At 67.4% G+C, this 55,539-nt stretch carries 53 protein-coding genes, 1 pseudogene and 1 other annotated feature (2 of these 55 running past the window's edge); of the genes and pseudogenes, 31 read left to right on the top strand and 23 right to left on the bottom strand.

The features are described 5' to 3' along the window. Positions 1-235, top strand: partial view of a phospholipase D-like domain-containing protein gene (locus tag A3M1_RS0113890; protein ID WP_018389587.1) — the 3' end only. Its footprint begins 1,211 nt before the window's first position; only the last 235 of its 1,446 coding nucleotides appear in the window; its start codon lies beyond the left edge, outside the window; the stop codon is at positions 233-235. 247 nt (positions 236-482) lie between these two features. Here A3M1_RS0113890 and A3M1_RS0113885 read toward each other — a convergent pair whose 3' ends face one another. Further along, complete coding sequence (locus A3M1_RS0113885) at positions 483-1,517, bottom strand: glutamine synthetase beta-grasp domain-containing protein (RefSeq protein WP_018389586.1); 1,035 nt, start codon at positions 1,515-1,517, stop codon at positions 483-485. 443 nt (positions 1,518-1,960) lie between these two features. Between A3M1_RS0113885 and A3M1_RS0113880 the strand changes: the two genes are divergently transcribed. Next, entirely contained in the window at positions 1,961-2,146 is a 186-nt protein-coding gene (locus A3M1_RS0113880) for a DUF2735 domain-containing protein (protein ID WP_018389585.1), read from the top strand. Between the two features lie 234 nt (positions 2,147-2,380). Here A3M1_RS0113880 and A3M1_RS0113875 read toward each other — a convergent pair whose 3' ends face one another. Then, a complete protein-coding gene (locus A3M1_RS0113875) occupies positions 2,381-3,196 on the bottom strand; it encodes a Ku protein (protein ID WP_018389584.1) in 816 nt (271 codons plus the stop codon). Positions 3,197-3,332: 136 nt separating this feature from the next. Here A3M1_RS0113875 and A3M1_RS0113870 point away from each other — a divergent pair, with 136 nt between their 5' ends. The 8 genes from A3M1_RS0113870 to A3M1_RS0113840 all read left to right on the top strand — a co-directional run bounded on the left by A3M1_RS0113870 (position 3,333) and on the right by A3M1_RS0113840 (position 10,006). Further along, entirely contained in the window at positions 3,333-3,647 is a 315-nt protein-coding gene (locus A3M1_RS0113870; protein ID WP_018389583.1) for a hypothetical protein, read from the top strand. Between the two features lie 167 nt (positions 3,648-3,814). After that, complete coding sequence (locus A3M1_RS0113865; RefSeq protein ID WP_018389582.1) at positions 3,815-5,947, top strand: VTT domain-containing protein; 2,133 nt, start codon at positions 3,815-3,817, stop codon at positions 5,945-5,947. Continuing rightward, entirely contained in the window at positions 5,944-6,738 is a 795-nt protein-coding gene (locus A3M1_RS0113860) for an endonuclease/exonuclease/phosphatase family protein (RefSeq protein ID WP_018389581.1), read from the top strand. The genes A3M1_RS0113865 and A3M1_RS0113860 overlap by 4 nt, the downstream gene beginning before the upstream one ends. Further along, positions 6,725-7,174, top strand: coding sequence for a DUF2934 domain-containing protein (locus tag A3M1_RS25070; RefSeq protein ID WP_018389580.1), 450 nt, complete (start codon positions 6,725-6,727; stop codon positions 7,172-7,174). Before A3M1_RS0113860 ends, A3M1_RS25070 begins: the two co-directional genes overlap by 14 nt. After that, the gene (locus A3M1_RS26715) at positions 7,171-7,311 is read left to right on the top strand and encodes a hypothetical protein (RefSeq protein ID WP_198291133.1); all 141 of its coding nucleotides are present in this window, start codon (positions 7,171-7,173) and stop codon (positions 7,309-7,311) included. Before A3M1_RS25070 ends, A3M1_RS26715 begins: the two co-directional genes overlap by 4 nt. Before the next feature lie 28 nt (positions 7,312-7,339). Then, positions 7,340-7,537 (top strand): hypothetical protein, encoded by a 198-nt coding sequence (locus A3M1_RS0113850; protein WP_018389579.1) that lies wholly within the window; start codon positions 7,340-7,342, stop codon positions 7,535-7,537. A gap of 90 nt (positions 7,538-7,627) precedes the next feature. After that, the gene (locus A3M1_RS0113845; protein ID WP_018389578.1) at positions 7,628-8,992 is read left to right on the top strand and encodes an APC family permease; all 1,365 of its coding nucleotides are present in this window, start codon (positions 7,628-7,630) and stop codon (positions 8,990-8,992) included. 87 nt (positions 8,993-9,079) lie between these two features. Continuing rightward, positions 9,080-10,006: a glutaminase gene (locus tag A3M1_RS0113840; protein ID WP_018389577.1), complete on the top strand. Its 927-nt coding sequence runs from the start codon at positions 9,080-9,082 to the stop codon at positions 10,004-10,006. Positions 10,007-10,121: 115 nt separating this feature from the next. On the opposite strand, the gene A3M1_RS0113835 is transcribed toward A3M1_RS0113840, so the two are convergent. From A3M1_RS0113835 to A3M1_RS0113815, 5 genes are all read right to left on the bottom strand, one after another. Beyond that, the gene (locus A3M1_RS0113835; RefSeq protein ID WP_018389576.1) at positions 10,122-10,646 is read right to left on the bottom strand and encodes an MgtC/SapB family protein; all 525 of its coding nucleotides are present in this window, start codon (positions 10,644-10,646) and stop codon (positions 10,122-10,124) included. After that, complete coding sequence (gene ligD / locus A3M1_RS0113830) at positions 10,646-13,282, bottom strand: DNA ligase D (RefSeq protein ID WP_018389575.1); 2,637 nt, start codon at positions 13,280-13,282, stop codon at positions 10,646-10,648. The genes A3M1_RS0113835 and ligD overlap by 1 nt, the downstream gene beginning before the upstream one ends. Before the next feature lie 6 nt (positions 13,283-13,288). After that, the gene (locus tag A3M1_RS0113825; RefSeq protein ID WP_018389574.1) at positions 13,289-14,200 is read right to left on the bottom strand and encodes a Ku protein; all 912 of its coding nucleotides are present in this window, start codon (positions 14,198-14,200) and stop codon (positions 13,289-13,291) included. A gap of 146 nt (positions 14,201-14,346) precedes the next feature. Further along, on the bottom strand, positions 14,347-14,910 hold the full coding sequence (locus tag A3M1_RS0113820) for a type 1 glutamine amidotransferase domain-containing protein (RefSeq protein ID WP_018389573.1): 564 nt from the start codon (positions 14,908-14,910) through the stop codon (positions 14,347-14,349). Between the two features lie 112 nt (positions 14,911-15,022). Next, the gene (locus A3M1_RS0113815) at positions 15,023-16,426 is read right to left on the bottom strand and encodes a sorbosone dehydrogenase family protein (protein ID WP_018389572.1); all 1,404 of its coding nucleotides are present in this window, start codon (positions 16,424-16,426) and stop codon (positions 15,023-15,025) included. A 206-nt stretch (positions 16,427-16,632) separates the two neighbouring features. On the opposite strand from A3M1_RS0113815, the gene A3M1_RS0113810 reads away from it, so the two are divergent. The 3 genes from A3M1_RS0113810 (at position 16,633) to A3M1_RS26710 (ending at position 17,993) form a co-directional block, all read left to right on the top strand. Then, positions 16,633-17,493 carry an SDR family oxidoreductase gene (locus A3M1_RS0113810; protein WP_026221313.1) on the top strand — a complete coding sequence of 287 codons (861 nt, stop codon included), beginning with the start codon at positions 16,633-16,635 and terminating at the stop codon, positions 17,491-17,493. A gap of 26 nt (positions 17,494-17,519) precedes the next feature. Beyond that, a complete protein-coding gene (locus A3M1_RS0113805) occupies positions 17,520-17,786 on the top strand; it encodes a hypothetical protein (protein WP_018389570.1) in 267 nt (88 codons plus the stop codon). Between the two features lie 69 nt (positions 17,787-17,855). Continuing rightward, positions 17,856-17,993 carry a hypothetical protein gene (locus A3M1_RS26710; protein ID WP_018389569.1) on the top strand — a complete coding sequence of 46 codons (138 nt, stop codon included), beginning with the start codon at positions 17,856-17,858 and terminating at the stop codon, positions 17,991-17,993. A gap of 17 nt (positions 17,994-18,010) precedes the next feature. Here A3M1_RS26710 and mdoH read toward each other — a convergent pair whose 3' ends face one another. Continuing rightward, on the bottom strand, positions 18,011-20,221 hold the full coding sequence (gene mdoH / locus A3M1_RS0113795) for a glucans biosynthesis glucosyltransferase MdoH (protein WP_245261675.1): 2,211 nt from the start codon (positions 20,219-20,221) through the stop codon (positions 18,011-18,013). Continuing rightward, positions 20,218-21,747, bottom strand: coding sequence for a glucan biosynthesis protein (locus A3M1_RS0113790; RefSeq protein WP_026221312.1), 1,530 nt, complete (start codon positions 21,745-21,747; stop codon positions 20,218-20,220). The genes mdoH and A3M1_RS0113790 overlap by 4 nt, the downstream gene beginning before the upstream one ends. A 168-nt stretch (positions 21,748-21,915) precedes the next feature. After that, positions 21,916-21,971: a sequence feature (sul1 is cis-regulatory element that is thought to sense ions involved in sulfur or methionine metabolism; They are found in Alphaproteobacteria), on the top strand. A 66-nt stretch (positions 21,972-22,037) separates the two neighbouring features. On the opposite strand from A3M1_RS0113790, the gene A3M1_RS0113785 reads away from it, so the two are divergent. Beyond that, positions 22,038-23,519, top strand: coding sequence for a SulP family inorganic anion transporter (locus tag A3M1_RS0113785; RefSeq protein WP_018389566.1), 1,482 nt, complete (start codon positions 22,038-22,040; stop codon positions 23,517-23,519). A gap of 20 nt (positions 23,520-23,539) precedes the next feature. Here the strand turns inward: A3M1_RS0113785 and A3M1_RS0113780 are convergent, their stop codons facing one another. Genes A3M1_RS0113780 through A3M1_RS0113765 form a run of 4 tightly spaced genes read right to left on the bottom strand, consistent with a single transcriptional unit; the run spans position 23,540 to position 28,939 of the window. Continuing rightward, complete coding sequence (locus A3M1_RS0113780; protein ID WP_018389565.1) at positions 23,540-24,778, bottom strand: aminotransferase class III-fold pyridoxal phosphate-dependent enzyme; 1,239 nt, start codon at positions 24,776-24,778, stop codon at positions 23,540-23,542. Beyond that, positions 24,775-26,886 (bottom strand): iron ABC transporter permease, encoded by a 2,112-nt coding sequence (locus A3M1_RS0113775; protein WP_018389564.1) that lies wholly within the window; start codon positions 26,884-26,886, stop codon positions 24,775-24,777. The genes A3M1_RS0113780 and A3M1_RS0113775 overlap by 4 nt, the downstream gene beginning before the upstream one ends. After that, a complete protein-coding gene (locus tag A3M1_RS0113770) occupies positions 26,883-27,983 on the bottom strand; it encodes an ABC transporter ATP-binding protein (RefSeq protein WP_018389563.1) in 1,101 nt (366 codons plus the stop codon). The genes A3M1_RS0113775 and A3M1_RS0113770 overlap by 4 nt, the downstream gene beginning before the upstream one ends. After that, entirely contained in the window at positions 27,980-28,939 is a 960-nt protein-coding gene (locus A3M1_RS0113765) for an extracellular solute-binding protein (RefSeq protein ID WP_018389562.1), read from the bottom strand. Before A3M1_RS0113765 ends, A3M1_RS0113770 begins: the two co-directional genes overlap by 4 nt. Positions 28,940-29,052: 113 nt before the next feature. Between A3M1_RS0113765 and A3M1_RS0113760 the strand changes: the two genes are divergently transcribed. After that, on the top strand, positions 29,053-29,967 hold the full coding sequence (locus A3M1_RS0113760; protein WP_018389561.1) for a LysR family transcriptional regulator: 915 nt from the start codon (positions 29,053-29,055) through the stop codon (positions 29,965-29,967). Between the two features lie 42 nt (positions 29,968-30,009). Here A3M1_RS0113760 and A3M1_RS0113755 read toward each other — a convergent pair whose 3' ends face one another. Both A3M1_RS0113755 and A3M1_RS0113750 read right to left on the bottom strand, forming a co-directional pair. Continuing rightward, the gene (locus A3M1_RS0113755; RefSeq protein ID WP_018389560.1) at positions 30,010-30,264 is read right to left on the bottom strand and encodes a DUF2188 domain-containing protein; all 255 of its coding nucleotides are present in this window, start codon (positions 30,262-30,264) and stop codon (positions 30,010-30,012) included. A 117-nt stretch (positions 30,265-30,381) separates the two neighbouring features. Then, positions 30,382-31,086 carry a hypothetical protein gene (locus A3M1_RS0113750; RefSeq protein ID WP_156029628.1) on the bottom strand — a complete coding sequence of 235 codons (705 nt, stop codon included), beginning with the start codon at positions 31,084-31,086 and terminating at the stop codon, positions 30,382-30,384. Between the two features lie 535 nt (positions 31,087-31,621). Here A3M1_RS0113750 and A3M1_RS0113745 point away from each other — a divergent pair. Genes A3M1_RS0113745 through A3M1_RS0113730 form a run of 4 tightly spaced genes read left to right on the top strand, consistent with a single transcriptional unit; the run spans position 31,622 to position 35,167 of the window. Then, positions 31,622-32,566, top strand: coding sequence for a metal ABC transporter substrate-binding protein (locus tag A3M1_RS0113745; RefSeq protein WP_018389558.1), 945 nt, complete (start codon positions 31,622-31,624; stop codon positions 32,564-32,566). Continuing rightward, positions 32,563-33,450, top strand: coding sequence for a manganese/iron ABC transporter ATP-binding protein (locus tag A3M1_RS0113740; RefSeq protein ID WP_018389557.1), 888 nt, complete (start codon positions 32,563-32,565; stop codon positions 33,448-33,450). The genes A3M1_RS0113745 and A3M1_RS0113740 overlap by 4 nt, the downstream gene beginning before the upstream one ends. A gap of 35 nt (positions 33,451-33,485) precedes the next feature. Beyond that, complete coding sequence (locus A3M1_RS0113735; RefSeq protein ID WP_305803841.1) at positions 33,486-34,325, top strand: metal ABC transporter permease; 840 nt, start codon at positions 33,486-33,488, stop codon at positions 34,323-34,325. After that, complete coding sequence (locus A3M1_RS0113730; protein WP_018389555.1) at positions 34,322-35,167, top strand: metal ABC transporter permease; 846 nt, start codon at positions 34,322-34,324, stop codon at positions 35,165-35,167. The genes A3M1_RS0113735 and A3M1_RS0113730 overlap by 4 nt, the downstream gene beginning before the upstream one ends. 37 nt (positions 35,168-35,204) lie before the next feature. Here A3M1_RS0113730 and A3M1_RS0113725 read toward each other — a convergent pair whose 3' ends face one another. The 4 genes from A3M1_RS0113725 to A3M1_RS0113710 form a co-directional block, all read right to left on the bottom strand. Next, the gene (locus A3M1_RS0113725) at positions 35,205-35,489 is read right to left on the bottom strand and encodes a hypothetical protein (protein WP_245261673.1); all 285 of its coding nucleotides are present in this window, start codon (positions 35,487-35,489) and stop codon (positions 35,205-35,207) included. Positions 35,490-35,615: 126 nt separating this feature from the next. Continuing rightward, entirely contained in the window at positions 35,616-37,208 is a 1,593-nt protein-coding gene (locus tag A3M1_RS0113720; protein ID WP_245261672.1) for an efflux transporter outer membrane subunit, read from the bottom strand. A gap of 46 nt (positions 37,209-37,254) precedes the next feature. Further along, entirely contained in the window at positions 37,255-40,425 is a 3,171-nt protein-coding gene (locus tag A3M1_RS0113715; RefSeq protein WP_018389552.1) for an efflux RND transporter permease subunit, read from the bottom strand. A 9-nt stretch (positions 40,426-40,434) separates the two neighbouring features. After that, a complete protein-coding gene (locus A3M1_RS0113710) occupies positions 40,435-41,703 on the bottom strand; it encodes an efflux RND transporter periplasmic adaptor subunit (protein WP_018389551.1) in 1,269 nt (422 codons plus the stop codon). Positions 41,704-41,811: 108 nt separating this feature from the next. Between A3M1_RS0113710 and A3M1_RS0113705 the strand changes: the two genes are divergently transcribed. Then, positions 41,812-42,489, top strand: coding sequence for a TetR/AcrR family transcriptional regulator (locus A3M1_RS0113705; protein ID WP_245261671.1), 678 nt, complete (start codon positions 41,812-41,814; stop codon positions 42,487-42,489). Between the two features lie 15 nt (positions 42,490-42,504). On the opposite strand, the gene A3M1_RS0113700 is transcribed toward A3M1_RS0113705, so the two are convergent. Next, positions 42,505-43,425: a hydrogen peroxide-inducible genes activator gene (locus A3M1_RS0113700; protein WP_018389549.1), complete on the bottom strand. Its 921-nt coding sequence runs from the start codon at positions 43,423-43,425 to the stop codon at positions 42,505-42,507. Between the two features lie 93 nt (positions 43,426-43,518). On the opposite strand from A3M1_RS0113700, the gene A3M1_RS0113695 reads away from it, so the two are divergent. From A3M1_RS0113695 to A3M1_RS25065, 8 genes and pseudogenes are all read left to right on the top strand, one after another. Beyond that, positions 43,519-43,755 (top strand): hypothetical protein, encoded by a 237-nt coding sequence (locus A3M1_RS0113695; RefSeq protein WP_018389548.1) that lies wholly within the window; start codon positions 43,519-43,521, stop codon positions 43,753-43,755. 187 nt (positions 43,756-43,942) lie between these two features. After that, positions 43,943-44,929 carry a TerC family protein gene (locus tag A3M1_RS0113690; protein ID WP_018389547.1) on the top strand — a complete coding sequence of 329 codons (987 nt, stop codon included), beginning with the start codon at positions 43,943-43,945 and terminating at the stop codon, positions 44,927-44,929. Between the two features lie 128 nt (positions 44,930-45,057). Further along, the gene (locus tag A3M1_RS0113685; RefSeq protein ID WP_018389546.1) at positions 45,058-46,053 is read left to right on the top strand and encodes a sodium-dependent bicarbonate transport family permease; all 996 of its coding nucleotides are present in this window, start codon (positions 45,058-45,060) and stop codon (positions 46,051-46,053) included. A 161-nt stretch (positions 46,054-46,214) separates the two neighbouring features. Then, positions 46,215-46,664 carry a DUF3429 domain-containing protein gene (locus A3M1_RS0113680; protein WP_018389545.1) on the top strand — a complete coding sequence of 150 codons (450 nt, stop codon included), beginning with the start codon at positions 46,215-46,217 and terminating at the stop codon, positions 46,662-46,664. Beyond that, positions 46,661-47,641, top strand: coding sequence for an NAD(P)/FAD-dependent oxidoreductase (locus tag A3M1_RS0113675; RefSeq protein WP_018389544.1), 981 nt, complete (start codon positions 46,661-46,663; stop codon positions 47,639-47,641). Before A3M1_RS0113680 ends, A3M1_RS0113675 begins: the two co-directional genes overlap by 4 nt. After that, positions 47,638-48,000: a DUF393 domain-containing protein gene (locus tag A3M1_RS0113670; protein WP_018389543.1), complete on the top strand. Its 363-nt coding sequence runs from the start codon at positions 47,638-47,640 to the stop codon at positions 47,998-48,000. Before A3M1_RS0113675 ends, A3M1_RS0113670 begins: the two co-directional genes overlap by 4 nt. Before the next feature lie 8 nt (positions 48,001-48,008). Then, entirely contained in the window at positions 48,009-48,680 is a 672-nt protein-coding gene (locus A3M1_RS0113665; RefSeq protein ID WP_018389542.1) for an SDR family NAD(P)-dependent oxidoreductase, read from the top strand. Positions 48,681-48,858: 178 nt separating this feature from the next. Further along, a pseudogene (locus A3M1_RS25065) lies at positions 48,859-50,028 on the top strand (zinc-dependent alcohol dehydrogenase). Between the two features lie 74 nt (positions 50,029-50,102). Here A3M1_RS25065 and A3M1_RS0113655 read toward each other — a convergent pair. The 3 genes from A3M1_RS0113655 to A3M1_RS0113645 are packed head-to-tail and all read right to left on the bottom strand — an operon-like array spanning position 50,103 to position 52,010. Further along, positions 50,103-50,942: a xanthine dehydrogenase family protein subunit M gene (locus A3M1_RS0113655; protein ID WP_018389539.1), complete on the bottom strand. Its 840-nt coding sequence runs from the start codon at positions 50,940-50,942 to the stop codon at positions 50,103-50,105. A gap of 9 nt (positions 50,943-50,951) precedes the next feature. Next, positions 50,952-51,479, bottom strand: coding sequence for a (2Fe-2S)-binding protein (locus tag A3M1_RS0113650; protein ID WP_018389538.1), 528 nt, complete (start codon positions 51,477-51,479; stop codon positions 50,952-50,954). Between the two features lie 45 nt (positions 51,480-51,524). Next, a complete protein-coding gene (locus A3M1_RS0113645; protein WP_018389537.1) occupies positions 51,525-52,010 on the bottom strand; it encodes a carbon monoxide dehydrogenase subunit G in 486 nt (161 codons plus the stop codon). 431 nt (positions 52,011-52,441) lie between these two features. On the opposite strand from A3M1_RS0113645, the gene A3M1_RS0113640 reads away from it, so the two are divergent. The 3 genes from A3M1_RS0113640 to A3M1_RS0113630 all read left to right on the top strand — a co-directional run. Continuing rightward, the gene (locus tag A3M1_RS0113640; RefSeq protein WP_018389536.1) at positions 52,442-53,665 is read left to right on the top strand and encodes an amino acid ABC transporter substrate-binding protein; all 1,224 of its coding nucleotides are present in this window, start codon (positions 52,442-52,444) and stop codon (positions 53,663-53,665) included. A gap of 102 nt (positions 53,666-53,767) precedes the next feature. Beyond that, entirely contained in the window at positions 53,768-54,631 is an 864-nt protein-coding gene (locus tag A3M1_RS0113635) for a branched-chain amino acid ABC transporter permease (protein WP_018389535.1), read from the top strand. Beyond that, on the top strand, positions 54,628-55,539 hold the 5' portion of the coding sequence (locus A3M1_RS0113630; protein WP_018389534.1) for a branched-chain amino acid ABC transporter permease. The gene runs 36 nt beyond the window's last position; the window shows 912 of its 948 coding nt (coding positions 1-912); it begins with the start codon at positions 54,628-54,630; its stop codon lies beyond the right edge, outside the window. The genes A3M1_RS0113635 and A3M1_RS0113630 overlap by 4 nt, the downstream gene beginning before the upstream one ends.

The following is a 55,539-nucleotide window of genomic DNA, read 5'->3' as shown; positions in this document are numbered from 1 at the left end:
GGTGGATGGCAGCTGGGCCTATGTCGGCTCGTCCAATCTCGACCCGCGCAGCCTGCGGCTGAATTTCGAGCTCGACCTCGAACTCTACGACCCCACCATCGCCGGGGAAATCGAGGCGCGGATCGGCGCCATGGTGGCGGATGGCAGCGCGGAGACGGCGGCGACCCTCAAAGCCCGGCCCTTCCTGAAGAGACTGCGCAACCGCGCCATCTGGCTGGCCTCACCCTATCTGTGAGGCGCGGAGCGCGATCGCCACGGGCTTGGCCCAAGCCGAAATCAATCGATGCGACGTCGAGCCCGGCCATGACGTTCCAACTGGCGGGTGGCGGGCCGGGACGAGGCGTCGGGGATGATAGCCGGGCGAAAGCCGCCCGCTCCGCACCAAAACAAAAGCCAGCCCCGGCAGCGGGGCTGGCTTGAAGGAGACGGAACGGACCGTCTCAGAAGAGTGTCGGCGGCGGGGTGTCCTGCCGCCCCAATCCTCACGCGGCGGCGACGGCCTTGATTTCGACTTCCGAGATCGTCTTGAGGACCTGGGAAGCGATCTTGTAGGGGTCCCCCTGGGAGTTCGGGCGGCGATCCTCAAGGTAGCCCTTGTAATCATTGCGGACGAAGGAGTGCGGGACGCGGATGGACGCGCCGCGATCCGCCACGCCGTAGGAGAACTTGTTCCACGGAGCGGTTTCGTGCTTGCCGGTCAGGCGCAGATGGTTGTCCGGGCCATAGACGGCGATGTGGTCGTCAAGGTTCTTCTCGAAGGCAGCCATCAGCGCCTCGAAATACTCCTTGCCGCCCACTTCGCGCAGATACTTGGTGGAGAAGTTGCAGTGCATGCCCGACCCGTTCCAGTCGGTATCGCCGAGCGGCTTGCAGTGGAACTCGATGTCCACGCCGTACTTCTCGGTCAGGCGGAGCAGCAGGTAGCGGGCCATCCACACTTCGTCGGCGGCGCGCTTGGAGCCCTTGCCGAAAATCTGGAATTCCCACTGGCCCTTGGCGACTTCCGCGTTGATGCCTTCGTGGTTGATGCCAGCTTCGAGGCAGAGCTCGAGATGCTCTTCCACGATCTCGCGGGCGACATCGCCGACATTCTTGTAGCCGACGCCGGTGTAATAGGGGCCCTGCGGCGCGGGATAGCCGTGCTCGGGGAAGCCGAGCGGGCGGCCGTCCTTGTAGAAGAAGTACTCCTGCTCGAAGCCGAACCAGGCGCCTTCATCGTCAAGAATGGTGGCGCGGGCATTGGTGACATGCGGGGTGACACCGTCCGGCATCATCACTTCGCACATGACAAGCACGCCGTTCTTGCGGGCCGGGTCGGGATACAGCGCGACGGGCTTCAGCACGCAGTCGGAGCTGCGGCCCTCGGCCTGCTCCGTGGACGAACCGTCAAAGCCCCAAAGCGGCAGCTCTTCCAGCGAGGGGAAGTGGTCGAATTCCTTGATCTGAGTCTTGCCGCGCAGGCTCGGGGTCGGCTTGTAGCCGTCGAGCCAGATGTACTCGAGTTTGTACTTCGTCATTGCGTGTCTCTCATCACTTAAGACCGGGTGCCGAACAGCCCTGGTCGTTGTGCCGGCCGTGCGACCGCCAACGGCTAGCCTCACACAAGCATATGCTGTGCCAAATGGGCTGATCCGGGCTCGAAGGCGTCCCGTCGGCGGGAGGCGACGGCGACACAAGCGCCTGGAACACGTGAGGAGAATGTGACGAGTCGCGTTGATCCTGCGGCATTTTCAGCCACCGGGCACCCGCCCGGCGGCTGCCGCGCCGCAACAGCCGATGCAACCCTCGGGGGGTGATTGCCGTTACCCCCGCAGGACTTGCAGAGTTCTGTCGCGGTGCACATATTCTATGCTCATTGTGATTGCAAAATGTGCATCTTGCGCAAACGCCATGCAAAAGATGTTATATGTAAACGAAGGGCTGGCGCAGGAACGCGCAGCCCAGAAAGGAGAAACGTGCCATGAACGCTCACACCCAGCGCGAGAGCGCGCAGATCGTCCCCTTCCCCGTCGGGGGCCGTGCCGGTCTTGCCGCCCGTCGCCCGGAACTGCCGTCTTCCGAGGCCCTCAAGGTGTCGCCCCGCGTCATGATCGGGAGCTGGTACCATGAAGAGGCCATCAAGGAAGATGGCGGGCGCACCAACTGAGCCGCATCCGTGCCCTTCTTACGGATGACCGCAGTGCCTCGTGCCCCCCACCTGACGACCACCGCCCAAGAGGGCCGCGACTGACCGTCCCGGCCCTCTTGTCATATCTGGCTCCCGGCCAACGGCATTTTCCGCGAGAGTTGATCGGCTTTCGCGGCGAAAAAACTCTCCCGCCGAACTTAGGGTAGAGCGCTTTCTTCTCGCGCAGGCGATCTCGCCCGTGGGATGGCAGCTCTAACGAGCGCGGCCGCCCGGCTTGCGTTCGGCGGCGAGGCTCTTCTTCAGCGCGTCCATGATGTTGACGACATTGGTCGGCGTTTCGTCGTCCTCGTTGACGCGGGCCGCGCGGCGCTTGGCGGGCCGCTTCTTCGTCTTGGCGGCAATGAGCTGCTTGAGATTGGCCTGCAAGGGATCGTGCACCAAAGTGGGGTCCCACTTGCCGGTGCGCTTGTCGATGAGCTTGCCGACCAGCGTCACCAGATCCGCCTCGGCGGGCGCGTCAATATCCTCGAAATAGCCCTCGGGTCGGCGAAGCTCGTCCGAGTAATGCAACGTCCACAAGACGATGCCTCGCCCGCGGGGCTCCAGCATCACCGGCCGCTCGCGCCGGTGCAGCACCACGCGCGACAGGCCGACCTTGCCGCTGGCGAGCATGGCCTCGCGGATGACGGCGAAGGCCTCCTCGCCCACCGGATCGTCCGGCATGAGAAAATGCGGCGTGTCGTACCAGATCCAGTCGACCGCATCGGCCGGCACGAAGCTCTCTATGTCGATGGTGCGGTTGCTCTCCAGCGCCACCGAGTCGAGGTCGTCGTCGTCGAGGATCACATAGGTGTCGGGCTCGCGCTCATAGCCGCGCGCTTGATCGTCGGCGTCGACGGTCTCCTCGGTCTGCGCATCGACATAGATGCCTTCCACCCGGTTGCCGGTCGCCCGGTTGAGGGTGTGGAAGCGGATCTTTTCCGCCGCGCTGGTGGCCGGTGCCAGAACCACCGGGCACGTGACCAGCGAGAGCTTGAGATAGCCCTTCCAGAGCCCGCGCGGCGCCATCTGACATCCCCCTGTCGAACCTTGCTCCGGTAACAATCTCCGGCCCGGCGACAGGTTCCGCGCGGCTGAACCGATCCCGGGGCTGGGCGTTGATAGGCAGCTCGGCGCGACCTCGCTCCGATGCGAGGAGCGACCTATGTCCGAAACCGACCGCCTGCGCCGCGCTATCGACGAGGGCCGCACCGGCGACAAGGTGCCGTTCTCCGATCCCGCCGCCGCTCCCCTGGGGACGGACGACGAAGCCGCCGGGCACCCCGCCGGGGCGGCGCGCCGCGCGACGGCCGCGGGTCCGGTTGGCCCGTCTAGCGCCGGAGGCGGCACTGACGAGCGCGGCCGGGCCTATGACGACAAGGGCACCACCGTGCCCGGCGTCTCCTTTGTCACCGCCGTTGTCGGCCTGCTGGTCGTGGTCATCGGCGCCGGGGCGCTGGTCGCCGCGCTTCTGCGTTGAATAAGCCTGGCTGAGGCCTGGGCGCAGCGTTCACCCGTCCCCCGCATACCTCCCTCCCGGGAACCGCTTCGACGGCTGCGCCGTTAGCGCAGGCTTGTTTCCTGCACCGTCTCCTCCTCCAGCCATGCGAAGCGATGCCCGTTAGCCAAGATCTGATCGAAAGCGCGATGGCCGTCCGGCCCACGCCGGAAGGCCCGAACCCGCCCAGGCGGCAGGATGAGGGCCCGGTGCTCGAACCCGGGCGGAATGTCTGGCGCGTGGCCGGCGCCGCGCGGGCGCGGGTGCTGGTCGATGGCGCGGCCTATTTCGGCGCGCTGCGGGCCGCGATGCTGGAGGCGCGCGAGACCATTCACATCGCCGGCTGGGACCTCGACAGCCGGATGAAGCTGGTGGGCGAGCGCGGCACCGCCGAGGATGGGCTGCCCGAGACGCTGGCGGCATTTCTCTCGGCGCTGGTGGCGCGCAATCCGCGCCTGCGCATCCGGCTGCTGCTCTGGGACTATTCGGTGATGTTCGCGCTGGAGCGCGAACTGACCCCGATCTTCTCCTTCCTCTGGGCGACGCCGAAGCAGATCGAGCTGTGCCTCGATGATGCGCTGCCGATCGGCGCCTCGCATCACCAGAAGGTGGTGGTGATCGACGATTCGCTGGCCTTTTCCGGCGGGCTGGACCTCACCGGCCATCGCTGGGACACGCCGGATCACACGCCCGGCGACCCGCTGCGCCGCGACCCGCAGGGTGCGCTCTATGAGCCCTTCCACGACGTGCAGATGGCGGTCGATGGCGAAGCCGCCGACGCGCTCGGCGCGCTGTTCCGCGACCGCTGGAAGCGCGCCGCCTCGGAGCGGCTTGCGCCGGCGCGGGCGCGGGGAAATCGCTGGCCGGAGGCCCTGCCGACCGATTTCACCAATGTCGAGATCGGCATCGCCCGCACCCTCCCGGCCTATGATGGCGCGCCCGGCGCGCGCGAGGTGGAGACCCTGCTGTTCGACATGATCGAGAGCGCCGAGCGCATGATCTATGTCGAGAACCAATTCATCACCTGCGACCGCTTCACCGAGCGGCTGGTGGCGCGACTGAAGGAGCGCCCCGCGCTCGAAGCGCTGATGGTGACGCCGAACATCTACCGCTCCTGGATCGAGCAGCAGGTGATGGGCGTGCCGCGCGAGCGGCTGCGGGCGCGGCTGGAGCAGGAGGGGCTGGCCGACCGCGCGCGCCTCGTCTTCCCGCAGGTGTCCGCCGGCAACGCGACGGTCGAGGTCTTCGTCCACGCCAAGATCCTCGTCGTCGACGACCGGATGATGCGCGTCGGCTCGGCCAATATCTGCAACCGTTCCATGGGCTTCGACAGCGAGTGCGACCTGGTGATCGAGGCGCGTGGCGCAGGCGAGCGGGCGGGGGTGGCGGCCATTCGCGACCGGCTGCTCGGCGAGCATATCGGCCACACCCCCGAGGAGGTGGCGACCCTCGTCGCCGCGCGCGGGCTCATCGCCGCGTCGCGGGAAGGCGCGGAAGGCAGGCGTCTCGTTGAACTGCCGGCCGTCGCCACCGATCTCTCGCTGCCGCAAATCAGTGCTCTCGCCGACCCGCAGGAGCCGCTTTACGACGAGCGCGAGTCGACGGGCGGCGGCAAGCGCCGCCGCTGGCCTCTGGCCGCCGCGCTGGTCGGCCTCGCCGTGCTCGCGGCACTGGTGATCGCCTGGGCGAATTCGCCCTTCTCGGAGCCGGAACGCATCATCTCCGCCCTCGACACCATGGCCGAGCGCCCCTGGGGCGCGGCCGCCGTGGTCGGCATCTATGTGCTGGGCGGGCTGGTGGTGTTCCCGGTCTCGGTGCTGATCATCGCCACGGTGGCGGTCTATGGCGGCTGGACCGGGGCGCTGCTGGCCGGGCTGGGCGCGCTGGCGAGCGCGGTGGTGACATTCTTCATCGGTCGCCATCTCGGCGCCGGGGTGGTGCGCCGCTTCATCGGGCCGCGCATCAACCGCATCCGGCGCGGGCTCGCCAATCAGGGCATTCTCACCGTGGCAACCATGCGGATGGTGCCGGCGGCGCCGTTCACCTTCATCAATCTGGTGGCCGGCGCGGCCGGGCTGCGGCTGGTGGACTTCGTGCTCGGCACCGCCATCGGCCTGCTGCCGGGGCTGGTGGTGCTGAGCGCGCTCGGCCACCAGATCGTCGAGGTGATTTCCAACCCGACGCTGGGCCGGGTGCTGCTGCTCATCGGCTTTGTCGGGCTGTGGATCGCCTGCTCGCTCGGCCTGCAATTCCTCGTCGCCCGCCTGCGGAGGCCGGCGTGAGCGCTGCGCCGCCACCGGGCCTGCGGCTGATGACGTGGAACATTCATGGCGGCGTAGGGCCGGACCGGCGTTTCGATCTCGACCGCATCGCCGCCCTCATCGCCCGCCACCAGCCGGACATTCTCGCCTTGCAGGAGGTGGATACGCGCGGGCGCGGCGTGGCGTGCCTGGCGCCGCTCGAAGGGCTGGGCATCGGCCATCTCGCCGAGGCGCGGACCATCGCCGTGCCGGACGGCCATTATGGCCATGTGCTGTATTCGCGCTGGCCGACGCACGACATCGTGCGCCACGATCTTTCCGTGCGCCGCCGCGAGCCGCGCATGGCGATCGACACCCATGTTGAGACGCCGCAGGGCCCGCTGCGGGTGGTCGCGGTGCATCTCGGCCTCGCTCTGCTGGAACGGCGGCGGCAGACGGCGGCGCTCGCCCGGATGGCCCACACCGGCAGCGGCGCGCCGACGGTGATGATGGGTGACTTCAACGACTGGTTCTCCTTCCGACCCGTGCGGCGGGCACTGGCGCGGGCGCTGCCCGACAGCACCGATGTGCGCAGCTTTCCCGCCTGCTGGCCGCTGCTGCGGCTTGACCGGCTCTATTGCAGCCGGCGCGACATGCTGGTGCGCAGCTTCACCGACACGGAAGCGCGGCACGCCTCCGACCATCTGCCTGTTATCGCCGACATCCAGCTGCAGTCGCGCCTTTCGCCGGCGCCCACGCGCGACCTTTCGGAACAGGCGGCCCGGCCGGACGTTGATCTCTGGAACAGGGAGAACGTCCATGAGCACAGGTGAGGAAGCCATCCGCCAGCGCGCCCACGCGCTTTGGGAGGCCGAAGGCCGACCCGAGGGTCAGGCCCACGACCATTGGCGACGGGCCAGAGAGATGCTGGATCGGGAAGCCGAAGGCGCGGGCAGCGGCTCCGGCGCCTTCCGCCCGACCGATGCGGCCGAGACCCCGCCTGAGGCGGCGGGAAGCCCGGCTGCCGGCCCCGGCTTTCGCGCGCCGTCAGAGGACGGAGGCATCGAGGCCGCCGAGCGCCCTTCGCAGGAGCCGGGGACCGACCCGCACGTGCGGACCGATTCGGGTCAGGACAACGAACCGGTCACCGAGATCGAAACTATCCACCGCACGCTGGAAATTCCCAAGAACCGGCGCGGTCGCACCTCGCCGCCGGACGACCGGATCGGCGCCATGAGCGGCGCGGCCGGCAGCCGCAAACGTTCGTGAGCGGCACCATGGGCAACTGGTTCGTTCAGCTTCTGGTGGAACTGGGCCTGCGTCGCCCCCGTGCCGAAGACGAAGCCCGGCGGGACGACGCGCACGGTGCTCCTCACCTCAAAGGCGATATTCGCTCCCGCGACTGAGCCGGACGCACGCACAAAGGAGATTTCCATGATCATCGCCGACCAGCACGACAAGAACCCCGCCAAGCCGGGCGACCGCCGCGTCGAGAAGAAAGACCGCGCGCCCGAGGAGGCCGGTCACGCCCGCAGCGCCAATCCGCAGCAGGACGACAAGGCCGGCGAGCGCGACGAGAAGCCTGCAGGCCGCGATGCGGGCTACGATCGCACGAATTCGCCCGCGAAATAGGCGGCAACGCCGCCGCCTTTAGAAGCAAATTTCGCCATTGTCTCGGCCGTCCCCTTGCCGGATGACTGTACCCGCGCAAGGGGGGACGGCATGGCGAAGACGGGCGGCGAAGTTCTCAAGGGCACTCTGGGGCCGGTGGAGGCGGTGGGGTTATCCCTCTCCGTCATCGCGCCGACCATGGGCATGGCGCTCAACGTCACTCTGGCCGTTGGCGCGGCGGGCGTCGCCGCCCCGCTTGGCTTCGCGGTGGGCACGGTGGTGGTGGGGCTTGTCGGCCTGTCCTTCGTGTTCTTTGCCAGCCGTGTCACCAGCGCCGGCTCGGGCTATGCCTATATCGGCCAGACCTTCGGCCCGCGCGCCGGCTTCATCGCCGGATGGTGCATGGTTCTTCTCTACATCGCCGGCGGTTCGGGCAGCGCGGCGCTGGTGGGAGATTTCCTGAGCGCGGCGCTCGACGATCATGGCGTGCATCTGGGCGCCTGGTGGCTGCCGGTAGCGGTTGCCGCCCTTGTCGGGGGCACGCTACTCGCCTGGCGCGACGTTCGGCTGGCCACCCGGGTCATGCTGGTGCTGGAACTGTCCTCCATCGCCGTCATCATCTATCTCGGCATCCGCATCCTGATGGCGGTGAACGACGCAGGCGGGCTGAGCCTTGCCCCCTTTCATCCCGACCCGACCATCGGCTGGTGGGGCATCGGCTATGCCGTGGTGTTCGCGGTGCTGTCCTTCGCCGGCTTCGAGGCGGCGGCCACGCTGGCCGAGGAAGCCGGCGAGCCCGGCCGCACCATTCCCATCGCGCTTGTTGGCTCGGTGGTGGTGGCGGGCCTGTTCTTCGTCTTCGCCTCCTACATCCAGGTGATCGGCTTCGGGCTCGACAATATGAAGGCGCTGGCGGCAAGCGATGCGCCACTCAACACGCTGGCGCTGAAATATGGCAACATCCACATCGCCACCGCGCTCGATCTCGCGGCCTCGGTTTCCGCCGTGTCCTGCGTGCTGGGCACGCTCTCGGCCGGCGCCCGCATGCTGTTCGTGCTCGGCCGCGGCGGGCTTTCCGACACGCTGGCGCGGGTGCATCCGCGCTATGGCACGCCCTTCGTCGCGGTGGGCGTGGTGAGTCTGTCGATGCTGGCGGGGCTGCTGGCCTGGGCGCCCTTTATCGGGCCGGCGAGCTATTATGACAGTGTCGGCACCATCGGCGTGCTGGCGCTTATCGTTGCCTATCTCGGCGTCACCGCCGCCGCCGCCGTGCACGCCGTGCGGGCCGGCAGCCGCCTCTGGCTGGTGCTGGGCGCTCTCGGCACACTGGCCATGCTGTGGCCGCTCTACAATTCAATCTATCCGGTGCCGTCCTTCCCAGACAATCTATGGCCCTATTTTGTGGCCTTCTGGATCGTCCTCGGCGGGGCGCTGGTGCTGCTGAAGCCGGCGATCGGGCGCACGAAAGTGTCCTGAGCGCCGAGCGGCACCGGGCTTGCAGGACGCGGCGTGGCTGAGGCACATGTGCCGTTCAGCCTTCCGCCCCTGAGGTGAACGATCCCCGTGCCCGAACTCGAAGCCGTCGTCCGCGAAATCGCCGAAGAAATGCGCGCCCGTCCCGACCGGGGCGAGGTGGCGAGCTATATTCCCGAACTGGCGCGCGCCGACGCCAATGCCTTCGGCATTGCGGTGGTTGATCGCGAGGGTCGGGTGGTGACGGGCGGCGATGCCGAAGTCGCGTTCTCCATCCAGAGCGTTTCCAAGGTCTTCACCCTGACGCTGGCGCTGGGCAAGATCGGCGACCGGCTGTGGCGGCGGGTGGGGCGGGAGCCTTCCGGCAGCCCGTTCAACTCCATCGTCCAGCTGGAGAACGAGCACGGGATTCCGCGCAACCCCTTCATCAATGCCGGCGCCATCGCCGTCACCGACGTCATCCTCTCCGGCCATCAGCCGCGCGACACGCTGGGCGAGATCCTGCGCTTCCTGCAGTTCCTGGCCGAGGACCCGGCGATCGGCATCGACGAGGCGGTGGCGGCCTCCGAGCAGCGCACCGGCTTTCGTAACCGGGCGCTCGCCTATTACATGAAGTCGTTCGACGTGCTGGAGAACCCGGTCGACTTCACGCTCGGCGTGTATTTCCACCATTGCGCCATCGCCATGAGCTGCCGGCAGTTGGCGATGGCCGGGCGGTTCCTCGCCCATAATGGGCGCAACCCCTCGACCGGCCTGTCGGTGGTCTCGCCCGAGCGGGCGCGGCGTATCAACGCCATCATGCTGACCTGCGGCCATTATGACGGCTCGGGCGAGTTCGCCTATCGCGTCGGCCTGCCGGGCAAGAGCGGGGTGGGCGGCGGCATTCTGGCAGTCGCGCCGGGCAAGGCCTCGATCGCCGTCTGGTCGCCGGGGCTGGACGCCAGCGGCAATTCGCATCTCGGGCGCATCGCCCTGGAGCGGCTGACCCAGCGCATGGGCTGGTCGATCTTCGGCTAGAGCACTTTCGCGCGAAGCGGGGTCCGGTTCGCGTGAAAAAATGCGGGAAACAAGAAGCTGGAGCGCGCGCCGGTCAGCCTTCGGTGAAAGACGATCGGACCGCACGCCGCGCCGGCTAGTCGTCGGCGACATTAGAGGGGCCGGCATCCCGCCGGGGCGGCGGCTCGGCTTCCGCCTCCAGCGCCTTCTCCATCGGCACCATCGCCGCCAGCAGCACGAAAGTCACCACCAGAGCGAGGAAAACGAGGTGCCAGGAGGCGATGGCGCAGGCGACTCCGAGCGCCGCCGTCACCCACACCGTCGCCGCCGTGGTCAGTCCGTGCACTTCCAGCCGGTCGCCGTCGCGCAGCACCACGCCGGCGCCGAGAAAGCCGATCCCGGTCATCACGCCCTGCACGATGCCCTGCACCACGCGGCTGGTGGCATCCGGGTGGCCCTCGATACCCCCAACATTGATCGCCGAGAGCGAGATCAGCGCCGCCCCCAGCCCGACAAGGCCAAGCGTCCGCATCCCGGTCGGCTTGCCGCGCAGGTCGCGATTGATGCCGAGGAGCATGCCGCAGCCTGCCGCCGCCAGCAGCCGCAGCAGGTCCTCCATCTCGTCGGGCGTCACCCACCAGTCCTGCGGAAGCCAGTCCATCATGTCTCCTTGGCGCCCCGCCGGCGTGCGCCGGCCATCTTGGGCAGCGGCACGGCGGCGGTGTGGAAACCGTCCCAGGGGTCGGCGGCGAGATGCGCGAGCCGGGCCGGCGCATCGGCCAGGGTGAACTGCGCCGCCCCGGCCAGCTGGTCGAGTTCGTCCCACGCCACCGGCATGGAGACGCCCGCCCCGGCACGGGCGCGCGGGCAATAGGCCGCCACCGCCGTGGCGCCGCGTCCATTGCGGAGATAATCGATGAAGATGCGCCCCTTGCGCCGCGCCTTGGTGGCCACCGCGATGAAACGGTCCGGGTCGTCGGCGGCCAGCGAATCCGCCAGCGCCTTGGTGAAGGCCTTCGCCGCCTCCCAGCTCGCCTGCGGCTTCAGCGGCGCCACCACATGCAGCCCCTTGCCGCCTGAGGTCTTGACGAACGCCGCCAGCCCCTGCGCCTCCAACCGGGCACGGATCTCGCGCGCGCCGGCGACCACCCCGTCCCAACCGACGCCCTCGCCGGGATCGAGGTCGAAGATCAGCATGTCCGGATGCTCGATATCGGCCAGCGGTGCGCCCCAGGGGTGGATTTCCAGCGCGCCGGACTGCACCAGCGCAATCAGCCCGTCGAGATCCTCGATAAACAGCAGCTCCTCGCCGTCCTTGTCGGTGCGGACCTTGATCGCCTTGTTCATGCCTCGCCAGGAGTGCTTCTGGAAAAAGCACTGGCTGGCGATACCGTCCGGGCAGCGCAGCAGCGCCAGCGGCCGCGCGACGACGAAGGGCAGGATGTGGCGCCAGACCTCGGCGTAGTAGTCCGCAAGCCCCTGCTTGGTGATGCCTTCCTCCGGCCAGTAGACGCGGTCGGGATGGGTGAGCTTGACCTTTGAGCGCGCCGCCGACCGGGCCGCACTTGCTTGGGGCGCCATGTCTTTCCCCTCCACCGGCGTCTCGCGCACGATCTCGCGCGCCGGCTTATCCTCGCGCAGACCGCGAAAGGCAGCGTGGCGCAGATGCTGGTCGCCGGTCCAGCCGCGAAACTCGACTTCCGCCACCAGTTCCGGCGCAACGAAGGTGACGCCGCGCCGTTCTTCAGTGGTCAGCGGGCTGGCGAAGGGGCTGCGCGCGCGTGCGAGGCCGGAAAGCCGGGCGTAGAGATCACGCGCCACACTGTGGGAAAAGCCGGTGCCGACCCGGCCGACGGCCACCAGCTTGCCCTCGTCATGAACGCCGAGCACCAGCGACCCGATGGCGTTTTTCGCGGCGGTGGAGGGTGTGAAGCCGCCAATGACGAATTCCTGCCGGAAGGCGCATTTCGATTTCACCCAGTCCTTGCCACGCCCCGAGCGATAGGGCGCGTCGGCCCGCTTCGACACCAGCCCTTCGAGACTGAGCCGGCAGGCATGGCGCAGCATGTCGCCTCCGTCCTCCGCCAGATGCTCGCTGTAGCGCAGGCAGTCCTGGGCCTCGCGCAGCAGATGCTCCAGCACCTGCTTGCGCGCGGCGAGCGGCCGGGTGCGAAAGTCCCGCCCGTCGAGGTGGAGCAGGTCGAAGGCGTAGTAGACGAAGCGGTCGTGCCGCCCTTCGCTGAGATCTTGTTGCAGGAAACTGAAATTCGACACGCCGGCGCCCGTCTCGACCACGAGTTCGCCGTCAATGAGCGTATCCCGCGCCGGCAGCGCTTCCAGCGCCGCAACCAGCGCCGGCCCGAAGCGGGAGGTCCAGTCGAGCCCGGAACGGGTGAGCAGCTTCACCCGCCGCTTGCCCTTCGCGGTGGCGTCGATCCGCGCCTGCAAACGGTAGCCATCGTATTTGATCTCGTGGATCCACGCCTTTCCGCCCGGTGCCTTGGCCACCAGCGTGGCAAGCTGCGGCTCGACGAAAGCGGGCAGCGGCGCCGGCTCGCCCACGGCCTCAGGACCGGCAGGGTCGGGTGTTTTTGTCCTGGTTTCAGGCCTGCCTGACGCCTTGGCTGCCGCCTTGCCGGCGGGTTTGGCCTTCGCGGCAGCGGGAGCGACCGGTGCCTTGCACGTTTCGGACTTGCGCGTTCCGGCCTTGCGCGTCATGAGCGGCACCTCGTCGCCCTTGGCGATGGCGTCCAGCGTGCGCCCGGTCTTCACCGAATCCGGCGCCTCCTCGAGTATATCCGGCGCGTCCTCTTCCCGCGCCGCCTCGTCGTCGGCCTTCATGAGCAGCCAATTGTCGGCCTTCTCACCCTTGCGCGGGGCGAGCCTCACGAGATGCCAGCGCCCGTGCAACTTGGTGCCGTGCAACACGAATTCGAGATGGCCCTTCTTGTAGCCGCGGGCCGGATCGCCCACCGGCTCCCAGCTGCCGGTGTCCCACAGCATGACGGTGCCGCCACCGTACTGGCCCTTGGGAATGGTGCCCTCGAAGCTGCCATAGTCGAGCGGGTGGTCCTCCACATGCACGGCCAGTCGCTTCTCGCCCGGCACCAGGCTCGGCCCGCGCGTCACCGCCCAGCTCTTCAGCACGCCATCCATTTCGAGCCGGAGGTCGTAGTGAAGCCGCCGGGCCGCGTGCTTCTGGATCAGATAGGCGTGCCCTTCCGCCGCGCCCTCGGTGCCCTGCGGCTCCTGCGTGCGGGTGAAGTCACGCTTGCGGCGGTACGTGTCGAGCGCCATCGCCGCCTAGCCCGCCTTGCGCGTGGGGGCGCGTGAGGCCGCGCGAGCCGCCGGTTTCTTGGCGGGACTCTTCTTGGTGGCCGCCTTCTTTGCCGCCGACTTTTTTGCGGGCGCCTTCTCGTGCGGCGCCTTCTTGTCACCCCCGCCCGCCAGACCCGCGCTCTCGCGCAGCGCGTCCATCAGGCTGACCACCTTGGCCGAGCTCTGCTTCGGCGGGGCGATCTTGCGACCTTCCATCTTCGCCCGCACCAGTTCGGCGAGCGCGTCGTCATAGCGGTCGTCGAAGGTCTCCGGCTGGAAGCGGCCGGCCTTGGTCTCGATGATATGGCGCGCGAGATCGAGCATTTCCGGCTCCATCTTCACCTCGGCAATGTCCTCGAAGGCCTCCTGCGCCGAGCGCACCTCATAGTCATGGTTCAGCGTGGTGGCGATGAGGCCGTCATCATAGGCGCGGATCAGCAGGCTGCGCGGGCGGCGGAACAAGACGGCGCTCGCCACCGCCGCCACCTTCTTCTTCCGCAGGCCCTCGCGGATGACGGCGAAGCTCGCCTGCGAGGCCTCGTCCGCCGGGCGCAGGTAATAGGGGCGATCGAAATAGAGATCATCGACCTCGGCACAGGGGAGAAAACTCTCGATCGTCAGCGCCTTGTCGCCCTTCGGCGTCACCTCGGCGATCTCTTCCGGCTCCAGCACGATGAAGTCGCCGGCATCGACCTCATAGCCCTTCACCTGCTCCTCGCGCTCCACCACTTTGCCGGTTTCGGCATCGACGAAGCGCCGTTGCAGGCGGTGGCCGGTCTTCCGGTTCACCATGTGCAGGCTGACGCGGTCGCTGGCGCTGACGGCGGTGTAGAGGCCGACGGCACAGACCAGCTCACCCAGCCTTAGAAAGCCCTTCCATGTCGCGCGCGCGGCCATGCCTGCCTCTGTGCTTGCCCCGAGGGGGGTGCCGGGATGCCTCGTCCTTAACGCGCCTGCGGGTGGCGCGTTCCCCGCTGGCAGGGAGCATCACGCAGCAGAACGGGCGCCGAAGCGCCCGCCTGTCGTCTTTATGGAAGGAGCGTTCACGCCACCTTGCGACGCTCGTGCCGGCCCTCGCCGATTTCCTCGATGATCTTGGCGACAAAGGCCTTGAGGTCGGCCGGCGAACGGCTGGTGATGATGCCCTTGTCCACCGCCACCTCCCGGTCGACCCAGTTGCCGCCGGCATTCTTCACGTCGGTGCGGATCGAGGCGTAGGAGGTCACGGTGCGCCCGCGCACGGCGTCGGCTTCCACCAGCAGCCACGGCCCGTGGCAAATGGCGGCGACCACCTTGCCGCTGTCGAGGAAGGCGCGGACGATCGCCATCGCCTCCTTGTTGACGCGCAGGATGTCCGGGTTGATCTGGCCACCGGGAATGACCAGCGCGTCGTAGTCTTCCGGCTTCACCGCGCCGAGCGTGGTGTCGGAATCGACGCTCTCGCCCCAGTCCTCGCCCTTCCAGCCGCGAATGGCCTTGCCGTCCGGGCTCGCCACGTCGACGCGGGCGCCGGCGGCGCGCAATTCGTCACGCGGCACCATCAGCTCAGACTGTTCGAAGCCATTGGCGGACATGATGAGGATGCGTGAATCGGTGATCTTCGCCATGGGATATCTCCTTTATTGTCATCGAGCCCCCATGCCCGTCATCTCCCTGGAGGCGAACGTGCGCGCCCGGCCGAGGTTCCCTCTCAAAGGCCAGTGCCGGGCGCGGGGATGCTCACATCGCCTGGTTCGGGGCGGGCGCTGCGGCCGCGCCAGGGGCAGGCGCGGCGCCTTCGGCCGGTGTCACCCGCCACACGGTATTGCCCACATCGTCGGCGACAAGCAGGCCGCCGCGCGTGTCCACGAGAACGCCGACGGGACGGCCCTGCGCATTGCCTTCGCTGTCGAGGAAGCCGGTCAGAATCTCCTGCGGCACGCCCGAAGGCCGGCCGTCGGCGAAGGGCACGAAGATCACCCGGTAGCCGACCGGCTCGCTACGGTTCCACGAACCGTGCTGGCCGATGAAGGCGCCGGAGGAATAACGATCCGCCAGCGCCGGGCCATTGGCGAAGGTAAAGCCGAGCGAGGCGGTGTGCGCGCCCAGCGCGTAATCCGGCTTAATCGCCTTGGCGACGAGGTCGGGCCGCGCCGGCTCGATCCGCTCGTCGACGTGCTGGCCGTAATAGGAATAGGGCCAGCCATAGAAGCCGCCCTCCCGCACCGAGGTCATATAGTCCGGCACCAGATCGTCGCCGATCTCGTCGCGCTCATTCACGGCCACCCACAACTCGCCATTGGCCGGATTCCAGTCGATGCCGACCGGGTTGCGCAGGCCGGTGGCGAAGACGCGCGAGGCGCCGGTGGCGACATCCACCTCCAGCACGGCGGCGCGGTTCTCCTCCTCCTCCATGCCGTTCTCGCCGACATTGGAATTGGAGCCGACGGCGACATAAAGCTTGGAGCCGTCCGGGCTCGCCAGCAGGCTCTTGGTCCAGTGATGATTTCGCCCGGCCGGCAGGTCGGCGAGCTTTTCAGCCGGCGCCGTGATCTCCGTCACGCCCTCTTGATAGGGGAAGCTGACGATGGCGTCGGCATTGGCGACATAGAACCGCTCGCCGACCAGCGCCATGCCGAAGGGTGAAGTGAGGTTCGCAAGGAACACCGACTTCACTTCCGCCGTGCCGTCGCCATCGGCGTCGCGCAGCAGCGAGATGCGGTCGGGGCTTGGCGTCTGCGACCCGGCTTTCTTCATGAACAGGCCCTGCACCCAGCTGCGCAGGCCCCCGGACTTGTCCTCGGGCTTGGGCGGCGCGTCCGATTCCGCCACCAGCACGTCGCCATTGGGCAGTTCATAGAGCCAGCGCGGATGGGCGAGGTCGGTGGCAAAGGCGGTCACCTGCATCCCTGCCGCCGGGGTCGGGCGCGCGCCCTCCTGCCAGCCGATAGCCTCCGCCACCTTGATGGTCGGAAGCGTGGAGCTGTGTGGCTCGGGAAGCTGCGGGTCGGGACCATAGCCGGCGCTTTCCGGCAATGTCGGCGGCGCCCGGTCGCATGCGGCGACGCCGACGGCGAGCACCAGCAGACAGGGCACGGCCAGTGCGCGGCGGGCGAAGGGGGTGCGGGCGGCATGGAATGGCATGGCTCTTCCTCTCGAAGACGGCGCAGCGCGTCGCCTTCGAGAGGCGATGCGGAGCCCGTGACGGGGTGATCGGAAGGCCAACGCCCGAAATGGCGCGATGGTTCGGCCGATCTGCCGGGGGCCGGCCCTCCGGATGGCGGAACCAACCCGCCAGCCAGCCGTTGGCCTCGCATCATTGCCCTGCCAATAGCCAAGGAGCCCCGACGATGCCGACGCCTCATCCGCGCCCGCCTTTTCAGGAGCAGCAGCAGCCCATGCCCGGGCGGACGGAGGCGATGTCGCCGCGTCCCGACCATGGCGAGCAGAGCTACAAGGGATCGGGCCGGCTGGAGGGCCTGAAGGCACTAATCACCGGCGGGGATAGCGGCATTGGCCGCGCCGTCGCCCTCGCCTATGCCCGCGAAGGCGCCGACGTGCTGATCTCCTATCTCGACGAGCACGACGACGCCGAAGCGACGGCGACGCTGGTGCGCGATGCGGGCCGGCAGGCGGTGCTGGTTCCCGGCGACATCCAGCACGCCGCCCATTGCCGCGCGCTGGTCGACAAGGCGGTGGAAGCTTTCGGGCGCATCGACCTCCTCGTGAACAACGCCGCCCACCAGAAGACCTTCGACGACATCGGCGACATTCCCGACGAGGAATGGGATCTGACGTTCAAGGTCAACATCCACGCCATGTTCTACCTGACCAAGGCCGCCGTGCCGCACATGCAGCCGGGCAGCGCCATCATCAACACCGCCTCGATCAATTCCGACAAGCCCAACCCCACTTTGCTCGCCTATGCGACGACAAAGGGCGCCATCCAGAATTTCACCGCCGGGCTGGCGCAGTTGCTCGCCGAGAAGGGCATCCGCGCCAATGCGGTGGCACCGGGGCCGATCTGGACCCCGCTCATCCCCGCCACCATGCCGGCGGAGAAGGTGGCGCATTTCGGCGAGCAGGTGCCGATTAAGCGACCGGGCCAGCCGGCCGAGCTCGCCACCGCCTATGTGATGCTGGCCGACCCGCTGTCGAGCTACGTCTCGGGTGCCACCATCGCCGTCACCGGCGGCGCTCCGATGATCTGAGATCGGCAGCTGAAGAGGAGAAAATCATGCAGAACCAATCATCTACCGGCTCGGCGCATTATCGCCTTCGCGGCAGCGAGGGGCAATGGCGGGTCGAGAGCGATGGCGACACCGGCATGGCCTATGCCAGCAAGGAAGCCGCCTTCGAGGCGGCCGTCGCCGCCGCCTCCAACGCCATCCGCGACGGCTACGACGTGACGATCACCGTGCCCGGCGCCGGCGAAACGATGCTCGGTGTCGAGGACACGGGGCATGGCGCGGGAGAGCCGGCCGGCGCCGCAGGCAAGGTCTGACCGTGCCGCCAGCCACCGGCTCCGCGGCAGCGTCTCTGGCGCGCGCGACGCGAAGACAAGGAGACCATGATGGAAATGCTCTACGGGCTTGGCGCCTTGCTGCTTGTCGCAGCTTTGGCCTACGCCATCCACCAGTCGAAACGACGCCGTCAGGCCAAGGACATCGAGCTTCCCGAAGAGAAGGTCGACCGCAAGAGCCCCCTATAGCTTGCCCTTGTTCCTGATCACTTCGCTGCCGCCACCGGAGCCGGCGCGCCGGCCTTTTCCGGTTGGGCCACGCGCGCGCCGGGCTCGCTTTGCTGCCGTGCCAGCGCCAGTAGGGCGTCGAGCGCGCTGAAATCGCCGAGGGCGGCGGCCTTCTGGCGGGGGTTGAGCGCACCGAGCGCGACGTCGAGGCTCGGCGCATCCTCGATCTTCGCCAACGCAATCAGCCGATCAGGTGCGTAATCGCCGGGACGGCGCTCGCCATCGACAAGCTGGGCCCGGTGGAAGGCGGCAAGTTCCGGCGCTGCGGCGAGATGGGCGACCGCCTCGGAAGGCGCCGGCGTCGGGTTCGCCTTCCGCAGCTGCCGCGCCCGCAGCAGAACCTCGGGCGGCGCCTGCTCCTCCGGGGTGCGGAACAGCGCCGGCAGTGAGGCCCGTGCGGCACCGGTCCAAAGCACCAGAGGTATCGCCAGCGCGAGACCCAGCACCACCGGCGTCATCCAGAGGAACAGCGGCAGCGAGATGCTGAGCGCGGCCGCCCCCAAGAGCCATCCCGCCACCGTATGGGGCAGGAAGTAGCGCAGGATCGACGCGGTATCGATCCGGTCATCGTCACGCCGCTGCGGCTGCCAGCCACCATCGCGCCCGGCCAATATGCCGACCACCGCCGCCGACTGTGTGAACATCGTCACCGGGGCGAGCAGGCCGGAAATCAGCGTCTCCCCCAGCATGCCGGCAAACGCTCGCACACCCCCGCCGAACCGCTGGCGGCTGGCGCGGGACGCCAGCAGCGCAGCAAAGGCGAACAGCTTTGGCAGCAGAAGCACGGCCATGGTGGCGACGAACACCCACACGGCCCGCACCGGGTCCTGGGCCGGCCAGCTGGGAAACAGCGCGAAGCCGGCGGGGAAATAGTCCGGCGGCACGAAGCGGGCCTGAAGTGCGGTGGCCAGACCCGCCAGCAGCATGACCAGCCAGAGCGGCGCGGTCAGATAGGAACCGATGCCGGTAAGAAGATGCAGCCGGCTGACCGGATGTAGCCCGCGCGCCGGCAGGACGGCGATATGCTGCAGGTTTCCCTGGCACCAGCGGCGGTCGCGCACCGCGAGGTCAGCCAGCGTGGGTGGGCCTTCCTCATAGGAGCCCTCCAGCCAGGGAACCATGTGCATGCCCCAGCCGCGCCGGCGCATCAGCGCCGCCTCGATGAAATCATGGCTGAGGATATGGCCGCCGAACGGCTTGGGTCCCTTCAGCTCCGGCAATCCCGCGCCCTCGGCGAAGGCGCGGGTGCGGATCATGGCGTTGTGGCCCCAGTAATTGCTCTCCGGCCCGCTCCAGCTGGCGAGCCCATGGGCGATCAGCGGGCCATAGAGCCGGCCGGCGAATTGCTGCAGCCGGGCGAACAGGGTGCGGCCGCCGACGATGACCGGCAGGGTCTGGATCAGCCCGGCGCTCGGATTGGCTTCCATGGCGGCGGCGAGGCGCACGAGGCAATCGCCGGTCATCACGCTGTCGGCGTCGAGGATGAGGAAGCTCTCATAGGCACCGCCGAAGCGGGTCACCCATTCGGCGATGTTGCCAGCCTTGCGGCCGGTGTTGCGCGGGCGGCGCCGGTAGAACAGCCGCCCATGGTCGCCGCGCCGGGCCCGCAGATCGAGAAACCCCGCTTCCTCGGCGATCCACACATCGGCATCGGTGGTGTCGCTGAGGATGAAAACGTCGAAATGAGCGGCCGCGCCGGTGGCGTCGAGCGATTCGCAGGTTGCCTCAAGCCCGGCCAGCACGCGCGCCGGCTCCTCATTGTAGATCGGCAGCAGAATGGCGGTGCGCGTGGTCAGGCTCGGCAGCGGCCCGTCCGGCGCGATGCCGAGCTGCCCCCGCGTCCGGCTAAGCAGGCTCGGCAGGCCGACCAGCGCGTTGGTGAAGGCAAAGCTGATCCAGGCGAAGAGGACGACGAACAGGCACAGCACGAGATATTCCAGCAGCGTGACGCCGCCGACATCCAGCACGAGATACATTTCATGCGCGGCCAGCACCGTGAGCGCGCCCGCACCAAAGAGCACGAAGACGCGGCGGAGGGCGAGGCTTGCCGGGCGGGGGCCCGGCGCTGCGGCCTTAGGCACCTTGCCGAGCGACTGAACCGGCATCGCCAGCGAGAATTCCGGCGGCAGCGCCGGGCCACTCTCGGCCCCGGCGAGGCGCGCGCGATCCATGTCCTCGGAGCGCCTCATGGCGTCCACCGATAGACCCAGCTTTCGGCCATGCGCTCCTCACCACGCAGCAGGTCGGCGCGCAGTTCGACAAGTCCGGCCCCGCGCGGCTCCAGCGCAAACGAGACGCGCCAGCCACCGATCTCCGGGTTCGGCTGCAGGACGATATCCCTGATCTCGCCGGTATTGGCCGTCACCCGTGCCGCCAGACTTTCCGGAGCCAGGTCCTTCACCCTGTCGCCGACAATATCGAGCACGAACAGCCGGCGATCGGCATTGCCGCCAACGCGGGTGGCGGTGAAACGTCCGGCATCGGTGACATCCGGGCCCGACCAGCCCCAGTGCAGGCGGTAGGTGTTGCTGTATTCGCGCCCCTTGCGCAGCGGCTCGCGCGGGCGCCAGAAGGCGACGATGTTGTCGTGAATCTCCTCCGGCGTCGGGATTTCGACCAGCACCACCGAGCCATCGCCCCAATCGCCGATCGGCTCGACCCAGACGCCGGGTCGGCGCTCATAGCGCGCCTCAAGGTCCTGATAGTCGAAAAACGAGCGCTGGCGCTGCATCAGGCCGAAGCCTCGCAGATCCGAGACAGCGAAGGAGGAAATCTGCAGCCGCTGCGGGTTCGCCAGCGGTCGCCACAGCCGTTCGCCCGTTCCCGTGACGATGGCGAGGCCATTGGCGTCGCAGACCATGGGTCGGAAATCATCGATGCCGTCGCGATCATTGGGGCCGAACATGAACATGCTGGTCAGCGCGCCGATGCCGACCTGGTCGATGTCCACCCTCGGATAGACCGTCATCTCGACCGACATCAGCGTCTCGGTGCCCGGGCGGATAGTGAAGCGGTGCGCCGCCGCCGCGCTCGGGCTGTCGAGAAGCGCGTGAACGACCACCGAATCCACTCCCGGGCGGGGCTGTTCGAGCCAAAACGCGCGGAAGGCGGGGAATTCCTCGCCGCCGGCATCGCCGGTTTTTATCGCCAGCCCGCGGGCGGACGAGCCATAGACCTGCCCCTTGCCCACGCCGCGGAAATAGCTGGCACCCTGGAAGACGGCGATCTCGTCGAAATAGTCCGGCCGATTGATCGGGCCGTGCAGGCGAAAACCGGAAAAGCCGATATCGGTCTTCGCCGGCGGCTGGGCGACGCCATGCTCGAACCGGAACATAGATGGGTCATAGGCGAGCTTGCGGGCCTTGCCTTCCACGACCTGGTAGATGTCCACACGGTCGCGGAACAGAAAGCCGCGATGCAGCAACTGCGCCTGAAAGCCGGTATTGGCCTCGCGCCAGAGAGCCCGATCGCCGTTGAAGCGAACATTGCGGTAATCGTCGTAGCTGAGCTTGTCGAAGGCACCGGGCAGGTCGCTGGCCGGGCCCTTATAGGGCTTAGAGGCCAGTTCGCGCGCCAGCTGACGCACGGTCTGCGCGTCGAAGGGAACAGCCTGCTCCTCTTCCTCCGACCACGCCTCACTGATGCCGAGACGTGACAATGGCACCGGCGCCATCGCCAGGAGACCCAAACCCAGCAACAGGTGACGTCGATGCATGCCTGACCTCGCGCGTTCCAGGGCGGCAGGCCCTACGCCCGAGACAAGTACCCAGAGCGCCCTGGGTTCCGACAATTGTGCGTTGCGGCGAAAATACGCACGATACCGCCCCGCGCACGGAACCGGCGTTGCACCGCAGCACGATCTGTTCTAAGCAGCCCTCACTCGTCAGGACCCGGTGAAAGCCCGGGTGGCTCTTCCGGCCGCCGATCCGCCGGATCACGCATCGCCAGCGCCCGTCTCACCCGCCTTGTCGGCGGACGCCCGCTCTTTGCGAAGATCGCTCCCACATGACATTGACCTCACGCTATTTCCGCGACTGGACCTCCAACATTCGCGGCGACATCCTTGCCGGAATCGTCGTCGCCCTTGCCCTCATTCCCGAAGCCATCGGCTTCTCGGTCATCGCCGGTGTCGATCCGAAGGTGGGCCTTTTCGGCTCCTTCGCCATCGCCTGCATCTCCGCCATCGTCGGCGGGCGCCCGGGCATGATCTCGGCTGCCACCGCCGCCACTGCCGTGGTGATGGTCAGTCTCGTGCGCGACCACGGGCTGGAATATCTGTTTGCCGCCACGATCCTGATGGGGCTCATCCAGTTTCTCGCCGGTTTGCTGAAGCTCGGGCGGGTGATGCGCTTCGTCTCGCGCTCGGTCATCACCGGCTTCGTCAACGCCCTCGCCATCCTCATCTTCATGGCGCAGCTGCCGGAGCTAATCGGCGTACCGATGGAAACCTACCCGATGATCGTGGTCGGGCTCGCCATCATCTATCTGTTTCCGTTCCTGACCAAGGCGGTGCCCTCACCTCTCGTCGCCATCGGCGCGCTCACCCTGTTCGCGTGGTGGAGCGGGATGGACCTGCGCACCGTCGGCGATCTCGGCGAGCTGCCGTCCGGCCTGCCGATGCTGATGCTGCCCAGCGTGCCGCTCACGCTCGAGACGCTGCAGATCATCCTGCCCTATTCGCTCACACTCGCCGCCGTTGGCCTGCTGGAATCGCTGCTCACGGCGCAGATCGTCGACGACATGACCGACACGCTGAGTAACAAGAGCCAGGAATGCATCGGCCAGGGCGCCAGCAATATCGGCGCAGCGCTGATCGGCGGCATGGGCGGCTGCGCGATGATCGGCCAGTCGGTCATCAACGTCACCTCGGGTGGACGAGGCCGGCTCTCCACCTTCGTGGCCGGCGCCTTCCTGCTCTTCCTGATCCTGGTACTCGACGACATTGTCCGCATCATCCCGATGGCGGCGCTGGTGGCTGTCATGATCATGGTGTCGATCGGGACCTTCTCCTGGCGCTCGATCCTCGACCTGCGCAGCAATCCGCGCTCGTCCTCGCTGGTGATGCTGGCGACGGTCGTTACCGTAGTGACCACCCATGACCTCGCCATCGGCGTGCTGGTCGGCGTGCTGCTCTCAGGCGTGTTCTTCGCCGGCAAGGTCTCGCAGCTGGTGGCGGTCGGCGAGATCATCGACGAGACGGCGGGCCGCATCACCTTTGTCGTCGAGGGGCAGATCTTCTTCGCCTCCTCCGAGGTGTTCCTCGCCGGCTTCGACTTCGACAACCCGGCGCGCGAAGTGGTGATCGATCTCACCCACGCGCATTTCTGGGACATCACGTCGATCGGCGCGCTGGACAAGGCCGTGCTGAAGTTCCGCAAGGCGGGAGCCAGCGTCGAGGTGATCGGGCTCAACGAGGCGAGCGCCACCATGGTCGACCGCTTCGCCATTCACGACAAGGACGGGCCGGTCATCGCCAGCCTGCACTGAGGGGCCGATGGGGCGGCCGGCTAAAGCCCCTGCCCCATCGCCTCGATTCGCGCCAGCACCTCGGCGATTTCCGCATCGGTCACGGTGAGCGGTAGTGACAGGCCGATGGCGCCGTCGCCCTTTGCGGTGGTGGAAAGCCCATGCGCGAAGGCGCTCGCCACCAGATGCGCGGCGAAATCCGGGCCCGGCTGGCGCTCGCAACGGGCCGCGTCGAAGGCCACCGCCAGCAACAGCCCCAGACCGCGCGCCCCGATCACGCAGGGCACGCGGGCCGCGATAGTGGCCACGCCGTCCTTGAGCTTCCGGCCCGCCTCATCGGCGCGGGCCACCAGATCGTCGCGGGCGATGATATCCAGCGCCGTCAGCGCCGCCCGGGTGGTGAGCGGGTTCTTCTCATGGGTGTAGTGGCCCAGCTCCAGCTCCGGCGCGGTGTTGAGCTGGGCATCGGCGATCACGGCAGCGATCGGCACCATGCCGCCGCCCAAGGCCTTGCCGAGCACCACCGCATCCGGCAGCGCGCCGAAATGCTCGAAGGCAAAGAAGCGCCCGGTCTTGCCGAGCCCGGAGGGTATTTCGTCGAAGATCAGCTTGGCGCCATAAGCGTCGCACAAGGCGCGGATGCGCGGCCACAGATCGGCGGGGGGCACATGGCAGTTCGAGCGCATCGGCTCGGCGATCACCGCTGCGATGCGCCCGGTGGCGAGCAGGCCGGCCACCTCCTCCAGCATCCGTGCCGGCCCCTCCTCGCCCACCCAATAGGGGGTGACGTGGTGGCGCCCCGGCAGAAAGGCGCCGAGGCGCGGGTCCGTTGCGCCTGACGACAGGCCGAAAGCACCGAAGCCATGGCCGTGATAGGAGCCTTCCAGCGACACTGTCTCATGCCGGCCGGTGGCGACCCGGGCCAGCTTGAGCGCGATCTCGATCGCGTCGGAGCCGCCGGTGGCGAACAGCACCCGCGCCGGCGCCCCCGGCCAGCGCGCCAGCAGCGCCTCCGCCAGCGCCACGGCCGGCTCATTGGTGAAGCGACGGGGGGTGAAGGCCAGTTCGTCAAGCTGCCGCTTCAGCGCCGCCACGATCTCCGGATGGCCATGGCCGAGATGGTGCACCGTGTTGCCGTGCAGATCGATGAAGCGGCGGCCGGCCGTATCTTCCAGCCATAGCCCCTGTGCGCTGCGCAAGGCGCCGATGCAGGGGCTGGAGCCATGCTGATGGAAGAAGGAAGCCGCGTCGCGGGTGACGAAGGCGTCGGTATCGGTCATGGCGTCACCAGAGCGGGGTCGATCGGCCGAGCGCGCGGCGCGGCGCGGCACAGGCCAGGCTTGCGGTTCTCAACGAGCCACACCAGCCCCATGGCGGCAAGCGCAAAGCCAAGCAAGGCCAGGCTCTTGGCGGCGGCGTAGCCATAATCGCCCGATGTGGCGTGGTTGAAGATCGCCACCGAGGCCAGCTTGTGATTGCCGGAGACGAGGAAGATCACCGAGGACAGCGTGGTCAGCCCGTCGATGAACACATAGAGCATGCCCAGCAGCAGCGCCGGCCGCAGCATGGGCAGCGTCACCCGGAAGAAGCGGGCGATCAGCCCGGCGCCCAGGCTTTCCGCGGCCTCGTCCACCGAACGGTCGAGCCGCTGCAGCGCCGCGCGGGCGGCGAGCACGCCGACGAACAGGTTCGAGAACAGAATGTTGATCACCAGGATCGCCGAGGTTCCGGTCAGCGACAGTGCGGGGATTCCGAACGGCACGTTAAAGGCGACGATATAGCCGATGCCGAAGACGATGCCGGGCAGGATCGCCGGCACCAGCGCCAGGAACATGATGAGATGGGCGCCGGGCGGGCGCAGGCGCTCCACCACATAGGCGATGATCACAGCGAACAGCCCGCCGATCGGCCCGGCAAGGCCGGCGAGGCGCACACTGTCCCACACCAGCCCGAGCCCGCGCTCGGAGGAGCCATAGCCGGAACCCGCCAGCCCGACATCAACTCCGGCGCCGGTGAAATAGCCCAGCGTCAGGCTCCAGTCGGTGCCCCAGACGCGGGTGACGGCCCCCAGCGCCATGGTGCCGTAAACCGCGAAGATCAGCCCCGCCACGACGCCGGCCGTCAGGGTGAGCCCGGCCCGAACCATTGGCGGCACCGGAAGCTCGGCGCGCGCACCGGCGGTGCCGGCATAGGATTTACGCCGGCCGAACGCTTCCAGCCCGAGATAGAGCAGCAGCGAGGGGATCAGCAGCCACATGCACAGCGCCGCCGCCAGCGGCGTGTTGCGATAGGCGGTGATCTCATCATAGACCACGCCCGCCAGCACCGGCGTATCGCGGCCGAGCACCATCGGGTTGCCGAAATCGGTCAGGCTCAGGATGAACACCAGCACCACGGCACGCTTGATGCCCGGCCAGGCCATGGGCAACGTCACCTGCAGGAAGCTGCGCAGCGGCCCGGCGCCGAGCCCGGCAGCGGCCTCGTCGATGCGACCATCCTGCTTGCGCAGGCTGTTGTCGAACACGATCAGCGCGGCGGGTACGAAAGACAGCGTCTGCGCCAGTACGACACCGAACAGGCCATAGAGATTGGTCTGGTCGGCGTCGATCAGGCCGAGCCCCTCGTCGAGCAAGGTGTGCGTCACCAGCCCGCGCCGGCCGAACAGCATGATGGTAGCGGTGGCGATCAGCACCGGCGGCGCCACCAGCGGCATCAGCAGCACCACGCGGGTGAGCGAGGGCCACGGGATGGCGCCGGCATTGATGCCATAGGCGAGCGCAAAGGCCAGCGTCACGGTGAACGCCACCGAAAGCGCCGCCAGCATGAGGCTGTTAAGCGCCGCCGCGCGCAGATAAGGCTCCTCGAACACTTTGAGATAATGGTCGAGGCCCCAGCGATCATCGGTGCCGTTGCGCAGGGCGTCGAAGCCCTCGGGCCCCAGCGCCTCCTTTACCTTGAAGGCCAGAGCGGTGCGCTTGTGCAGCATGATATGGGCGACGGCGAGATTGTCCTCCACCGCCGCGCGCTCCGCCTCGGGCAGTGCCTTGAGCGCTGCCGTGATCGCCGCGCTCTGCTCGGAATAGGCAGCCTTGCGGTCCCACGCCACCGCGGCGCCGGCGAGCGTGAAGGCGGCGGCGGTGGCCTCCACCTTCTCGGCCTCGGTGGCGCTAGCCGTCCAGCGCTGCACCAGCGCCTCCCGCTCAGCGGCCGGCACGGCGTCGAGCGCGGCTGATGTCACCGCCTTCAGCGCGGCGGGCGGCATCGGGCCAGAAATGACGAAGCTCTCCACCAGCACCGCGCCGATCGGATAGGCGATGAACAGCGCCAGAACCAGCGCCACCAGGGCGCTGATGAGCAGGCCCGGCAGAGAGCGCAGCGATAGTGTCATGGCGCAGGCTCAGCACCGATGAGGGCGGCGCGCAGCGGGTCGGGCCGCAGCCATGCCACCGCGCCGCGCCGCCATTGCCCGCCGGCCTCGAAGGAGGGACGGTCGGCGATAACGGCGCGGCCGGAGGCGAGGCGAAGGGTCAGCCGCACATGCGCGCCGAGGAAAGTGACGCTTTCCACTGTCGCAGGAATGCCGCCGCCCTCAGTGGCGAGCCCGACATGTTCGGGTCGATAGACCGCGGTCAGCGCCGCGCCCGGCGCCATGCCGGCCGGCAGCGCCAGCGGCCAGACCACGCCGTCGGCCTCGATGCCTCCCGCCACCGCCCGCCCCTCGATCAGGTTGGAGAGGCCGATGAACTCGGCGACAAAGCGGGTGGCGGGGCGATGATAGACATCAGCCGGGCTGCCGATCTGCTCGATCCGCCCGCGCCGCATCACCGCCACCCGGTCGGAAAGCGCCAGCGCCTCCTCCTGATCGTGCGTCACATAGAGCGTGGTAATGCCGAGCCGGTCGACCAGCTTGCGCAGTTCTCCACGTAGCTTCACCCGTATGCGGGCGTCGAGCGCCGACATCGGCTCGTCGAGCAGCAGCACCTCGGGGTCCGAGGCCAGAGCCCGCGCCAGCGCCACACGCTGCTGCTGGCCGCCGGAAAGCTCGTGGGGGTAGCGCTCGACAAGTGCGTCGATTTCGACAAGCTGCGCCAGTTCCTCGATGCGGCGTACGCGGGCAGCGCGCGGGCCGGTCAACGCGAAGCCGATATTCTGCGCCACGGTCTTGGTGGGAAACAGAGCATAGGACTGGAACACGAAGCCCATGCGGCGCCGGGCTGGGGCCATGCCCGTCACATCCTCGCCCTCGCGCAGCACCTGGCCGGCATCGGGGCGGGCAAAGCCGGCGATGATCCGCAACAGCGTGGTCTTGCCGCAGCCGGAATCGCCCAGCAGCGTGACGAACTCGCCTTTGGCGAGATCGAACGACACCGCGTCTACCGCGCGATGGCCCTCATAGGCCTTGCTCACCGCGCGCACGGCCAGATGCGGCCGGCTCACCTGCGGAGCCGGCCGCGCCGGGGCGCGCATGAAGGAGGCGTCGTTCACTGCTTCAGGATGCGGCTGGCGAACTCGCGGCGGAAGGCCGCGATATCGACCGGGCGGCGCATCTTCCACAGCGTGATCTCGTTGAGGTCGACCAGCCCGTGGCCGGGAACGGCGGTGGCGCCGACCACTTTGCCGAGAACCTGCGCCGCGTCTTCGCTCGCCATGAAGTCGAGGAAGATCTTGCCTTCCGCCGGGTTCGGCCCGCCGGCGACGAGGCCGCCGCCTTCCGAGACGTTCGGGGTGATGCGGCCATAGACGATCTCCACCGGCTTGCCGGAGGACTTCGTCTCGAAGCAGGTGGTATCGAAGGTGAGGCCGATGGCGACCTCGCCCGCGCCCGCCAGCGCCGCACCGCCTGAGCCGCCATCGGAATATTGGTAGACGTTCTCGTTCAGGTTTTCGACGAAGGGCCAGCCGAAGGCGTCGACGAAGGTGGTGAGGATCGCCCCGCCCGTGCCGGACTTCAGCGGCGAGGGCAGCGCGATTTCCTTGGCATAAACCGGCTTGATCAGGTCTTCCCAGGTGGTCGGCATCGGCAGCTTCTTCTGCGCCAGCCGGTCCTTGTTCACCACCATGCACATCGTGGTGGCGAAGTACTTGCTGTAGAAATCGTCCGGGTCGCGGAAGGCGGGGGCGATCTTGCTGTCCTCGGGCGCGTAGGGCTCGAACACGCCCGCCTGCTTCAGCTGTTCCAGCGCGACATTGTTGACGAGATAGACCACATCCGCCTGCGGCTTGCCCTTCTCGGCAATCGCGCGCTCGGTGATCGGCCCGGTGGAGCCGGAAACGAATTTCACCTCAATGTCGGGATGCGCCTTCTTGAAGGCCGCGACCAGCGCCGTGTTAACGCTGTCGGAGGCGTTGTAGAGCACGACTTCCCGGGCAAGGGAGGGGGCCGCGCCGAGCGTGGCGAGAGCGGCGGCAAGGCCGAGGGCTTTCAGCATATCGAAGAACATCGGGGTCTCCGCAGGCAGGGGGAATAAGGCCGTGATATAAGTGTCGTTAAAGTGTGTGACGTCTGAATGAAGCCACGCTTATGACCTGAGCCTCCTCGCCGAGACCGATCACCATGAACTTCGCCCAGCTCCGTGCCTTCCAGGCCATCGCCACCCACCGCACCTTCTCGGAGGCGGCGCAGGCGCTGGGGGTGAGCCAGCCGGCCATCACCCAGCATGTGAAGGCGCTGGAGGAGGCGGTCGGGGCGCGGCTGTTCCTGCGCACCGGGGCGGGCATCGAGCTGACCCCCGATGCGCGCGACCTGCTGCCCCGGGTGCGGCAGGTGATGCTGATGCTCGACGACATTGGCGCCCGCATGGATGAGGGCCGCACCCTCAATGCCGGCTATCTCGCGCTGGGCCTGTGCGCGCCCTATGTGGCGATGCCGATTCTGGAGCGGTTCACAGCGCTGCATCCCGGCATAAGGCTCGATGTGCGGCTGGAGAATTCCAGCGTCCTGCTCGACCTCGTGGCCCAGCATCGGGTGGATGTCGCCATCGCCACTCTGGAGGCACCGCATCCGGATTTCGCCTGCGACCGCCTGCTCTCCCAGGAGGTTCTGCTGCTGGTGCATGAGGGCCATCCCTGGTGGGGACGGGAAAGGGTCGACCTCTCGGAGGTGAAGCACCAGCGCCTCGTGCTGCGCGAGGCGGGATCAATGACGCGGCATCTGTTCGAGGCGGCGCTGGCCAGGCGCGGCCTCGCGATCACGCCGCACCTGGTGCTCGGCAGCCGCGAGGCGGTCAAGGAGGCGGTGGCGGCGAAGATCGGCCTTGGCATCGTGCTGAACCGCGAACTCGGCTGCGATCCGCGCCTTCATGCGGTGGCGATCGACGGGGCGCCCGCGCGCGCCGACGAATATCTCGTCACCCGTCGGGAGATCCGCCCGCTCGGCGCCGTCGCGGCTTTCGCCGCTGTGGCGCGCGCGGTGTTCACTACGCAGGGCAACGTCCCGACCGATCAATCGACCAGCGCTGGCACGTCATAGCGCTCCGGCGCCGCCGTCGCCCAGCGCCGACCAGGCCGCGCGTCAGTTGCCCTTTGCGGGGTCTTCGATCTCGACCTCCGGACGGTCGACGCCCTGCGCCACTTCCTCATGCCACCGGCCGCTCTTGTCCTGATAGGCGATCGGCCGGGTCTCGCCGGAAACCGACTGCCGGGCCGCGGCGTCGCGGGCAGCGGCAAGCGCCGATTCATGGGTGGGATGGGTTTCCGAGAACACGTCGCCGAGCTTATAGGCCCAGCCGCCGTCATGCTCGACGATCTCGTAGCGTATCTGGCTCATGATGGTTCCTCCCGCTGCTTAACCGTCGTGCCTGCTTGGCGGTTCCGGTGTCCCTTCGGCGCAAGGCAGCACAGACGACGCACGCCCGCTTGCCGTTTGCCACGGTTGGCGCCAGCGTCAATTCGGAAAGCGCATCACATGCCGGACCCGTTCGAAATCATCGACGGAAAACTCACGTTCGATCGCACGGATACAGCGGCGATCATAGGAATCGTTCAGGTTCCAGGGGATGAACCGCACGCCGGCCGAGCGGAGCTTACTGTCGATGATCTCCATGGGATCGAGCCAGGAACCCCGGACTGACGTTGCATAGGCGGATGGGGCCACGGTGCCATCGTCGAAGGTGACGTTGTAGATCATCTTGTCGCTGGTGCGACCCTTTCGCGAATAATGGCTGCAGCCCGTTTCGACGTAAGCCGCCGTCGCCCAGGGGTGCAGGCGCGGCGTGTTCCACGGCAGCAGGGGCGAGACGTAGTAGCCTTCCGGCGTGAACACCTCGAAGGCCCGGACCTGCAACATCGCCAACGGGACGCTCATCGCGAATAGCAGAGCGGCTGCACCCGTCAGAAACCACGCCGGCATAAACACGAAACGGCGCACATAACGCGCGGGGTCTGCCTCGGTCGCAAGCCGAGCCATCATCCGACGCAGCAGCCAACGCGTGAACCAGTTCTGCTTTGGCGCGGCGACATCGTTGACAAAATCAGTGACCTGCCAGTTGGGCGACGAGAGGGTCGTAAATATCGCGAGCGCGATGGAAATCAAGAAAGCGCCCGGCATACCAACGAATAGAGGAGCGATAAAATCATATTCGTACAGCATCCCATTCATATTACTGGAAACTATTAATACATTTGTTCGTGTTATATTTTCAATATAATAAGTAAGAAAAAGTACTAATGTAAAAAACATTGCCATAAAGAATATGGACGCGAATGCAACAATCACATCGTACGAACCGATAAGGCTGCACTTCGAGACATATGCGATGACAGATGTGCCCCCCCCTCTCGCGCCAGCCTTTCGCTGACTTCTTCCTTCTGGGCTCCGTCCACAGGCGCCTCCCCCACCACACTCAACGACGACGCCGCAAAGGCCGGGGCATCCGGAGCCGCCAGCGGGTGTGGCACGCGACGCGCGCCGCAGCGCCCCCTTCCACGAGAGGTGCAGGGGAGCGCAACGCCAGATGGATGTAAGCCGCCGGTCGGCCTTTCGTCCATCGCCATGCGCGCGCACGCGCCCAGCGGCGCCGTCCTGCGCCCGGGATGACCTTTTCTTGATGCAACTCGTTTGCAGTTGCACGACGCTCGACTTCGCGTAGAGTGCTTCTGCAACTCATTCGCAAATGGAGGCTGGCATGTGGAGACAATCGAGGCGCGCAATCCTGGCCAGTCTTCTGGTCGCCGGCCTGGCTGGGCTCGCCGGGGCGCCGGCCGCGCTGGCGCAGGAGAGCGCACCGCAGGGCACGCCGCCAAAATTCAAGGCGGTGACGACCTTCACCGTCATCGCCGACATGGCCCGCAACGTGGCCGGGGATGCAGCGGTGGTGGAATCGATCACCAAGCCCGGCGCGGAGATCCACAATTACGCCCCGACCCCGGGCGACATACAGCGCGCCCAGGGAGCGCAGCTGATCCTCTGGAACGGGCTGAACCTTGAACTCTGGTTCGAGAAGTTCTTCCAGAACCTCAAGGATGTCCCCAGCGTCGTCGTCAGCGACGGCGTCACGCCGATGAGCATTGCCGACGGCCCCTATCGCGGCAAGCCGAACCCGCATGCCTGGATGTCGCCAAGCAACGCGCTAATCTATATCGACAACATCCGCGACGCCTTCGTGAAATACGACCCCGCCAATGCCGCGACCTATGAGGCCAATGCGAGCGCCTACAAGGCGAAGCTGGAGGCGTCGGTGGCGCCGATCCGCGCCGAGCTGGAGACGATCCCCGCCGACAAGCGCTGGCTGGTGACGAGCGAAGGCGCCTTTTCCTATCTCGCCCGCGACTATGGCCTGAAGGAACTCTATCTCTGGCCGATCAATGCCGACCAGCAGGGCACGCCGCAGCAGGTGCGCAAGGTAATCGACGCCGTGCGTAAGAACGGCGTCCCCGCCGTGTTCAGCGAAAGCACGGTTTCCGACAAGCCCGCGCGGCAGGTGGCGCGGGAGACGGGTGCGCTCTATGGCGGCGTGCTCTATGTCGATTCGCTCAGCGAGGCCGACGGCCCCGTGCCAACCTATATCGACCTGCTGCGCGTGACTTCCGGCACGCTCACCAAGGGCCTTTCGCAGGGGTTGTCGCAGTGAACGCGCCCTCCCCTGCCCTGTCGGCGACCGGGCTTTCGGTCAGCGGCCTCACCGTGACGTATCGCAACGGTCACACCGCCCTGCGCGATGCCAGCTTCGCCATTCCGCTGGGCACCATCACGGCCCTTGTCGGGGTGAACGGCTCGGGCAAGTCCACCCTGTTCAAGGCGATCATGGGCTTTGTGCGCCCCGCGGCGGGGGAGATAAGCATCCTCGGCGGCACCGTGGGCGAAGCCCTGCGGCAGAACCTCGTCGCCTATGTCCCGCAGAACGAGGAGGTCGACTGGAACTTCCCGGTGCTGGTCGAGGACGTGGTGATGATGGGCCGCTACGGCCATATGGGGTTCATGCGCATCCCCCGCGCGGCGGACCGGCAGGCGGTGACGCAGGCGCTGGGCCGCGTCGGGATGAACGACTTCCGCACCCGGCAGATCGGCGAACTCTCCGGCGGCCAGAAAAAGCGCGTCTTCCTTGCCCGCGCGCTGGCGCAGGATGCGCGGGTGATCCTGCTCGACGAGCCGTTCACCGGCGTCGACGTGCAGACCGAGCAGGCGATCGTCGCGCTGCTCCGGTCGCTGCGCGATGAGGGCCGGGTGATGCTGGTCTCCACCCACAATCTCGGCAGCGTGCCGGAGTTCTGCGACCGCACCGTGCTGGTCAAGGGCACCGTCCTCGCCCATGGCCCGACCGCCGAAACGTTCACCGAGGCCAATCTGGAAAAGACCTTCGGCGGCGTGCTGCGCCATTTCGTGCTGGGTGGCGCCGGACTGCACGCCGATGACGACAGCCGCCAGATTTCCGTGCTGACCGACGACGAGCGCCCGCTGGTGTTCTATGGCGAGAAGGGCGAATGCCCGCCCCGCACGCGGGAGAACGCCCCGTGATCGACCTTCTGACGGAGCCCTTCGGCTATGAATACATGCGCAACGCCATGTGGGTCTCGGCCCTTGTCGGCGCCGTCTGCGCGTTCCTGTCCTGCTACCTCATGCTCAAGGGCTGGTCGCTGATCGGCGATGCGCTGTCCCACGCCGTCGTTCCCGGCGTCGCCGGCGCCTATATGCTCGGCCTGCCCTATGCGGTCGGCGCCTTCTTCTCCGGCGGGCTCGCCGCCGCCGCCATGCTGTTTCTCAACCAGCGCACCCGGCTGCGGGAAGACGCCATTATCGGGCTGATCTTCTCCTCCTTTTTTGCGCTGGGGCTGTTCATGGTGTCGTTGTCGCCGACCTCGGTGAACATCCAGACCATCGTGCTCGGCAATATCCTCACCATCACCCCCGAGGACACGCTGCAACTCGCGATCATCGGCGTGGTCTCGCTGGCCATCCTCCTGCTGAAATGGAAGGATCTGCTGGCGGTGTTCTTCGACGAGGCGCATGCGCGCTCGATCGGGCTGAAGCCGACCGCGCTGAAGATCATGTTCTTCACACTGCTCTCGGCCTCGACCGTGGCGGCGCTGCAGACGGTGGGCGCCTTTCTCGTCATCTGCCTGGTGGTGACGCCCGGCGCCACCGCCTATCTCCTGAGCGACCGTTTCCCGCGCCTGCTGATGATCGCCGTCACCATCGGTGCCGCAACGAGTTTTGTCGGCGCCTATGTCAGCTATTTCCTCGACGGCGCCACCGGCGGCATCATCGTGGTGCTGCAGACGCTGATCTTCCTCGCTGCCTTTGTCTTCGCCCCCAAGCACGGCATGCTGGCGGCGCGGCGGCGGGCGGCGCAAGCCCTGAAGTCGAATGCCCTCAAGGTCGAGGAGGCATGACCATGGTCGAGAGCCTGCTCGCGCCGTTCCAGTTCCCGTTCATGGTCAATGCGCTCGTCATATCGGCGCTGGTGGCGGTGCCGATGGCGCTGCTGTCCTGTTTCCTGGTGCTGAAGGGCTGGTCGCTGATGGGCGACGCCATTTCGCACGCCGTTTTCCCCGGCGTGGTCATCGCCTATATCGTCGGCCTCCCGCTGGCGGTCGGCGCCTTCGCCGCTGGCATGTTCTGCGCCGTGGCGACGGGATTCCTCAAGGACAACAGCCGGATCAAGCAGGACACGGTGATGGGCATCGTGTTCTCCGGCATGTTCGGCTTCGGACTGGTGCTCTACGTCAAGATCCAGTCGGAAGTGCATCTCGACCACATCCTGTTCGGCGACATGCTCGGCGTTGCCTGGCGGGACATCGGCGAGAGCGCGCTCATCGCCGCCATCGTCGCCGGAATCATCGCGGTGAAGTGGAAGGATTTTCTGCTGCACGCCTTCGACCCCGCGCAGGCGCGCGTGGTCGGGCTGCGGGTCGGGCTGCTGCATTACGGCCTGCTGTGCCTGATCTCACTCGCCATTGTCGGGGCGCTGAAGGCGGTGGGACTGATCCTGGCCATCGCCATGCTGATCGCGCCGGGGGCGATCGCGTTCCTGGTGACGCGCACCTTCGGCGCCATGCTGGCGGCCTCGCTGGTGATCGGCGTCGGGGCGTCTTTTCTGGGGGTCTATCTCTCGTTCTTCCTCGACAGCGCCCCGGCCCCGACCATCGTGCTGGTGATGAGCGCGGTCTTCATCGCCGCCCTGCTGCGCTCGTCGCTGGCGACCCGTCGGATCGAGACGGGAGATGCCGGCTGAGCGACGCCGGCTTTCTCAAACGCTCGGCGCAGGAAGGCTAGACGACGAGCATCAGTGCCAGCCATGCCGACGCCGCCGCCCGGGCAAACACGCCCCATCCGGGCGCCTCCCGCCCGGCGGAGCGCCAGACCGAGACGGTGAGCAGCACATTCAGCGGCAGCGGCAGAAAGAAGATCAGCGCCGCGAGCCAGAGCGGGGCGCCGGCGACATGGGCGGCCAGCGCCGTCCCGCCGGTGATCAGATTGACCAGCGTGCCGACGATGAGCATGTTCCACCAGAAGACGCGCGCCAGCGGCACCTCGCCCCGCCAATGACGTCTCACAAAATCCACCCTGCCACCTCGCGCTGACACACCGGCGCCCCCCCGGACTCCGGGCGCGCCGATGTGCCTTTACGGGAGGTTGCGCGCGAGCGCCACCGGCACCGGCCTTGCGGCTCCGTTGTGCCGTCAGTGGGCGAAGGCCTCAGCGACACCCTGGTTCTCCGGATCGCGCGGCTTGAGGCCGGCACGGTCGAGCGAGACCAGGCGCGGGGCCATTTGCGTGTCGACCACCGCCGGCGTTCGGTCGTCCACCTTGCCGGTCCAGCCGCCACCCAGCGCCTTGTTGAGCGCGACATAGTCGGTGGCGATGGCCACCCGACTGGTGAGGAGCGTGTCGTCAGCGGAATAGGCCGAACGTTCGGCGACCAGCACGTCGAGGAAGCTCGACGAGCCGCTCTGGTAGAGCACGCGGGCAAGCTCCACGGCCTGCCTGTAGGACGCGGCGGAGGCGCTGAGGCTGCGATATTTGATGCGCTCCTGCTGAAGGGAGACGCTGGCATTCTCCACATCCTGCAGGGCGCTTAGCACGGCGGCATGATAGGTGAGGAAATACTCGTCGCGCTGGGCCTGGGCGAAGTCCACCGCCGCCTTCAGCTGCCCGGCGTTGAAGATCGGGATGCTGACGCTCGGTCCGAAGCTCCAGCTGACCGATGAACTCTTGGCGAGATCGCCAACCTTGGCGGCCGAGGTCGTGACCTCGCCGACGAGGCTCACATCGGGGTAGCGCGCGGCCTCGGCCTGGCCGATCTTGGCCGTGTACTGGGCGTATTGGCGCTCGGCGAGGCGCACATCGGGGCGCGAGAGCAGCACATTGGCCGGCACGCCGCGCGGGATCGCCTTGACCGGCGTCGGGATCGGGGCGCTGCGCTTCATGGTTTCGTTCAGCGCGCTCGGCGGCTGGCCGAGCAGGATGGCCAGCTGATGAACGGTCTGCTGGTAGTTCGATTCCAGTTCGGGAATATTGGCCTCGGTGCTCGCCGCCTGCCCTTCCGCATTGGCGACATCGACGGCGGAAGCCGAGCCCGCCTGCAGCTTGGTGCGGGTCAAGGCGGCGGTCTCGCGCTGGGAGACGGCGGTACGCCGCGCCAGCGCCGCCCGCGCCTGATAGCCGCGCGCCTCGACATAATAGGTCGCCACGTCGCCGATCAGGGTGAGCAGCGTGTTGCGCAGCGTCTCCTCGGCGGCATCCAGCCCATAGGTCGCCGCCTCGGCCGCGCGGCGGTTCTCGCCGAACAGGTCAAGCTCCCAGCTGGCATTGGAGCCGAGGGTGAAGGTGTCGAACGGGCCGGAAACCGTCACATCGCCGCTACTGGAAACGTTGCTGCCATTGTCGGCCCGGCTATAGCTGCCCGAGCCGGCAACGGTGGGAGCCAGCGCGCCGATCGCCTGCTGCCGGGTGGCGCGGGCCTGGCGCACCCGCGCCTTGGCGGTGGCGACATCGAGATTGCCGGCGACCGCCTCGTCGACCAGCCGGTTCAGCGTCGGATCGCCAAGCCGCTTCCACCAGTCCGCAAGCTCCGGTGGGCGGTTGTCCGCCTCCTCGCCAGTGACGGTCACGGACGGTGATGCCTTGCCCCAGCTGGCGGGCAGTTGGAAGCCGGGGGCGCGATAGTCAGGCCCGACGGCGCAGCCCCCGAGCAGAGCGGCGAGAAGGAGCGCACCCGCGAGGCGCGGTGCCGCTACAGGGAGGGAGCGGCACTTCATGGGCAGGAAGGACATCGATGCACCTGACCGGCGAATGAGGGGCGTGGCGGGGCGGCGGGGATCAGGCAGAAGGAGCATCGTGAGCCTCCCCGGCCGGACGGGCCGGCGCGGATGTCGGCGTCGCTTCCTCCGTTTCCGGCGCCTTGCCGGGAAAGACCCGGCGCACGACGACGAAGAGCAGCGGCACGAAGAACACGCCGAGCACGGTGGCGGCGATCATGCCGCCCATGACACCGATGCCGATGGCGTTCTGCGCGCCCGAGCCGGCGCCGCTGGCGATCGCAAGCGGGGTGACGCCCAGAATGAAGGCGAAGGAGGTCATCAGGATCGGGCGCAGCCGCTGGCGCGCCGCGTCGAGCGTCGCCTCGACGAGGCCCATGCCATGCGCCTGCCGTTCAAGGGCAAATTCGACGATGAGGATCGCGTTCTTCGCCGCGAGACCAATGGTGGTGAGCAGCCCAACCTTGAAATAGACGTCGTTGCTCTGACCGAACAGGGATGCTGCCAGCAGGGCGCCGAAGATCCCGATCGGCACCGACAGCAGCACCGCGAAAGGGATCGACCAGCTCTCATAGAGCGCGGCAAGGCAGAGAAAGATGACCAGCACCGAGATCGCGTAGAGCGCTGTCGCCTGGTTGGAGGAGAGCCGCTCCTGATGCGAGAGGCCGGTCCATTCATGGTCGTAGCCCGGCGGCAGTTGGGCGATGAGGCTATCGATCGCGTCCATCGCCACGCCGGAGGACACGCCCGGCGCCGCCTGCCCCTGGATTTCCACCGCCGAAGCGCCGTTGAAGCGCTCCAGCCGCGGCGAGCCATATGTCCAGCGTGTCGAGGCGAAAGCCGAGAAGGGCACCATGGCGCCCCCGGAATTGCGCACCTCCCATTTGGCGAGGTCTTCCGGCTGCATGCGGAAATCCGCCGCCGACTGGAGATAGACCTTCTTCACCCGGCCGCGGTCGAGGAAGTCGTTGACATAGTCGCTGCCCCAGGCGGAGGAGAGCGTGTCGTTGATGTCGGCGAGGGAAACGCCGAGAGCGCTCGCCTTCTCCTGGTCGATGTCGACAACGAGTTGCGGCTCGTCTTCCAGCCCGTTCGGGCGGGTTGCGATGAGCCGACGGTCCTGCGCCGCCATGCCAAGAAGCTGGTTGCGGGCCGCTATCAGCTTCTCATGGCCGGCACCGGTAACGTCCTGAAGATAGAAGCTGAAGCCGCCGGAATTGCCCATTCCCTGGATCGCTGGCGGCATGAGGGTGAAGACCATGGCGTCGCGCGCGTGCAGCGCCGCCATCGCCCGGCCGGCAACCGCGCTGGCGGAAACTGCTGGGGATTTGCGCTCGTCGAAGGGGCGCAGCTGCACGAAGGCGATGCCAAGGTTCTGCCCCTGTCCGCTGAAGCCGAAGCCGTTGACGGTGAACACACCCTGGACGGCATCCTTCTCATCCTCGAGGAAGTGGGCCCGGACCTTGTCGAGCTCCTGCTCGGTGCGGTCGGCAGTGGCGCCGGCCGGCAACTGCACCATGGTGATGAGCATGCCCTGGTCCTCCTCCGGCAAAAAGGAGGAGGGCAGCCGGGCGAACATCCAGCCCATGCCGAGGGCGAGGGCGAGGAACACCACGAGAAAGCGGCCCGAGCGCGCCAGTATGCCGGCGGTCCCGCTGCGGTAGGCGTTGGTGGTGCGGTCGAAATTGCGGTTGAACCAGCCGAACACGCCACGGCTCTTGGCGTGCTCCTTCGGCGGCTTGAGCAGGGTCGCGCACAGGGCGGGGGTCAGGACAAGCGCCACCACCACGGACAGTACCATGGCCGAGACGATGGTCACGGAGAACTGGCGATAGATCACGCCGACAGAGCCGCCGAAGAAGGCCATCGGGATGAATACGGCCGAGAGCACGGTGGCGATGCCGACCAGCGCGCCGGTGATCTCGCCCATGGATTTGCGGGTCGCCTCCTTCGGCGAGAGCCCTTCCTCCTCCATCACGCGCTCGACATTCTCGACCACGACGATGGCGTCGTCGACCAGCAGGCCGATGGCCAGCACCATCGCGAACATGGTCAGCGTGTTGATGGAATAGCCGAACAGCGCCAGCACGCCGAAGGTGCCGAGCAGCACCACCGGCACGGCGAGCGAAGGGATAAGCGTTGCGCGAAAGTTCTGCAGGAAGACGAACATTACCACGAAGACGAGGACGATCGCCTCGAACAGCGTGCGCACCACCTCCTCGATGGAGAGCAGCACAAAGGGCGTGGTGTCGTAGGGATAGACGACCTCCACCCCTTCCGGGAAGGTCGGCTTCATCCGTTCAATGGCGGCCTTGACCTTCTCCGCCGTGTCGATGGCATTGGCACCCGTGCCCAGATTGATGGCAAGCCCGCCCGCCGCCATGCCGTTGTAGCGGGAGGAGGTGGTGTAGGTCTCCGCGCCGAGTTCCACCGTCGCCACATCGTTGACCCGCACCAGCGAGCCGTCCGTGGTGCTCTTGAGGATGATGTTGCGGAACTGCTCGGGCGTTTGCAGCCGCGAGCGCGCCGTGACCGTGGCGTTGAGTTGCTGGCCCTGCCGCGCCGGCAGGCCGCCGAGCTGGCCGGCGGAAACCTGCGTGTTCTGCGCCTCGATGGCGCTTGCCACGTCGCTCGGCATCAACTGGTACTTGGAGAGCTTTTCGGGGTCGAGCCATATGCGCATCGCATAGGAGGAGCCGAACAGCGTGGTGGAGCCCACGCCCTCAATGCGCCGCAGCGTGTCGTTGAGGGTGGAATCGATATAATCGGACACATCGGTCGACGACATCTGCCCATCGGTCGAGACGAAACCGATGACCATCAGGAAGCCGTCCGAGGCCTTGTCGACCGAGATGCCATTCGTCTGCACCACGCTCGGCAATTGCGGGGTGACGAGCTGCAGCTTGTTCTGCACCTGCATCTGCGCGATGTCGGGATCGGCAGCGTTGGTGAAGGTCAGCGTGATCGTCGACTGCCCGGTCGAGAGCGAGGTCGCCGACATGTAGTCGAGATTGTCGATGCCGGTCAGGCCCTGCTCGATGACCTTGGTCACCGAATTCTCCACGGTCTGGGCATCGGCGCCGGGATAGGAGGCCGTGACACTAACCGTCGGCGGAGCGATCTGCGGGTACTGCGCGATGGGCAGGGTGTTCAGCGCCAGCAGGCCGCCGAGCATGATCAGCAGCGCGAGAACCCAGGCGAAGACCGGGCGGTCGATGAAGAAACGGGACATGAACGCGCCTCAGTTCGACGTGGCTGTCGGAGACCCGGCGGACGCGCCGGCCATGGCCTGACTGCCGGCGGGAACAGGCGCGGTGCTCTGCTGGCCACGCTCGCGCACTTCGCCGGTGGTCTCGTCCACCACGACGTCGACGGGAGTGACGTCCTGGCCCGGGCGGGCGAACTGGCTGCCCTCGACAATGACGCGGTCGCCATCCGTGATACCGCCATCGACCAGCCAGCTGTTGCCGACGCTGCGCGACACGGTGAGTACCCGCTGCTCGACTTTGTTGTCGGCATTGACGACGAGCGCCACCGGCTCGCCCTTGGTGTTGCGCGTCACCCCGCGCTGGGGAACCAGGAAGCTGTCAGGCGCCACGCCCTCCTCGATGAGGGCGCGCACATACATGCCGGGCAGAAGCAGCCGGTCCGGGTTGGGAAACTGCGCCCGCACGCCATAGGTGCCGGTGGTCGTGTCGACATAGGCCGAGGTGAATTCCAGCGTGCCGGGATGGGCGTAGGTTTCGCCATTGTCGAGTTCGAGCCGCACCTGGACCCGGTCGCCGGAAATCTTGATCCGCCCGTCGCGGATCGCTTGGCGCAGGTTCAGCAGGTTCGTGCTCGACTGGGTGACGTCGACATTGATCGGGTCCAGCGTGCGGATGGTGGTAAGCGCCGTGTCCTGGCTCGCCGTGACCAGTGCTCCGGGGGTCAGGGTCGACTTGTCGATCCGCCCGCCAATCGGCGCGGTGATGCGGGTGTAGTCGAGATTAATGCGAGCGGTGTCGACATCGGCCTTGGCGGCGGCCACATCGGCCCGGGCCTGCGCCAGCGAGGCGACGGCGTCGTCGTAATCCTGCTTGCTCACCGCGTTCTGCTTGATGAGCCCTTGATAGCGCTCGACCTTGGACTGGGCGCTCGGCACCGCCGCCTCAGCCTTCTGCTGGCTGGCGACCGCGCTGTCATAGGCGGCCTGATAGCTCGCCGGGTCGATCTGGTAGAGCGCGTCGCCCGCCTTGACCTCCGAGCCTTCCTCGAACAGGCGCGACTTGATGATGCCGCCGACCTGCGGGCGCACCTCGGCAACGAGCGAGGCGGTGGTGCGGCCGGGCATCTCGGCGGTGATGGCGACGGACTGCGGGCGCACCGTCACCACGCCGACCTGCGGGCGCCCCTGCGCGCCCGGGCCCTGCGGCTGGCCGGCCTCGCGGCCATCGCAACCGACGAGCGCGAGAAGCAGGGCGAGAGTGCTGGGAAGAAGCGCCGAACGCGCGGGGCGAAATGACGCCACAGTGAAAATCCCTATATAGAGTACCGTTGCGTATCTATATTATCGAAATTGTTGATCTGTCAATTGGTGCGCTCGGATGGTCGGCCGGGTCCTGGAGGGGAGAGTTTCGTGTCACAGGCTGAGGGTGAGGTGCGGGCGCCGCAGCGCCGTTCCCGGGGACGTCCGAAAACGGCGCCGGACTCCGCCCGGCGCAGGGACATCGTGGCGCAGGCGCTGCAGATCTTTCGTGAGCTTGGCTATGCGCGGATGACGACCGACACCGTGGCCGCCCGCTGCCAGATCTCCAAGACCACGCTCTACCGGCTGTTCCCCAGCAAGACCGCGCTCATGGCGGCGATCATCGAGGCTCATACCGAGAGCATGATCGACCTGCCGCACGACTATGACCATCTATCTCTGGCCGAGGCGCTCGACCGCATCTTCTTCAACGAGATCGACGACGAGGCTGATCGCGAGCGCTTTGCCTTCCTGCAGTTCCTGTTTCTGGAGGCGGCGGTAAACCCCGAGCTCAAGGAGATTTCCGACAAGTTCGGCCGCCATGCCGTGCTCGGGCTACTCACCGACTGGATCGACCACCAGCGCTCTCTTGGCCGGGTCGACGTACCGGACTCACACGATGCCGCCTCCATGCTGATGGACCTCGTGGGGGGATCGATCGCGCTCACCCGCGACGGCCGGATGCAATGGCCCGGCAGCGAGCGGCGCCGCGCCTATGTGCGCGAGTGCATCCGGGTGTTTCTCGGCGGGGTGGCGACGCGGCCGATGCCGGCCGGCGACGCGCCCTAGAGCCGGGGCGTCCACTCAACGTGAAGCGAGGCCAAGCCCCGCGCAGGTGGCCTCGCTCTCGCGCGCCAGTTCCTCAAACTGCCCCGCGCGCCCATTGCCGGCGCGCCAGAAATAACCCATGTCGCGACTGGCCGGCCAGCCATCGAGGGTGAGCAGGGCGATGTCGTCCTCCATCCGGAACTCCGAGCGCGCATAAAGCTCGGGGAACAGCGACATGCCCATGCCCATCACCACCATCTGCCGCAGCGCGTCGAGGCTGGTGCCCTCATAATCCTCCCGCATGTCCGCGCCGCAGGCCGCAGCAAGCTCACGGGTCCGCTCGAACAGATGGTGCCCGCGCCCGAGCGTCAGCAGCCGCTCGCCCCGCAGCGCCTGCGGGTCGACATGACCGATGCTGGCGAGTGGATGGTCCTTGGGCACGCCGAGAAAGATCGTCTCGCGGCACAGCCGCCGGAAGGTGACGGCATGGCCGGAATCCGGCGCTGGCCCCAAGCCGCAGTCGAGCGCGCCGGCAACCACCTCGCGCAGGATCACCGCCGGGCGTTCCTCCTTGATGTAGATCTGCAGCGCGGGATAGCGGGCATGGAGGGAGGGCAGCAGGTAGGGCAGAAAATAGGGCCCGAAGGTCGGTGCCACACCGAGCCGGATCAGCCCGCCGAGATTGCGCGCCCCGCTCGCCGCCACCGCCACAATGTCGTCCAGCGTCAGCAGCACGGCCCGCGCCGCCTCGATCACCCGCCCGCCGATGGCGGTGGGCTGCACCCGGCCGGGCGTGCGGTCAAACAGCGTGGCGCCAAGCTGCGCCTCCAGCTGGGCAATCTGCACGGAGAGGGTCGGCTGCGAGACATGGCAGCGCCGCGCCGCCGCGCCGAAATGGCCGGTCTCGGCCAGGGCGACGGCATATTCGAGCTGGCGATGGGTCGGACGGAAGGCCATGCCGATAGTTCCAATCTATCGATGATATTGAGACTATGCATTGGAACTATGATGGCGTCCACGTCATCTTGCCCTCATTGAAAGGAGGGTGACGTGGACCAGTTCCTCAAATCACTGACCACCCGCAGCCAGATGCTGGATGTCGAACTCGCGGCCGAACGCCGGCGCGAAAAGCCCGACGGCGAGCGCCTGATGGCGCTCAGGCGCATCAAGCGCCAGTTGCTGGCGCAGATCGAGTATCTCCGCCGCGAGGGCCGCGAGAGGGCCGAGGTGAGGGTCTCGCGTCGGCCAGGGCGGTTCACCGATCTAAGCCTCCCGCCGCTGCGCTGAGCGCCACGTCGCCGCCTTAACCCCTTCCAGCCGAGGCCCGGGTCCCTCTGACGGCAGCGCGCCGCCATGTCGGTCCTCCCCCTACCCGCACTCCCCAGCGCATGTTCGCACGGACGACCTACGGCGCCTTCCCGGCGCCGTGGGCCGGCGTGCCGGCGTGTGTCTTGGGGGCTGAACCGAGGACCCGATGGACACATTGATAACGCTGATCACCGCCGACATCGTCGGCACGCCCGCCTGGCTCTGGCTGAGCTTTCTCGCCATCGTCTTCATCCTGCTCGCCTTCGATCTCGGCGTGCTGAACAAGGGCGACAAGGAACTCGGTATCGGCGAAAGCCTCCGGCTCTCGCTGTTCTATATCTTCGTCGCCGTGCTGTTCGGCGGCTGGGTCTGGTACTCGCGAGGGGCCGACGCCAGCATGCAGTACTTCACCGGCTATGCGATCGAGAAGGCGCTCTCGATCGACAATGTCTTCGTCATCTCGCTGATCTTCAGCTACTTCGCCATTCCCCGCATCTACCAGTACCGCGCGCTCGTCTGGGGCATCATCGCGGTGCTGGTGCTGCGCGGCCTCATGATCGGCGTCGGCGCCGCGCTGGTGCAGGAATATGACTGGGTGCTGCTGCTATTCGGCGCCTTCCTCGTCGCGACCGGCATCAAGATGCTGATCGTCAAGGAGGGCGAGCAGGACATCTCCAAGAACCCGGTGGTGCGCCTGCTCTCGCGGGTGCTGCGGGTGACGCCGCAGCTGCATGGCCAGCGCTTCATCGTGCGCCAGCCGCACCCGGTGACGGGCAAGTTGGTGCTCTGGGTGACGCCGCTTTTCCTGGCGCTGGTCGTCATCAACATTGCCGACCTGGTCTTCGCGGTCGACTCGGTGCCGGCGATCTTCGCCATCACCACCGACACCTACATCGTCTTCACCGCCAACATCATGGCGATCCTTGGCCTGCGCGCCCTCTACTTCGCACTCGCCGCCATGGTGCACCGCTTCGAGTACCTGAAATACGCCCTGGCGCTCGTGCTGGTGTTCATAGGCGGCAAGATCTTCTGGAACTACTTCTACGGCAAGCTCGACCCGGCGGTCTCGCTTTCGGTCACTTTGGCGATGATCGCCGGTGGCGTTGTCTTCTCGCTGTGGAAGACCCGCAAGACCGGGCTTGGCGCCCATTGATCCCAAGGCCGGCGCCACGGCGCCGGCCTTTCCCCTGAAGCCTTCAAGGGCCGGGCCGGCCGCCGCGCAGAGCGGTGCCGCGCCCGGCTCTCGCCTGTCCGCCACGTGCCATCCACCGAGGGAACCCCATGTCGCTCGCCAGTGCCGCCCTGCTCTCGCCCCCGGTCCTGTGTTTCGGCCTCGGGGCGCTCGCCTGCGCCCTGCGGAGCAATCTGCGCGTGCCGGCGCCCGTGTTCGAGGCGGTATCGATTTATCTCCTCCTCGCCATCGGGCTGAAGGGCGGAGCGGAACTGGCGGAGACACGCTGGGCGGAGTTCGCCGCTCCGGCGGGCGCGGCGCTGGCGCTCGGCCTGTTCATCCCGCTCTGGTGCTTCGTCGCGCTGCGCCGGCTCGCCGGCTTCGGCGTGGCGGACGCCGCCTCGCTCGCCGCGCATTACGGCTCGGTCTCCGCCGTCACTTTCATAGCGGTGGTGAGCTATCTCGCCCGGGCCGGCATTCCCCATGAAGGCTTCATGAACGCCATATTGGCGCTGATGGAAGCCCCGGCGATCCTCGTCGCGCTGCTTCTCGCCCGCATGGTCAGGGACCGGGCGGCGGACAGGGCCGGCATTGACGCGGCGCACAGCGCCCAGCCCTCGCTGGGTGCGGCCTTGCGCGAGGTGATCTCTTCCAAGAGTTTCGTGCTGCTGGTCGGCGGGCTCGCCATTGGCGGGGTGATCGGCAAGGCCGGCATGGCCCCGGTGCAGCCCTTCTTCGGCGATCTGTTCCTCGGCTTCCTCTGCCTGTTCCTGCTGGAACTCGGCATCGTCGCGGCGGAGAAGGCGGACGAGGCCTGGAAGGCGGGCGGCCGGCTGCTGGCCTTCGCGATCGCCGCGCCGCTGGTTAATGGCGGGCTGGGACTGTTGGCAGGGGCTGCCGCTGGCCTCTCGGAAGGCGGGGCGATCGTGCTGGCGACGCTGGCGGCCAGCGCCTCCTACATCGCGGCGCCCGCAGCGGTCCGCCTCGCCCTGCCGCAGGCCAATGCCGCCTATGCGCTTGCCGCCGCCCTCGCCGTCACCTTCCCGTTGAACGTAGTGATCGGCATCCCGCTCTATGCCGCGCTGGCAGGGCTGATCTATCGCTAGAGCGTTTTCGAGCGAAGTGGATACCGGTTCGCGTGAAGAAAACGCGACTAAACAAAGAATGAGATCATTTCACCGTTTCCATGAAAAGGGGAAATGATCTAGGCGCCGGGCCATGGGTGCGGCACCCTGATCCGGGCCGAACGCCGCACCGTAGAAGCCGCATGATCCCGGCTCCTGCCTCTTTCGCCCCTGCCTCCACCGTCCGCGTCACCGCCTGGTTGCTCGCGGCGGCCGGGACGCTGCCCTTCCTCGCCGCCATCGCCGATGCCGCGCTGCTCGGGGGGAGCCGGCTCGGCATGGTGCAGATTTATGGCGCGCTGATCGCCTCCTTCATCTGCGGCATGCACTGGGCGGCGGCGCTGTTTGCGCCCCAGACCCTGGCTGTCCGGCTCTTCCTGCTGAGCAACGTCGGCGCGCTGATTGCCTGGCTGGCGGCGCTGCTGCCGCCGCAGCCTGGCTTTCTGCTGCTGGCCGCGATTTTCGCAGCGCTGCTCGGCATCGACCGGCATCTGCGCGTAGGCGGGCTTTGGCCCGATTGGTTCTGGCAGCTGCGTGTCGTCATCAGCGCGATGGTGGTGGGCGCCTGCATCTGGATCGGGCTGACCGCATGAAACGCATCGCCATTATCGGCGCCGGCCTCTCCGGACTGACGCTTGCCCAGGCGCTGAAGGGGCGGGCGGAGGTCACCGTGATCGAGAAGGCGCGTGGCCCCGGCGGGCGCACCGCCTCACGCCGCGAGGGCGTATATCGCTTCGACCATGGTGCGCCCTGCTTCACCGCGCGTACGCCGGCCTTCCTGGCCTGGCTGGCCCCTCTGCTGACAGCGGGCGTGGTGGCCGAGTGGCCAGGTGCGGTGATTAATCTCCAGGCCGGCCGCGTCGCCGGCATCCGCCATCAATCCGAGCGCCTGCTCGTCGGCGTTCCCGGGATGAACGCTCTCGCCGGGCATCTTGCCGGGGCCATCGATGTCCGGGCCGGAACCGATGTGGCGCCGCTCGGTGGCGGGGCGGGGCCCTACCCTCTCGCCAGCGTCAGCGGCGAGGCGCTGGGCACGTTCGACCTCGTGGTCTCCACCGCGCCGACGCACCAGACCCGGGCGCTGTTCAGCGCGGCGGCGGGCGCGGCAGTCCTGCCTGAAGCCACGATGAAGCCCCGTCATGCCCTGATGGTCGCGATCGACAAACCCTGGTTCGAGGGCTGGGTCGCCGCCCGGGTGAGGGGCGGGCCGCTGCGCTGGATCACCGTCGACAGTTCGAAGCCCGGGCGCGCGCGCGATGTCACCACCCTCGTCGCCCAGACCCGAAGCCGCTGGTCGCGACCCAATTGCGACACGCCGGCGGAACTGCTGGCGCCGATGCTGCTGCACGCTCTGCGGGCGGCGTTGCCCTTTGACCTGCCCGAGCCGGTGCTGGTGAAGGCGCACCGCTGGCGCTCGGCGCTGGTTGACCATAGCGAGAGGCCCGGCCCGTGGATCGCGCCGGACGGCAGCTTAGCCGCCACCGGCGACTGGGCCGGCACAAGCCGGATCGAGGAGGTGTGCCTGGCGGCGCTCGATCTCGCCGAAATCATCAAGCGAGACCTGCCATGAGCGCGGTGACGGTCTGGTACGATTCCCAATGCCCACTCTGCCGGCGCGAAATCGCCCTGATGAAGCGCCTCGATCATCGCGGACGGATCGCCTTCGTCGATCTGGAGACAGCCGATTCCTGCCCGGTCGATCGCGCCGACATGCTGGCGCGCCTGCACGCCGCCGAGGAGGGCCAGCTTTATTCCGGTGCAGCGGCCTTTGCCGCCATGTGGCGGCAGATCCCGCTGCTCCGGCCGGTGGGCCTTGCGGCGCGCAACCGTCATGTTCTGGCGCTGCTGGAGTGGAGCTATACGCACTTCCTCCGGCTGCGGCCGCGCCTTCAGAATCTGGCTCGGCGCTTAGAGGAGACGCGCCGGTGAGGCTTGCTGTGGTCATCGGGTCGAGCGGCGGCATCGGCGCGGCGCTGGTCGAGGCGCTGGTCGAGGGCGACGCCTTCGACGCGGTGGTCGGCCTTTCCCGCCGGTCCGCCCCCCGGCTCGACCTGCTTGAGGAGGAGACCGTGGCGCAGGCGGCGCGCCATGTCGCGGCGAACGGAACGCCTCATCTAGTGCTGGACGCCACCGGCCTGTTGTCCGATGCGACGCTGCAGCCGGAGAAGGCGCTGCGGGCGATCGACCCGGCGGCGATGGCGCGTGCCTTCGCCATCAACGCCATTGGGCCGGCGCTGCTGATGAAGCACTTCCTGCCCCTGCTGCCGCGCGCCGCGCCCGCCATCTTCGCGACGCTGTCAGCCAAGGTCGGCAGCATCGGGGATAACCGGCTGGGCGGCTGGTACAGCTACCGCGCTTCCAAGGCCGCGCTTAACCAGCTGGTGCGCTGCGCCGCGATCGAGCTGAAGCGCACCCATGGCGCGGCGATCTGCGTCGCGCTGCACCCGGGCACGGTGTCGACACCGCTGTCGCGCCCCTTCGCCAAGGTCGGGCTGGAGCCGCTTTCCCCCGCCGAAGCCGCGCGCGACCTGCTGGCCAGCCTGACGAGGCTGGGCCCGGCCGACAGCGGCGGCTTCTTCGACCGCCACGGCAACCCGCTGCCCTTCTGAGAGCGGCGGCCGCTTCCAGCCGCACGGCGGCGGCCCCGCCGATACCCAGCTCGCCGATGACAGGATAAGGCGCGGCCGTGCCTGAATAGTGACGGGCGCGGAGGGAACAGGCCGGGGCGCGGGGGATTGACCGGCAGGCATCCGGCCCCTTGTCCCCAAACTACCCAAGGATCCCCCGATGAAAGCGCTGACCTGGCATGGCAAAGGCGACATACGCTGCGACAGCGTGCCGGACCCGAAGATCGAGGATGGCCGCGACGCCATCATCAAGGTGACGGCATGCGCCATCTGCGGCTCCGACCTGCACATCTACGGCGGCATCATCCCCGGCATGGAGCATGGCGACGTGCTCGGCCACGAGACCATGGGCGAAGTGGTCGAGGTTGGTGCCGGCGTCGGCAATCTGAAGGTCGGCGACCGTGTCGTCGTGCCGTTCACGATCTCCTGCGGCGAGTGCTTCTTCTGCACGCGCGGCTTCTATTCCGGCTGCGAGCGCAGCAATCCCGACCGTGCGAAAGCTGCCAAGCTCTAGGGCAATTCCCCCGGCGGCCTGTTCGGCTATTCGCATCTGCTTGGCGGTTATGCCGGCGGTCAGGCAGAATATCTGCGCATTCCCTATGCCGATGTCGGGCCGATCAAGGTGCCTGACGGCATGACGGACGAGCAGGCGCTGTTCCTCTCCGACATCTTTCCGACCGGGTACATGGCAGCGGAGTTCTGCGACATCCAGCCCGGTGACACCGTCGCCATCTGGGGCTGCGGCCCGGTGGGCCAGATGGCGATCCGCTCGGCCTTCCTACTCGGAGCCGAGCGGGTGATCGCCATCGACACCGTGCCCGAGCGCCTGGCGCTGGCCCGGGTCAGCGGCGCGCTGACGCTCGATTTCCACGAAGAGGACATCTATGACCGCCTCATGGAGCTAACCCATGGTCGCGGCGCGGACGGCTGCATCGATGCCGTCGGCACAGAGGCCGACGCCATGGCTAGCGCCGATTCCATGATCGACCGGGTGAAGACGGCGCTGTTCATGGGCACGGATCGACCACATGTGCTGCGCCAGGCTATCCAGTGCTGCCGCAACTTCGGCACAGTCTCCATCGTCGGTGTCTATGGCGGCTTTCTCGACAAGGTGCCGATGGGATCGGCGATCAATCGCGGCCTACGGTTCCGCATGGCCCAGACCCCCGTGCAGCGTTATCTGCCGATGCTGATGGAGCGAATCCAGAACGGCGACATCGACCCGTCCTTCGTCATCACCCACCGCGCCTCGCTGGAGGACGGTCCCGACCTCTACAAGATCTTCCGCGACAAGCATGATGGCTGCATCAAGGTGGTACTCAAACCCTGACAAGAGGCCCGCGCAGCTTTCACCGTTCACGGTCTCGGCTCGCGGGCCAACTTTCACGATCCGAACAGATCGGATCAAGCGCCAGCTACCATCAGTCGCGCCACGGCGCGGCGGGCCATCGCGCCGGCGAGGTGGGCGCGATAGGCGCCGCTGCCATGAATGTCCTCTATCATCTCGTCCGCCGGCGGGACGAGGCCCTCCAGCGCCGCCGGGCAGAAGGCGCCGGCCAGCGCCGTCTCCGCATCGCGCCAGCGGAAAACCCCACCCTGCCCGGCCCCGGTGACGGCGACGCGCACCAGAATTTCGCCGGTCAACGCCTCTCCCGGCGCCACTTCGCCCCGCCAGATGAACACGCCCGCCATGGCATAGCGCGAGGCAGGGTTGCGGAATTTCTCATAGGCCCCCTCCCCGCCGAGCGGAAAGGCGACACGGATGACGATCTCGTCCGGCTCCAGCGCGGTCTCGAACAGGCCGGTGAAGAAGTCGGCCGCAGCGATTTCCCGCCGATCGGTGATGATGGTGGCGTCGAGCGCGAGGCACGCCGCGGGATAGTCGGCGGACGGGTCGTTATTGGCGATCGAGCCGCCCAGTGTGCCGCGATTGCGCACGGCTGGATCGCCGATCAGCCCGGCGAGCGCCGCCAGCGCGGGCAGGCAAGCGCGCACCAGCGGCGAGGCTTCGACCTCGGCATGCCGAGCCATGGCGCCGATCACCAACCGGCCGTCCTCGCGCGAAATGGCGCGCAGGTCCGGCAGGGCGGCAAGGTCCACCAGATCGCTCGGGGCGGCAAGCCGCTGCTTCAGCGTGGCGATCAGCGTCTGGCCACCAGCGAGTGGCTTCGCCTCCTCCCGCGTCTGCAGCAAAGCGACAGCCTGTGTGAGGGTGTCCGGGCGGTGATAGGTGAAGGCGAACATGACGCTCTCCTATTCCTGCCCACCGGCAGGCCCGCCCATAGCGCGCGCGCCTGTGATGATGGCCTTGACGATGTTGTGGTAGCCGGTGCAGCGGCAGATATTCCCTTCCAGATCGGCCCGCACGGTCGCCTCGTCCAGAACGGGACCGTGGCGGCGCACCATGTCCATGGCGACGAGGATCATTCCGGGCGTGCAGAAGCCGCATTGCAGGCCGTGATGCTCGCGGAAGGCCTCCTGCATCGGGTGCAGCGTCTCCGCCGTGGCCACCCCCTCGATCGTCCGCACGTCGCGTCCTTCCACCTGCACAACGAGCACGGCGCAGGCTTTGACCGCCTCGCCATCGACATGCACGGTGCAGGCACCGCATTGGCTGGTGTCGCAGCCGACATGGGTGCCGGTGAGCCGCAACTCGTCGCGCAGCAGCTGCACCAGCAGGGTCCGCGCGTCCACCGTGACGGCGACCGCAGCGCCGTTCACGGTCAGCGCGAGGGCGTGCGTCGGGGGAGCCGGGGCGTCGTTGAACGGACTGGGCTGCATCGCGCTACTCCCACGTGCCGGAGGTGATTGTGGTTCGGGCGGCGATCACGACGCGGCCTCGCTCGGCAGGGCCGGCGCGGGGATCGGCGGCGGGGCGACGATCTCAGCGAAGGCGCTGAAGAACTCGCCCGCCAGCTTGCGGGAGGTGCTGTCGATCAGCCGGGCGCCCAGCTGGGCGATCTTGCCGCCGACCATGGCCTGCGCAGAGTAGTTCAGGAGCGTGGCGCCGTCTTCCTCCGACTCCAGCCAGACGTCGGCGCCCCCCTTTGCGAAACCGGCGACGCCGCCCTGCCCCTCACCCGTGATGCGGTAGCGGTGGGGCGGAACAAGGTCGGACAGCGTCACCGCGCCGGAAAAGCTGGCCTTCACCGGCCCTATCTTCAGGGTGACGCGCGCAGTAAAGGCGGTGGCCGACGCCTGCACCAGTTCCTGGCAACCGGGAATGCACTGGCGAAGGATGTCGGGGTCGTTCAGCGCCTGCCAAACCGCCTCGCGGGGAGCCTCGATGCGCTGCGCGCCGGTCAGTTCCATGTGCCACCTGCCTCCAAAGCCACGCGCCGGCGTCGAAAGCACCGGGCGCGAAATCACGCTCATTCGCCTCGCCCCGCCTGACCGCGGGCGGCGACTGGGACGCCGGGCACATAGCGTCGTCGAAGAGCTAGCAACGCCCATGCCAAGCGGCTCCCCGCCCGCCGATGCGCCCCGCGCGGTGATGGCACTGTCAGTCGGACCGCGACGGAGGGCGCGATTGCCCCCTTGTTCACCGCCGGCTGCCCAAAATTAACGCAGCCATCAACGCCATTAAATATTGAGCAAATCACCCTGATTGGTATGGTTACATAGCACACCATACCATCCGGCAGTGGCACTGACCCGCCGTCGCTGGAGGCGCGCGACACGAAGGCCCCGCCGGGCAGGGGCCGCAGCGACCCTTTGGCATTTCCAGCACAGGAAAGAATCGCATGTTCGCTCACGGTATCCTTCGTTCCGCACGCGCCGGCCTGCTCGCCAGCAGCGTCGCCACCGGCCTTCTTGCCGCCGCGCTGACGTCCCCTGCTTTGGCGCAGGAGACGATCAAGATCGGCGCTCCGCTCGCCCTCACCGGCGGCCTCGCCGACGAAGGCCACAAGCAGGATGTCGTCTGGAAGATGTGGGTCGAAAAGATCAACGCCGCCGGCGGCATCCAGGTGGGCGACAAGAAGCTCAAGGTCGAGCTGATCGAATATGACTACCAGTCGGAAGGTCAGCGGGCCTCCCAGCTCGCCGAGAAGCTGATCAACGACGACAAGGTGCAGTTCCTGTTCTCGCCCTTCGGCTCGGGCCACACCAAGATCGTCGCGGGTGTCGGCGAACGCTACCAGGTGCCGACCATCGCCTGTGTCGCCTCCTCCGAGAGCGTCTATGACCAGACGCTAAAATATCTGTTCGGCACGCTTTCCCCCAATGGCGGCATGACCACCGCCATGGTGAAGTTCTTCAAGGAGAAGTTCCCGGAGACCAAGTCGATCGCCGTGCTCGGCCGCGACGACGTGTTCCCCAAATCCATGGCCGAAGGCATCGCCAAGGCGGCCGAAGCGGGTGGGTTGACCGTCGCCTACAAGGAACTCTATCCGGTTGGCACCATGGACCATGCCGCCGCGCTGTCCTCGATCAAGGCCGCCAAGCCGGACTGGATCTACATCACCGGCTACACCCAGGACCTGATCCTCGCCCGCAAGCAGATGCAGGATCTCGGCGTCACCGCGCCGATCGTCACCATGGTCACCGGCCCGTCCTACAAGGAGTTCACCGACGGCCTCGGCCCGCTGGCCAATGGCATCTCCTCGTCGAGCTGGTGGCATCACCTCACCAGCTATGAGGGCCAGGGCGTGTGGCCGACCACGGCCGCGTTCTATGAGGACTTCAAGGCCCGCACCAAGGGCGACCCGGACTATGTGCACGGCTCCTGCGCGGCGGCGGGCGAGGTCATCGTCGACGCGCTCGCCCGTGCCGGCTCGCTCGACAAGGTCAAGGTGCGCGACGCCATCGCGGCGACCGACATCCAGACCTTCTACGGCCCGATCAAGTTCGGCCCCAACGGCATGAACCTCTCGCGCGAACTGCCGATCATCCAGGTGCAGGACCAGGCGATCAAGGTGCTCGCCCCCGCCGCGATCAAGAACGCCGACATGATCGCCATGCCCTGACCGGGGCGCCTTCCGAGCGCGCGCCGAACCATCCGGCGCGCGTCCTCTTCAGTCTTGCGGCCGTCCCACAGGCACCGAGCGCGAGCCAGCGACAAGGGCGATATGGCGATCTACCTGCAGATCCTCTCCAACGGCCTGATGCTCGGCGCGCTCTATGCCTGCCTGGCGGTCGGCTTCTCGCTGGTCTGGGGCGTGTTGAACGTGATCAACATGCTTCACGGCTCGTTCATCATCCTGGGCGGCTATCTCACCTTCTTCGCCTGGCATCTCTACGGCATCCATCCCGTGGTGATGTTGCCGGTAGTCGCGGCGCTGATGTTCGCGCTCGGCTTCGCACTGCAGAAGCTGGTGATTAATCGGGTCGTCAGCGCCCCCGTCCTCACCACGCTGACGCTGACCTTCGGCCTCGACATGATCCTCTACAACGCGATGACCTACTGGTTCACCGCGACCCCGCGCCGGATCACGCTCGACCTCGGCGCGGTGCATCTGGGCTCCATCGTGCTGCCGGTGGACCGTCTCGTGGGAACTGGCCTCGCTTTGGCGATGACGCTGCTGCTTTATGCCGTGATGCGCGGTTCCTCCATCGGCCGGGCCATCGTCGCAGTGCGGATGGACCGCTCCGCCGCCGAACTCATGGGCATCCGCACCGAACGCATCTACGCCATTACCTTCGGCATTGGCGCGCTGATGGCGGGCGTCGCCGGGGTGGTCTTCGCCACTGTGTTCCCCATCACCACCAACGTCACCGGCATCTGGCTCGGCAAGGCCTTCGTCGTCTGCGTGGTGGGCGGGCTCGGCTCGGTGCCGGGCGCGCTGGTCGGCGGGCTGGTGCTGGGGCTGGTGGAGAGTTTCGCCGGCCACTGGTTCGGGCCGCAGCAGGCGATCACCGCCGGCTTCGTGCTGATGCTGGTGCTGCTGCTTACCCGGCCCACCGGCCTCGTCGGCGTGAGGGGGTACGAATGAAATCCGGCTTTCCACTTTACGCGGCCATGGTTGCCGGCCTGCTGGTGCTCGCCACCACGCCGCTCTATGCCGATAATTACGTGGTTCGCACAGCCGCCATTGTCGCCATGTATGGCGCGCTCGCCACCTCATGGAACTTCATCGGCGGCTTCACCGGCTACCCCTCCTTTTCCACCGCCGCCTTCTTCGGCCTCGGCGCCTATGTCGGGGCGATCTGCCAGCGCCACGGCATCCCCATGGGTCTCGCCTGGGCGATCGCCACCGTGGTGGTTGCCGCCTTCGCCGCGCTGCTCGGCGGCATCATCCTGCGGCTGCGCGGGCACTATTTCGCCATCGGCTCCATCGCCGTGGTGGAACTGTGTCGGCTGGTGGTTTCCTCCTGGTCGAGCCTCACCGGCGGCGGCGACGGGCTCAACCTGCCGCTGATGGCCTGGCCGCCGGAAGAACTGATGCGCTTCTTCCTGTTCGTGATGCTCGGCATCCTGCTGGCCAGCCTCATCGCCACGATTCTCGTCGACCGCTCGCGGCTCGGCTTCGGCCTGCGCTGCATCCACCAGAACGAGGATGCCGCGGCGATGGTCGGCATCAACACTACCGCCTACAAGATCGCCGCCTACACGCTCTCGGCCATGTTCTGCGCCACCGCCGGCGCTGCCTATGCCTCATGGACCGGTTATATCGACCCGACCGATTCCTTCCAGATCGTGATGACGGTGAAGGTCGTCGTCATGGCACTGCTCGGCGGCGCCGGCACCATTCTCGGCCCGGCGCTGGGGGCGGCCGCCTTCGTGCTGCTGGAGGAGCTGTTCTGGGCGAACTTCCTCGACTGGAACCGTGCCATCCTCGGCGTCGTCATCGTACTGCTGATCTTCTTCCTGCCGGGCGGACTGCTCAGCCTCGGCATGCGA

The sequence above is a fragment of the Ancylobacter sp. FA202 genome, from assembly GCF_000380205.1.
Classification (GTDB): Bacteria; Pseudomonadota; Alphaproteobacteria; order Rhizobiales; family Xanthobacteraceae; genus Ancylobacter.
This window is presented reverse-complemented; position numbering and strand designations above follow the sequence as displayed.

What these genes read in the sequence shown, in the direction of transcription:
- A3M1_RS0113690 (WP_018389547.1), top strand. Translation starts at nt 43,943, where the DNA reads ATGGACACATTGATAACGCTGATCACCGCCGACATCGTCGGCACGCCC.
- A3M1_RS0113810 (WP_026221313.1), top strand. Translation starts at nt 16,633, where the DNA reads ATGCCGACGCCTCATCCGCGCCCGCCTTTTCAGGAGCAGCAGCAGCCC.
- ligD (WP_018389575.1), bottom strand. Translation starts at nt 13,282, where the DNA reads ATGGCGCTCGACACGTACCGCCGCAAGCGTGACTTCACCCGCACGCAG.
- A3M1_RS0113655 (WP_018389539.1), bottom strand. Translation starts at nt 50,942, where the DNA reads ATGTTCGCCTTCACCTATCACCGCCCGGACACCCTCACACAGGCTGTC.
- A3M1_RS26710 (WP_018389569.1), top strand. Translation starts at nt 17,856, where the DNA reads ATGGAAATGCTCTACGGGCTTGGCGCCTTGCTGCTTGTCGCAGCTTTG.
- A3M1_RS0113745 (WP_018389558.1), top strand. Translation starts at nt 31,622, where the DNA reads ATGTGGAGACAATCGAGGCGCGCAATCCTGGCCAGTCTTCTGGTCGCC.
- A3M1_RS0113880 (WP_018389585.1), top strand. Translation starts at nt 1,961, where the DNA reads ATGAACGCTCACACCCAGCGCGAGAGCGCGCAGATCGTCCCCTTCCCC.
- A3M1_RS0113755 (WP_018389560.1), bottom strand. Translation starts at nt 30,264, where the DNA reads ATGAGCCAGATACGCTACGAGATCGTCGAGCATGACGGCGGCTGGGCC.
- A3M1_RS0113815 (WP_018389572.1), bottom strand. Translation starts at nt 16,426, where the DNA reads ATGCCATTCCATGCCGCCCGCACCCCCTTCGCCCGCCGCGCACTGGCC.
- A3M1_RS0113730 (WP_018389555.1), top strand. Translation starts at nt 34,322, where the DNA reads ATGACCATGGTCGAGAGCCTGCTCGCGCCGTTCCAGTTCCCGTTCATG.
- A3M1_RS0113875 (WP_018389584.1), bottom strand. Translation starts at nt 3,196, where the DNA reads ATGGCGCCGCGCGGGCTCTGGAAGGGCTATCTCAAGCTCTCGCTGGTC.
- A3M1_RS0113850 (WP_018389579.1), top strand. Translation starts at nt 7,340, where the DNA reads ATGATCATCGCCGACCAGCACGACAAGAACCCCGCCAAGCCGGGCGAC.
- A3M1_RS0113645 (WP_018389537.1), bottom strand. Translation starts at nt 52,010, where the DNA reads ATGGAACTGACCGGCGCGCAGCGCATCGAGGCTCCCCGCGAGGCGGTT.
- A3M1_RS0113780 (WP_018389565.1), bottom strand. Translation starts at nt 24,778, where the DNA reads ATGACCGATACCGACGCCTTCGTCACCCGCGACGCGGCTTCCTTCTTC.
- A3M1_RS0113680 (WP_018389545.1), top strand. Translation starts at nt 46,215, where the DNA reads ATGATCCCGGCTCCTGCCTCTTTCGCCCCTGCCTCCACCGTCCGCGTC.
- A3M1_RS0113805 (WP_018389570.1), top strand. Translation starts at nt 17,520, where the DNA reads ATGCAGAACCAATCATCTACCGGCTCGGCGCATTATCGCCTTCGCGGC.
- A3M1_RS0113675 (WP_018389544.1), top strand. Translation starts at nt 46,661, where the DNA reads ATGAAACGCATCGCCATTATCGGCGCCGGCCTCTCCGGACTGACGCTT.
- A3M1_RS0113760 (WP_018389561.1), top strand. Translation starts at nt 29,053, where the DNA reads ATGAACTTCGCCCAGCTCCGTGCCTTCCAGGCCATCGCCACCCACCGC.
- A3M1_RS25070 (WP_018389580.1), top strand. Translation starts at nt 6,725, where the DNA reads ATGAGCACAGGTGAGGAAGCCATCCGCCAGCGCGCCCACGCGCTTTGG.
- A3M1_RS0113715 (WP_018389552.1), bottom strand. Translation starts at nt 40,425, where the DNA reads ATGTCCCGTTTCTTCATCGACCGCCCGGTCTTCGCCTGGGTTCTCGCG.
- A3M1_RS0113835 (WP_018389576.1), bottom strand. Translation starts at nt 10,646, where the DNA reads ATGGACTGGCTTCCGCAGGACTGGTGGGTGACGCCCGACGAGATGGAG.
- A3M1_RS0113820 (WP_018389573.1), bottom strand. Translation starts at nt 14,910, where the DNA reads ATGGCGAAGATCACCGATTCACGCATCCTCATCATGTCCGCCAATGGC.
- A3M1_RS0113885 (WP_018389586.1), bottom strand. Translation starts at nt 1,517, where the DNA reads ATGACGAAGTACAAACTCGAGTACATCTGGCTCGACGGCTACAAGCCG.
- A3M1_RS0113785 (WP_018389566.1), top strand. Translation starts at nt 22,038, where the DNA reads ATGACATTGACCTCACGCTATTTCCGCGACTGGACCTCCAACATTCGC.
- A3M1_RS0113685 (WP_018389546.1), top strand. Translation starts at nt 45,058, where the DNA reads ATGTCGCTCGCCAGTGCCGCCCTGCTCTCGCCCCCGGTCCTGTGTTTC.
- A3M1_RS0113700 (WP_018389549.1), bottom strand. Translation starts at nt 43,425, where the DNA reads ATGGCCTTCCGTCCGACCCATCGCCAGCTCGAATATGCCGTCGCCCTG.
- A3M1_RS0113865 (WP_018389582.1), top strand. Translation starts at nt 3,815, where the DNA reads ATGGCCGTCCGGCCCACGCCGGAAGGCCCGAACCCGCCCAGGCGGCAG.
- A3M1_RS0113735 (WP_305803841.1), top strand. Translation starts at nt 33,486, where the DNA reads ATGCGCAACGCCATGTGGGTCTCGGCCCTTGTCGGCGCCGTCTGCGCG.
- A3M1_RS0113635 (WP_018389535.1), top strand. Translation starts at nt 53,768, where the DNA reads ATGGCGATCTACCTGCAGATCCTCTCCAACGGCCTGATGCTCGGCGCG.
- A3M1_RS0113845 (WP_018389578.1), top strand. Translation starts at nt 7,628, where the DNA reads ATGGCGAAGACGGGCGGCGAAGTTCTCAAGGGCACTCTGGGGCCGGTG.
- A3M1_RS0113870 (WP_018389583.1), top strand. Translation starts at nt 3,333, where the DNA reads ATGTCCGAAACCGACCGCCTGCGCCGCGCTATCGACGAGGGCCGCACC.
- A3M1_RS0113720 (WP_245261672.1), bottom strand. Translation starts at nt 37,208, where the DNA reads ATGTCCTTCCTGCCCATGAAGTGCCGCTCCCTCCCTGTAGCGGCACCG.
- A3M1_RS0113750 (WP_156029628.1), bottom strand. Translation starts at nt 31,086, where the DNA reads ATGCTGTACGAATATGATTTTATCGCTCCTCTATTCGTTGGTATGCCG.
- A3M1_RS0113775 (WP_018389564.1), bottom strand. Translation starts at nt 26,886, where the DNA reads ATGACACTATCGCTGCGCTCTCTGCCGGGCCTGCTCATCAGCGCCCTG.
- A3M1_RS0113640 (WP_018389536.1), top strand. Translation starts at nt 52,442, where the DNA reads ATGTTCGCTCACGGTATCCTTCGTTCCGCACGCGCCGGCCTGCTCGCC.
- A3M1_RS0113790 (WP_026221312.1), bottom strand. Translation starts at nt 21,747, where the DNA reads ATGCATCGACGTCACCTGTTGCTGGGTTTGGGTCTCCTGGCGATGGCG.
- A3M1_RS0113670 (WP_018389543.1), top strand. Translation starts at nt 47,638, where the DNA reads ATGAGCGCGGTGACGGTCTGGTACGATTCCCAATGCCCACTCTGCCGG.
- A3M1_RS0113825 (WP_018389574.1), bottom strand. Translation starts at nt 14,200, where the DNA reads ATGGCCGCGCGCGCGACATGGAAGGGCTTTCTAAGGCTGGGTGAGCTG.
- A3M1_RS0113765 (WP_018389562.1), bottom strand. Translation starts at nt 28,939, where the DNA reads ATGTTCTTCGATATGCTGAAAGCCCTCGGCCTTGCCGCCGCTCTCGCC.
- A3M1_RS0113650 (WP_018389538.1), bottom strand. Translation starts at nt 51,479, where the DNA reads ATGCAGCCCAGTCCGTTCAACGACGCCCCGGCTCCCCCGACGCACGCC.
- mdoH (WP_245261675.1), bottom strand. Translation starts at nt 20,221, where the DNA reads ATGAGGCGCTCCGAGGACATGGATCGCGCGCGCCTCGCCGGGGCCGAG.